We start from the raw sequence: 46,828 nt of genomic DNA, 5'->3' as shown, positions 1-46,828 counted from the left end.
CCCCAGCCCCCGATCTGCCCCCCCAGGAGCTCTTCCGCCGGTACAGCCGGGGGTTGAGCGTGCTGAAGCTGCGCACCGTTCTGGTGTTCCTGCTGGCGGGCCTCATTCTCTACCTCACCCTGGGGCCCTCCTTCGGCGCCCCGCTCCCCGGACTTCTGCAGGAGAGCTATGCCCTGGTCCTCTACTGCCAGGCGGGCCTGCTGGGCCTTGCCCTGGTGCTGAGTCTGGACGCGGCGCTGTGGGGCATCTTCCGCCTCATTACCTTCCGCCTGGGCATGGACAGCCTGGTGGTCCTCTCCTGCGCCGCCACTCTGGCCGACGCCCTCACTCTGATGCGCCTGGCTGAGACGCCGGAGCGGCAGCCCTACTGCGGCGTGGCCGCCCTGGCCCTGGCCTTCACCATGCTGGGCAACTACCTCAAGCGGAAGGGCCAGCGGGTGGCCTGCCGGACCGCGGCCTCGGCCAGTGAGCCGTACCTGGTCACCCTGGATGAGGGTGCCTGGAACGGCCGGGATGCCTACGCCAAGTGGTCGGGGGAGCCCATCGGCTTCGGCCGGCAGATGCAGGCCCCCGACGGGGCCGAGCGCATCTTCCATGTGATGGCCCCCCTGCTGCTGCTGTCCTGCCTGCTCTTCTCCGTCCTTGCCTCGGTGGGCCGGAAGCGGCCGGAGGATCTGCTGTGGTGCCTGTCCGCCATGCTCAGCGCCTCGGCCTCCTTCTCGGCCACGCTGTGCTACGGCCTGCCCTGGAACGCCCTGTCCGCCCGCCTTGCCAAGAGCGGCGCGGCCCTGGCCGGCTGGGACGGCGTCACCGCCACCAGCGGGCGCAGCGGCATCCTGCTCACCGATTACGACCTCTTCCCCCCCGGCACCGTGTCCCTCAACGGCATCAAGATCTTTGGGGACTTCCCGGTGGATAAAGTAGTGGGCATCACCGCCACCCTGATCCGGGACACCGGCAGCGGCCTGGACAAGATCTTCCACGACCTGCTCCGCTCCCAGGGGGCTACCTACCGCCGCGCCAGCGACTTCTGCTGCTACGAGGGCGGCGGCGTGTCCGCCGTGATGCGGGGCGAGACCGTGCTGGTGGGCACCGCCTCCTTCATGCACCTGATGGAGGTCCCCCTCCCCCAGGGCCTCAATGTGAAAAACGCGGTGTTCTGCGCCATCGACGGGGAGCTGGCCGGGCTGTTCGCCCTGAAATACTCCCTCCATGGCACCGTGGAACCCGCCCTCTTCGCACTGATCCAGAACCGCATCGCGCCGGTGCTGGCCACCCGGGATTTCAACATCATCCCCGCCATGCTCCAGCAGCGCTTCAAGCTCCCCGCCGACCGGATGGAGTTCCCGGCGGTGGAGCGCCGGGTGGAGCTCTCCGCCCGGGACCGGAAGCACAGCGACATCCTCACCGCCGTCCTCTGCCGGGAGGGCGTGGGCCCCTTCACCGAGGCCGCCGTGGGCGGCAAGCGCCTGCGCTCGGCGGTGCAGGCCTCCGCCATCCTCACCTGCCTGGGCTCCTGCGCCGGTGTGGTGCTGGGCTTTTACCTCACCTTTATGGCCGCCTACGACTCCCTCACCCCTCTGAATCTGCTGGTCTTTCTGCTGATGTGGATGGTCCCCACCGTCCTCATCTCTCACTGGATCGACCGCTATTAACTGTCTTGGAGGTCGGAATCATGTCAAAAAAGTTTGCGATGATCATTATGGACCCGGAATTTGACCCCCAGCGGCAACAGGCCCGGCTGGACACCCCCCACACCGAGACCCATATCCGCACCGTCCGCTCCCCGGAGGAGGCGGTGGAACTGGCCGTCCAGCTGGCCGACCAGGGCTTCGGTTCCCTTGAGGTGTGCGGCGCCTTCGGTGAGGAGCTGGCCCGCCGGATGTACGAGGCGGCGGGCCGCCGTCTCACGGTGGGCTATGTGGTCTGTCCTCCCGACCAGCTGGAAGCCAATGAACGCTTCTGGAACTCCTGACCCTTCCGATCAAAACCCCCGGGCGCTCCTCTGAGCGCCCGGGGGTTTTTGCCTACACCACCGGCAGCCGTTGGCCCAGCCGGGACAGTAGCTCGTTGGTGATGGTGCCGCACCGCGCCGCCAGCTCCTCCGCCCGGATGCGCTTTCCGCCGTCCGCGCCGATGAGGGTGACCACGTCACCGGGGGCGGCTTCCGGCACCCCGGTCACATCCAGCAACAGCTGATCCATGCACATCCGCCCCACCATGGGGCAGCGCCGCCCCCGGAGGAGAGCCTCCCCGCCCCGGACGGGCAGGTCCCGGGGCAGGCCGTCGGCATAGCCGATGGTCACCGCCGCCAGCCGGACCGGCCCCTCCGCTCGGAAGGCCAGGCCATACCCCGCCCCCTCGCCGGGGACCAGGGTCCGCACCGACGCCACCCGGGCCCGCAGAGCGAGCGCGGGACGCAGGTCCAGCTCCCGGGCGGTGGGGCTGCCGTCGCTGGTGACGCCGTAGAGGGCGATGCCCGCCCGGGCCCAGGTGCAGGGCTGGGGCGGCAGGTTCCAGATGCCGTAGCTGGCCTGGATGTGGGTCTCTCCCGGGTCGTATCCGTGGCCCCGGAGCCACCGGACCGCGCCGTAAAACCGCTCCAGCTGCAAGCGGGTGAAGGCCATGTCCTCCGCCTCCAGGCTGTCCGACACACACAGGTGGGAAAAGACCCCCTCGATGCGTAGCTGGGGCAGCGCATACAGCCGCTCCAGCGCCCCGTGGTCCTTCGCCGGAATTCCCAGCCGGTGCATCCCGGTGTCCAGCGCCAGATGGACGGCGAGGGGGAGCCCCTGGGCCGCCAGGGCCTGTCCGTGGTGTTCGTCCACCACGGTCTGGGTGAGCTGCCACCGGCAGAGCAGCGGGGCCTCCTCCTGGGGCGTATAGCCCAGGATCAGAATTTTTCCCCGGATGCCCATCCGGCGCAGGTCCATCCCCTCCGCCAGACAGGCCACCGCAAAGGCCTGAATACCCTCTGCCTCCAACCGGTGGGCCACAGAAAAGGCCCCGTGTCCGTAGGCGTCGGCCTTCACCACCGCCATCAGGCGGCAGCCGGGGGCCAGGGCCCCCTGGAGCACCTGGGCGTTGTGAGTCAAGGCGTCCAGATCCACTTCCCGCCAGGCCCGGCTCATTTCTTCACACAAGTTCCTCTCCCCCTTTCAAAATGCGGGGCGGCTGGGCCACCACGGTGCAGCCCGCCGGGATGTCCTGAAAGACCACCGCGCCCGCGCCGATCTTCACCCCGTCGCCGATGCGGATGTCCCCCACCAGCACCGCTCCCGCGCCGATGAGGCAGCCCGCACCCACCACCGGGGCGCGTCGGTTCACCTCTCCGATGGTGACGTTCTGGTAGATGCGGCACCCCGCCCCGATCGTGGCATAGCGGGAGATATAGACCCCGTGGAGCCCGTGGGGCAGCACTGGCTCCCCCAAAATCACCGCGCCGGGGCCCACATAGCCCCCGTGCCGCCGGGCGGAGCGGTTGAGGAGGAAGGTCCAGATGTCCCGGGTGAGCTTGCACTTCGCCCGCCCGCGCAGGCGGTAGAGCCACCAGAAGCCCTGTAACCGGTCTCCCTTGGACCAGTCGGTCAAACATGCCCGCAGTCCCATGGCCCTACCTCCAGGCGGTGACCACCAGGCCGCCGCAGTTGTCCTCCGACACCTGCCGGTAGCGCCCCGGCTCCTCCGGCAGAAGCCCCCGGTCCGCCCCGGCGTAGTAGTGGATGCGGAAGTCCCGGCGTCCGGCGCGGAAGGTCAGGTCCCTGCGGACAAAGTCCCGGCGCAGCAGGTCCACATACTCCTCCAGCGTGAGCCCCAGGCGGACCATCAGCCGGGCGTGGGGCACCCCCACATAGCGGAAGTGCCAGGGCTCGTGGGAAATGCCGGTGATATGCTCTTTCCCGGCGGGGTAGCGCAGGATGAATCCGTAATCCGCCGCCTTGGCCCGGAAGGCCCCGCACACGCCGTCGTAGGGGAAGTTGGGGCAGATGAAGTCGATCTCCTCCGCCGCCAGTCCCAGGTCGATGGCAAGGCCGGTCTGGTGCTCGCTGCACCCGGGGAGGGCCACATACTGCCGGGTAAAGGCCTCCCCCTCTTTGGCCAGGGTGTCGTCCCAGATGGCCTGCTGCTCCTCCCGGCTGCGCCAGCCGGAGACGGGGACGATGGCATGTTCTCCCCCCACCGCCCGGATGCAGGCGTTGAGGAGCCCCGCCGCCCGCCGCTCCAGCTGGATTTCCGGCCAGCGTGGGTCCACACAGACCAGATCCGGCGCGGCGGTGTCCGGCATGGGGTGGGCGGCGTTCACCAGCAGCAGAGAACCAGCGGTCCGGCGATCCCCTCTCATGCGCCCACCTCCGTTTCGATGATGCGGGTGATGAGGGTGGTGAAGTCCAGCCCCGCCGCCTTCATCATGTTGGGGTAGCGGCTGTGGGCGGTGAAGCCGGGGATGGTGTTGACCTCGTTAAAGACGATCTCCCCCGCCGGGGTGAGGAACAGGTCCACCCGGGCGAAGTCCTTGCAGTCCAGGGCGCGGTAGACGGCCTTGGCCGCCGCCTGGATCTCCGCCGCCTGTTCCGGCGGGATGCGGGCTGGGCAGTGAATGGCGGAGGTTTTCAGGGTGTATTTTTCCTCAAAGTCAAAGAAACCCTGGGAGAGCTCGATCTCGTCCACCGCGCCCACGGTGAGCTCGTCGGTGCCCAGCACGGCGCAGCCCACCTCGAAGCCGGGAATGGCCTCCTCCAGCAGGATCTCCCGGTCATTGGCGAAGGCGGCAGCCGCCGCCCCGGCCAGCCCCTCGGGGGCGGTGACCCGGGTGATGCCGAAGGAGGACCCCGCCCGGACGGGCTTCACAAAGAGAGGGTAGCCCAGCCCGTCCGCCGCCGCCTGGATCTCCCCGATCCCCGCGCCCCGGCGGAACACCGCACTGCGGGGGACCCGCACACCAGCCAGAGCGGCCAGCTTGTGGGCCCGGTCCTTGTCCATGCACAGGGCGGAGGACAGGGCGCCGCAGCCGATGACCGGGACCCCCGCCAGCTCCAGCAGGCCCTGGAGGGTGCCGTCCTCCCCGTTCTTGCCGTGGAGCACCGGGAAGGCGGCGTCGAAGGGCAGCTGCGTGCCGCTGCCGTCCAGCAGGATCAGCCGGGACACCCCCCGGCTGAGGGCCAGGGTGCAGGGAACGCAGTCGGGCCCCTGCCAGCGGTCGGCGGGGATGGCGCCGGGGGCGCCGGTGTAGTAAAGCCAGCCGCCGCTCTGGGTGATGCCCACCAGCAGGGGCTCAAAGCGGCTCCGGTCCAGGTGGGTCAGCACCGCATGGACCGACTGGAGGGACACGCCGTACTCGGTGGAACAGCCGCCGAAGAAAAGTAAGATCCGTTTCATACACAAAAACCTCCCAACAGAAAACGCCTTGTTTCGGTAACAAAATGGTACCAAAACAAGGCGTTCGATGTGTTTGCTTTCCCTTTCGGAGTTCCTGCGTTTTTCTCGGGAAATTCTTGTGATTTTCTTACCGCGGCAGGGTGACGGTGAACAGGACCTCTTCCCCCTCGCTCCGGGCGGTGATGGTGCCGCCGTGGGCCTCCACGATCTCCTTGGCGATGGCCAGGCCCAGCCCGGCGTTGCCGGTGCGGGTGCCCCGGGAGGCGTCCAAGCGGAAAAACTGCTCGAACATGCGGGAGAGCTTTTCCGGCGGGATGGTGGGCCCGGCGTTGCGGAAGGTGAGCACGATCTGCGTCCCATCCTCCCGGGCCGCCACCCCGAGGACCGAGTTGGGGTAGGCGTAGTGGCAGGCGTTGTTCAGGAGGTTATCAAAGACCCGGGCCATCTTGTCCGGGTCACAGACCATCCGCAGCTCTCCGGGCAGGTCCAGCTGGCAGGTCATCCCCCGCTGGGCCAGGACCGGGCCGAACTCGCTGCACATCTGCTCCAGCATCCGCTTGAGGTCGGTGTCCCCCTTCTCCAGCTCCAGATGGGTGAGGCTGAAGCGGGTGATGTCGAAGAACTCATTGATGAGGTCCTCCAGCCGCTCGGCCTTCTCCAGCGCCACGCCGGTGTAGCGCGCCCGCATGGCCGGGGAGAGCTCCGGCTCGTCCCGCAGGAGGGTGAGGTAGCCGATGACGCTGGTGAGGGGCGTTTTCAGGTCGTGGGCCAGGTAGACCACCAGGTCGTTTTTCCGCTGCTCGGCGTCCCGGGCGGCCTGGGCGGACCGCAGCGCCTGTTCCCGGGCCAGATTCAGCTGATCCTCCGCGTTTTTCAGCTCCTGGGGCAGGCGGATGGGGGCGTCCGTGGGATGGGCCAGCTCCTCCGCCCCGGAGAGCAGCCACTCCAGATCCCGGGCGGAGCGGGCAATGAAATAGTAGCTGATGACCACCCAGCCCAGGAGCACCACCGCCATGCCCACAAAGAAGATGTAGTCCCGCGCCCAGTTCAGAAGCTGATAGAGGGGATTGTTCCACGACCAGGACATCTGGGAACACACCATCATACCCAGCACCGCCAGGGCGATCACCGCCGTCACCCAGGCCGTCAGAGCCAGCAGATAGAACCTCCAGGTCCGCAGACCTGCCTGCCTGCCCCGCTCCTCCCGCTCGGTTCGCATACGCTGCTTATTCAATGGTGTAACCCACCCCCCAGACGGTCTTGATGAATTTGGGCCTGCGGCTGTTCTCGTGCATCTTCTCCCGCAGGCGGGCGATGTGGCTCATGACCGTGTTGTTGTTATCCAGATATTTCTCCCCCCATGCCGCCTCAAAGAGCTCCTCGCTGGACACCACCTGGCCCTGGCGGCTGCACAGGTGCCAGAGGATGGAGAACTCCAGCGGCGTGAGGGAGAGCTCCTCCCCGAAGAGGAAGCACTTGTGGTTGGTTTTGGAGATTTGCAGACCCCGGATGTCGTACTCCTGGGGAACCTCCGCGCCGCTGCCCGGGTTGTAGCGGGTGTAGCGGCGCAGCTGGGTCTTGACCCGGGCCACTAGCTCCAGGGGGTTGAAGGGTTTTGTAATATAGTCATCCGCTCCCAGGGTGAGGCCGGTGATCTTGTCCATGTCCTCCACCTTGGCGGTGAGCATGAGGATGGGAAAGAGATGCTCCTCCCGGATCTTCTGGCAAAGGGTGAATCCGTCCACATCGGGGAGCATCACATCCAAAATGGCCAGATCCAGCCGCTCCCGCTCCACACAGGCCAGGGCCTCCCCGCCGGTGCCGCATTTGTGGACCGTGTAGCCCTCGTTTTTCAGATAAACCTCCACCAGGTCGGCAATGGCCGCCTCGTCGTCCACCACCAGGATCTCCGCGCTCATCCGGGCTTCCCACCTCTCCATTTGGTCTGAGTGTCCGGCCCGCAGGCCGTCCGCCGCACCACTATACCATAAACGGCGCACGGTTTCCACTCGCCGGAATGCAAAAATGTCCCTACAGGTCAAACCTGTAGGGACATGGTACGGGTAGTGGGGGTCGAACCCACACGCCTTGCGGCACAGGAACCTAAAGGTGATGTCACCACAGTGATATGTTTTTGTTTGCAAAAAATAGACGATTACTTAGATCCTAAAATCACTTAGACCATATTTTTCAATTAAAAATTGATTAATAGAGCTCATATTGGGCTCATTTTTAAGGTATGTTAGCTCATCGTCTGTAAATTGGGGAACAGAAAAGCGCTGGATGTATTTTTTTTGATAGCACTTATAGTTGCCCTCGATAGCATAGCTGGTTTTTGAAACATAGTAATCCATGACTACTGAATTTAGAATTTTTTGCAAAATTTCCAAATCAAACTGCGGGGATTCCAAAATTGCATAACCATTGCAAAATAATGTTTGCCTACTCTCTTCAAGCATAAATTTTGGATGTAAACTAAAGGTTGGGAAAAGCAATTTTCTGCTGTTGTTTCCTAATCCCTGACTTCTACCGTATGCATACCAAGCTACTGCATTCCCCTTTCCTTTGTCTCTTGTATCCAAAATGGTGCGGCACCGGCACAGGTATTGGTAACATTGAGGATAACGCTGCGCCATAATATGCTCTGGAATAATTTGATAGTTTTTATTTGGGGTATCGACGAGCGAGTATTGCTCTATTTCGGTATACGGAAAAATAATAGCCTGCTTCGCATCAGCCAAAGAGCTTTCGGCCTTAATATTTGAGACTTTATAAATACTGCGGGTAATTTCCGGTTCAATTAGGTATCTGGTTCCTTCAAAAAGTTTATAGTACATCCCTTTCTCTTGATCAAAACCGTCTACAAGATATACATTATCCCTCAAAGTTGCAATACCAACACGAATATATGGCTTAATGGGGGATCCAGCTTGTTCGATTTTCTTGATGTTTGCCCTTTCATTTTCGTCAAGCAACTTCCAGCCAGAAGAATCCAGATCATCTATCGCCATGCAAAGAAAATTGGCATTGTTCAGCGCGCCCTTTACATCGGAACTTTTTTTAATAGTAGCATACATCAGATTCTCGGAACCACAAGCTTTAAGAAATAGCAATGAGTTGTATGTCCTCACTGGTGCAAAAATCATATTTTCGCCAAAATCAATTATTTTTGAAAGATATTTGTTTTCTACTAAATACTTTCGAAGATCCTCAGCCGCTGTAATGGTTAGGTAGTTATTCGGAATGATGAAGCCTAACATCCCATTTGGGGACAAGAATTTCATGCTTTGTTCAATAAAAGCATAAAATATATTAAATGTACCCTTTTGAGTTGTTCTGTAATTCTTTTTTAAATAGGAGATAGTGTCTTTGCTCATATCATGAGTATTGACATAAGGAGGATTTCCGATGACAAAGTGGAAAGTTTTTTTGCCAAACAACTCAAACCAATTTTCTTTTAAGCTATCAGCCACTTTAATATTAAAGCACAATGAATCAGCGGATTCGCCATAAGAGAGGACAAGAAGAGTTAAGAGTTCTTTCGTGCGTCTTACATTATCTTCGCTAAGATCAATGCCAAAAATATTTTGAGAAACAGTTTCAGCAACAGATTTGTTTAATCTCAGAGTCAATTTTTCCGCGGCAAGTACAAGAAAAGCTCCACTTCCACAAGCAGGATCAATGATAACGCTATCTTCTGCCAATTGCTCATTCAGGGTGTTCTCCAGAATATATTCTACAATATAGCATGGCGTGAAAACGACTCCATTTTCGCGTTTTTCGCAATCATCTACTAAAGCTTCAAATACATTTTCAAGAAGTTTGAGCGAAAGATTACCCGCTGAGACACGAGTGATGATTTCGCAGACTTCAGACTCCGCGTGACACAAAATATCATCCAAAAACTGCGAATGATTTATACAGTCAAGCTGATTTTGGCGAAGAAAAGCCAAAATCAAACTTGCCTCGATTTGTAGATTTGAGTATTTGGAAGGTATATGTTTCAATATAATTTCAGCTGTCATTTGATCACCATAACAAAGTATACCTAATTCTATGAAATTTTGCAAAGGTTGTAGAAACTGCTGCGGTATGCTAAACTATTGGTAATCCGATCGAAAAGAGGGATACTATGGCATACATTGACGAGCAGTTGTTCCGATTCAAAACAGAGCTTGAAGCGGCAATTCTTGCTGGAGGGGTTAAAGGGAAAGAGTCTATTATCAGGTCTTCGGCATTGATCAATCTGATTCACGATGCAGTAAAGTATGAATTGATTCAGAACGGAATTGCCCCTTCTCAGATATATCCTCATTTTGAGGAGACTAAACCGGAGATGAAAATCGCTGGTTTTCTGAAGCAGAAAGATCAGGATGTTTGTGTTGTACCTAAAAATGTAGCCCAAGTCAAGAGACGCATTTCCTGGGGCCCTTTGGCAAATGAAAATGTAATCGATGTTTATGGCGAGGAGTATACAAGAAATACCCTAATTATAAATGTCCGAAGCCAAATGAGTAGCATCGCAAAAAATACGGATACCCTCTTTGAACGAACTTTTGCTGAAGCACTTAATCTCCACATGATGTATCGGGATGCTGTTTTGGGGGAGGTATATTTAATCCCGGTTTACGAGTATGATGAAGCTACAATGAATGAAAGAAGAATTACATTTAAGTCTCATCAAACAAATGTGGCCAAATATATCAGCTTTTTCTCTGCTATCAATGGCCGCACAGACTCAAATGATGAACTCTACAAATATGAGCGTTGTACATTGTTAATTGTGGATTTCAAATATGAACGCCCCGTCCTGTACAGATCAACATCTCAGTTAATTGAAGCGGGGCTGCTGCCAAAAGATTTTTCGTTACCTTTGGAGGCGCTATCATTTGATACCTTTACCAGAGATATTCTATCTTCTTATGCACAGCGCTTTGATTTGAATAATTTGAAGCTCCGATGAAATTGAACCTCTAAATAATTCGGATGTCAAGTTTTTATAGCTATTTTCTTTCTGGTGTGGTATTGTGTGTTGCCACTGGGAGGTGCAACACATGAAAACACTACTCAAGGACCTGTACAACTGCTTCTATACCCCACCCGAGTTTTCGGAGCAGAAGCAGGAAGTGGAAGAATGCCACCAAGCACTGATCAAAGCGTTGGAAAAGCCGGAACGGCGGCTGGTGCTTCGAATCATGGATGCCCAGAGTCTGATGGCAGAGGAACGCTCCATGGACAGCTTTATCTCTGGATTTGAGCCGGCGTGGCAGCTCTCCGCGGAACTGAATCAATATGAAAAAGAGCGCTCAGTCTCTCGCTGTACGACGAAGAGATCGGGCGCTCTTTCCATGTCCGGAAAGGAGGAAGCAACATGAGAAAACGAATCATCACTGCCGCAGTGGTCGCCGCCTGTCTGGCCCTGTGTGCCGCTGTATGGCCACAGAACGAACCAGCCGGGGATACACCCGCGCTGCCCATGCCAGCCGCTGTAATCGCCACACAGCCCGAAATTCCGGAGATAGCAGAGATGGAAGAAGTCATACCGCCAGAGGAAGAAAAGGCGGAAGCAACACTGCAGGAACTGGTCGAGGAAACTGACATTGTCCCGGAGCCATCGCCTGCTCAAGCGCCCCCAGAGAGCGAAGTACAGGCTCCCTCTGAACAGGATGCCACACCACAGTAAGAACCGGAGCCTGCCCCGGCACCTGACAGCAAGCCGGACAACATGGTCTATGTGCCAGGCTTCGGCTGGATAGAAAGCCAAGGACCCAACCATGCGGAATACGCCGAGGACATGTACGAGAACGGTAATAAAATCGGGATCATGGGATAAATGAAAAGCAGTGCGGTATCAGGTCAAAGTCTGGTGCCGCACTGCTTATTCTGTTTCCTGCTTCAATGCGTCGCTGAATATCTCATGGACGTGGATCAGCGAAATAACTTCACAGAGAAACCGCTCCGCCAGTTCTTTTTCGTCCAGCCAGGTGGTCTGCGGCGGTACATAGTAACCGGAATCAGCCTCTGCATCCGCTCTGGCTTTGCGAATGGCTTTCTGGATGGAGAGCCACCGACCGTAAGCGCCGCCGTTCAACTGCTTTCTCAGTTTCCGGATGGCAGCCTTATACGCTTTCTCCGCACCGCTGGGGCCGTTGTAGTTGAGCCGGATAGCCAGTTCCTGAAAGGTCATGCTCTGCTCGTTTGGCTGGCCAATTTCAAGATAACAGTGTACCAAATTCAATTCTCTGGGCGTCAGCACCTCCTCCATGCGCTGGAGGAGCAGCGTTCGGCGCATGAAGCGGTCGTAGGCCCTGGCGGGGTCACCTCCACACCCCAGGTCAAAGACACGCTCGCCCAAAGACTCAATCTGAAACACGGTACGGTATTCTTCCAGCAGACGCTTGGCTACTTTGGCGGAGACTGCCAGTTTCTCTTGAATGGCGGGCAGAAGATCCGTTTCAGTGTCTCGCTCATGTGTGGCATAGAGAAATGCCACCTGGCGCAGCTGGTGGTAACGGTCCAGCGGAAGGGACAGAGAAAAAGAACCTTGGGCAGCGCAGTCCCGCATGGCCGTCTCAATGGCAGGGGTCGCGTAGGTCAGCAGCTTTGTTCCATAGGAGGGATCAAACCGCCGTGCTGCGTCCAGCAGTGCCAGCGCCCCCTCTTGCTTGAGGTCGTCCACCAGAAAGTCCTGAGAAAACTGCTCGCAGTAGCTTGCGGCCAGCATGGTCAGGTATCCCTCATTCTGGGAAAGCAGGAGCGGTGCGGCCTGCGGATCGCCGTCCTGTATCCGCAGGGCAAGCTCCTCGTTGCTCGGGCAGAGATCGTCGCAGCGGTACATACTCATGACCCATCCTCCCGGGCAAGGCGTGCTCTCGCCTGGGCGTAAATCGCTTCCTGCTCCATGTCGTGTGCATAGCCGCTGGCGGCATAGTCGTTGTCCATGAGCGCCTTATCCCGGAGGCTCTCCGCCACATACAGCGCTTCATTGCGCAGCTCGTCGGAGATTTTTCCTCTCTGGTGGTGCTTGCGGATGGTGTTGGTGCGGGTGGTGAACAGGCGGTAGACCGGGTGCTGTTTGTTTTGCTCCTTCTGCCGCATCATGGCGCCGTACTGCCGGCAGGTCATGCGGGGATCCTGGGGCGCAATGCCATCGCAGTATTTTGGCATATGGCCGTTGGTGGTGAGAAAGTATGTTCCACAGCCACAGCACCGGCTGGGCGCATGGCCGTGCTGCAGTCCGTTCATCAGATCAAAGATGTAGAAGCTGATGACATGGTCAAAGAAATACCGGTTCACAAATACGGTTTCCTTTTCCTGTTTCGGATTCCTGTTTCGGATGTCGGGCAAAGACATAGGAGGATCTCAGATCCGGCGTGATGGTAAATGGCTCAATATCCGGTACCGGCAAATCACGCATCATATCCCAGAACCATTCACTGTTGAAGCAGTCGTGGGCGGCCATGGCGAAGAAGGTTTCCGTCCGCTTCTTCAGCCGCCGCAGATAGCCCTCCTCAAAATATCGTGCCGCCACGGCGAAGTGCTGGATGCCCAGGGGGATACTGAAGGCAGCGACCAGATAGCGGAAGAAAAATTCCCGGACGGGCGAAGCCGGCTTCAGCAGGTCGTTGTGGGAGGCCGGGGAAAACAGCACCTCCAGTGTGTGCTGTTCCTGCCTTTTGTCCATCAGGCTGTACGGCGGACAGTGCCACAGGGCGTCCAGCAGCTTCTCCAGAGAGGTGCGGGTCCCGTCCAGCAGGTTGATAAATTCACCTCGCCCGGCCAAAGCCAGGGCCTCCACCTGATGGCTGATGGCACCGCCGTGGGTGACCAGTTCTCGTATGGTTTCCTCGGGAACATTCAACAGTTCGGCGGCAAAGTGGCCGGCCGGGTAGACGGTCTCGTTGAAAAAGATCTGATCCTGCCAGACATCCATTGTCAGATGCAGAAAATTGTTGTTCTGCCTGATTCCCAGTGGCATAGGGCCACCTCCTCTGTCCTATATCTGTTTTCTGCCTGTCTTGCGATATTCTCATTTTATCAAAATTCCCCCAATAATCAAGTGAAAGGACAAGAGCCACGGTGGCCGCGTGGTCTCTGTCCTTATCTTTTTACAAGGGGATGATCCTATGAGTAAAACAAAACGACTGCAAACCATTGACGGCGAGAGCCTGATGAGCCTGCCGCTGACGCCGCTCAACTTCGTGGTAGACACGCTTCTGTCTCAGGGGCTGCACCTCCTGGCCGGCTCTCCCAAGGTGGGCAAGTCCTGGCTGGCCCTGTGGCTGTCCGTCATGGTGGCCAAGGGCGAAACCGTCTGGGGGATGTCCGTGAAGCAAGGTACCACCCTCTATCTCTGCTTGGAGGATTCCGTTCTCCGTATCCAGAACCGGCTCTTTGAGATCACCGAGGACGCACCAAGCAGCGTCCACTTCTGCACGGAGTGCGCCCTCATTGGACAGGGGCTGGAGGAGCAGGTGGAAACATTCCTCACCGCCCACCCGGACACGGTACTGGTCATCATCGACACGCTGCAGATGGTTCGTCCAGCTCGTGACGCAACCTACGCCAACGACTACCGCGACCTCTCTGCGCTGAAACGGATCGCAGATGCCCACGGCATCGCCATCCTGCTGATTCATCATCTGCGCAAGGAAACCGCTGACGATGTGTTCAACCGCATCTCTGGTACGACTGCTATCAGCGGTGCGGTGGATTCCAGCTTCACGCTGGTGGAGGAACGGCGGGGCAGCGGCAGAGCAAAGCTCTCCTGTATTGGCCGTGACATTGAATACCGGGAGCTGACACTGGAGCGCAACGGTGAAAATGTATGGGAACTGGTGTCGGACAGCCGGACACAGCCGGAGCTGCTGGGCGACCGTATCGTTTATCTCCTCTCCGAACTGATGAGTGACCGAACTGAATTTATCGGCACTCCCACAGAGCTGTCTGAACGAATCGACCCTTTGGGTGTGGAGCGTATCTCGCCCAAGAAAGTGTCCAGACAGATTCTGCAAAACCTGGACGCACTAAGGAAAATCGGCATTTCTGCTGTGGTGCGCCGCAGCAACGGAAGGCGGCTCATTGAGCTGCAGCGTGCCGAAAGTGACGATACCCAGGGTGTCCCGGCGGTCGTCCCTGTTGACCCTGCCGGGGCGCTGTGCGGCGATTTGCGGGCAGTTTCCAGGTGCGGCGAGTAAACCCCCGCAAAGCAAGAAAAACGCCGTGTTGGGCCGTTTGTGGCCAAAGAAGGAACGTGGGTGTTCGGCGCGGGAGAATCACCTCCTTGGAGGTGGCCAGCATCGCGTTTGTCTGGTCGTCGGCACAGCCGCCGCCCACCTTCCGCATTATTTCCGGGCAGAAGCCCGGGCCCACTTTATCTGCAATATGGAGGAAACGACATGAAAAAGGATATCAAGTTCAGTACCCGGATGGCATCCGCAGACCGGGAGGCCATCAAGGAATTGGCGAAACGCTCCGGAATGTCCATGAGCGACTATGTGACAGCCTGCTGTCTGGGAAAGCAGGTTGTGGTCGTCGATGGACTGAAAGAAGTGCTCAAGGAGCTGAAGTCCATTGGCAGAAATCTGAATCAACTCGTCACCCTGGCGCACATGGGGCGCGTCACGGTGGTCAATCTGGACAGTGTGCGCCAGGCGTTCTCTGAACTCTGCGCTGCTGTCCGGTTGATTCTGGAACGAAAGCGGTGGTGAAAAATGGCGATCATCAGCTTCACTAACTACAAGCGAGGACAGACCACCGGATGCATGGGAGCCGTGATGCGATACACCATGCAGGACAAGAAAACTGAGTTCGATGGGCAACGGCTGGTCACAGGCATCAACTGCCAGCCGGAATCTGTCTACGCGGACTTCATGACTACCAAGCGCCTGCATCACAAAACCGATGGCGTGCTGTTCTACCACATGGTGCAGAGCTTCCCGAAAGGCGAAGCGGTCGACCCGGTCACCGCTCATGCGGCGGCGCTGAAGCTGGCTGAGTACTATGAGGGCTATGAAGTTCTGGTCTGCACCCACACAGACCGGGAACACATCCATTCCCACTTCCTCATCAACTCCGTCAACTTCGATACCGGAAAGAAACTGCACATCGCAAAGGAGCAGCTCCAGCAACTGAGGCAGCGCAACGATCAGGTCTGCATGGAGTTTTCTCTCCCTGTGTTCCAGCCTAAAGACAGGAAGCAGAAAACCAAGACCATGACAGTCGGTGAGTATCACACCGCGGCCCGTGGCCAGAGCAAGAAGCTGCAGCTCATGAATCTCATCAACGACTGTATGCGCCACGCCTCCACCCGTGAGGAATTCATTGCACTGATGGAGAGCGAGGGCTGCAAGGTCTGCTGGGAAACCTCCCGGCGGAACATCACCTACACCACACCCAGCGGCTGGCAGTGCCGTGACCGCCTGCTGTTCGGGGGCAAATATCTGAAGGAGAAGATGGAATATGAATTCAGGATCAGAGCAGAAATTATCCATGGACGAGCTGTTGGAGAAGAACCGACCTGCGCAGATGGCACAGGCCACACCGCAGCCCCCGGCACAAGAGCTGACACCGCCTCCCGAAGTGCATTCCACGAGAGCGGAGTGGGAGGATTTGCAGAACGACCTCTACACGCTGGGGTACCACACCGAGAGACAGATTGGCTATCTGAAGAGGATCAGCGAACTGCTGGCGCAGCTCCCGACTCGGACGCAGATGGAGGAGCTGCTGAAAACGGTGAAGCATCTGGAGCGGATGAGCGAACAGGCTGGGAAGCGGAACGAGAAGCGTTTTTCTCTGCCCGGCATCAGACTGCCCAGACTGTGGCTGCCGCACCTGGATGGTCCCACATGGACAGTCCTGCTGATGGGGACGGGGGCGTTGCTTCTGCTGTGGTGGGGCTTGGATACCATCTGGAGCAGTCTCAGTCTGCTGAGTCTGTGATGGACAGCACCACCATGCATCCGCACACAGACAGAAAAACTCTCCGCAAGCAGCAGCAAAAGAAAATCGCCCAAGGCCATGCCGAGGACGATCATGAAGAAGAACAGACTTGGCAGCAGACCATGTGACGGTCTGCTGTTTTGTTGCCCGAATTGGTTTCGGGGGAAAGGAATGCTATGGGTAGAAAGAAAAAAGAATGCAACATCAAAAGTGTCATGTATTCCTATGTGGGAACAGATGACCAGTTCGATCACTTCCTGAAAATGATGATCCACGACTATCTATCTGTGGATGATCCGTACACAAATCAGCCTGCTGATTCTGTTGGTAAGGTAGAAAATGAAGTGGCCTGATTTGTTTTGATCGCTATTCAAAAACTTGTGTGCTATGGTGTGTCGTGAATGATCGGCACACCATAGTGGAAAGGAACGATTATGAAAGTCTGGCTCTATTACCGCTTGTCCAGAGATGAGGATGAAGAACTCAATTCACTGAACAACCAGAGAAAAATCATATACAACTTTGCCGTCAGCAACGGACATCAAGTGGTTGGCGAATCCTTCGATGACAATGTCAGCGGTATGCACTTCAACCGTGAGGGCATCGACAAAATCTATGAAGTGGTCGAGGCAGGGAAAATTGAAGCCATCATCGTCAAAGACCTGTCCCGCCTGGGCCGGCACCGGACACAGACCGCACTCTTCATTGATTACCTCCGTGAGCGCAATGTGCGGGTCCTGTCCGCAACAGAAAACATCGATACCTTTAACGAGAACGATGATCTCATCATTGGCTTCAAGGGACTGGTCAACGACTTCTACGCCCGTGATGGCAGCCGCCGTGTGCGGACCGGTTACCGGCAGAAGCAAAAGGAGGGCATCGTGACCATTCCACCCTTCGGATATTTCAAGGACAAGAACACCAAGAAGGTCGTCGTTGTTGAGGAAGCCGCCGAAACTGTCCGCATGATTTTCTCCGCCTATACCGGCGGCAGCGGGATGAAAGCCATTGCCCGTACATTGAACGAGCAGAGAAGAAAAACGCCTGCGCTCATGCAGATGGAGCTGCTAAATAAGCGACTGCCCAATACGCAGGATGGGATACTCAAGAAATATCTGTGGGACGCGACGATGGTTGGCCGTATCCTTAAGGATGAGAGTTATATCGGTACGCTGATCTGCCACAAGAGCGAGCGCAATAAAATCAATAAGACCTTCCGCTTCACCGACCCGGAGGAGCAGTTCCGCCATGAAAACTATCTGCCGATGATCGTGACCCGTGAGACATGGGAGCTGGCGCAGACACTTCTGACAGAACGCAAGGCAAAAAATACCCGGGCCGGTACCAACAAGGGTATCCTTCGGTACGGAGGCTTGCTTCGCTGCCAGGACTGCGGCCGGACTTTCATCGGCAAGCGGATCAAGCTGAAGGACGGTGAACGGGTGGTCTATGTCTGTGATACCTACCATCGGTACGGCAAGGAACATTGCTCCTCTCACATGGTGGATGAGGAAGCGCTGGATCGCCTGATCGGCGCGGAGCTCCTGCGGACAAAGGAACTGTACGAAGAAAACTGGTCAAGACTGGAGTGGTTCATTGAAAAATGGACGCCCAAAGCCTCCGTGGCCAGTGCCAAAATAAGCAAACTGCAAGAACACATTCTCCTGCTGGAGGAGGAAGTGGAGGTGATTTTGATGGAACGCATCCGGGATAAGGCCAACGCGGAACGCTATGAGCGAATGATCGCAAAGCGTGAGGAGCAGATCGCAGAGGCCAAAAAGCAGATCGAGGAACTGCAGAACATCTCAGAAATGCTTCGCAGCCGCCAGGCCAAGTTAAAGCGAGACATCAGCCTGATCGACGATATTCTTCAAGACGGCAAAATGTCGGAGGCACATCTGAAAATGCTGGTTGAAAAAATCCTTGTTCATGAGGAGGATGGTAAGCTGGATTTAGAGATCCGGCTGAAAGCGCCCTTCCGGGATCATCTGGACATCTTCGAAAATGGGGAGCAAACGGACTCCATCCTCTCCGCAGATTTCGATTATGACCGGCTGGGCGCAATCATTTATGGTGACTACTATGCGGGATAGGTGATAACAGATGCGGGTATGGATCTATGCGCGACTGTCAAACGATGATGACCAGGAAATGAACTCTCTCCTGAACCAGCAGGAGATCAGCCATGGCTTTGCCGAGCAGCATGGGTACACCATTGTGGGACAGTCTTTCGATGACAATGTAAGCGGCATGAAGTTCAACCGCCGTGGGCTGGACGAGCTCACGGCGGCTGTGGACGCTGATAAAATCGATGCTGTCATCGTAAAGGACTTGTCACGACTTGGCCGCCACAGGACCCAGACCGCACTGTTTATTGATTATCTGCGGGAACATCAGGTGCGGGTGATTTCCGCGACAGAAGGGATCGATACCTTCCGCGACGAGGATGATTTGATCATCGGCATCCGTGGCCTGATGAACGATTACTACGCCAGGGACATCAGTAAAAAGATTCGGGCCGGGTATCGTCAGAAACAGCGGGAAGGTATTGTGATCACACCGCCTTTTGGCTATCGGAAAGATCGCAACACCAATACGATTGAACTCCACCCGGAGGCGTCGGAAACTGTGCGGATGGTCTATTCTCTCTACTTACAGGGGCTTGGTCAAAAAGAAATTGCCCGCAGGCTCAATGCGCTGGGACGAAAGACGCCGGCACAACTCCGGGCGGAGCAATGCGGCAAAGAAGTCTGTGCGGCAAGCAAAACCAGTGATGGGCGCTATGTGTGGACGTATGCCAGCGTAAAAAACATCCTGGTGGAGGAGGCCTATACCGGGGTGCTGATCAATCACCGGTCTGAAACCAACGGCGGCAAGGCAAAGCGATTGGAGCAGGCGGAGTGGTACCGGCACGAAAACTTCTTTCCTGTCATAATTGAGCGTGACATTTGGGAGAAGGTTCAGCAAAAACTGAAAGCGCAGGCCCGTCCGGCCAATGGAAACAAGGCGAAACATCGCTACGCTGGACTGATTCTCTGCAAAGAGTGCGGCAGCCCCTTTGTGCCGATGATCCGGTACTGGAACGGCAAGCGGCGTGTGGAGTATGTCTGTAAGGGATACCATCGGAACGGGAAAAGCTACTGTAGTTCTCACCGAATCCATGAGGAGGTACTGGATGCAGCGGTGCAAGAGTTTGCCCAGACCATGCGGGTCAAGATGGCCGAGAAACAGAAGGAACTGAAGCAGAAGCAAAAAATGTGGGCGTTGAGGAAACCGGTCCTTGACGCCCACATTTTGTTATTACAGGAAAAGGTACTGAAATTTGAACAGGAAATAGATGAGATTGTGATGGAGAAGTTAAGGATATAGAGTCAATAGACTTGCGGATAAACCGCCTTTTTGCTACAATTAATAACAGTGAATCACTATTTTGAGACAGATATGCTTCTGGGGGTGAATGCTTTCTTCTACTTCTATTTTTTTGATGATTTGTATTATATCGAGGATATACAGCAAGCATTTAGAAATGTATGTCTGGACAAAATGCTTTCCGATGGCTATTTCGATATGAGTGCATACATATTTGGACGACTAAAGAAAGAAGATATATATGCACGCCTTGTAGCAAGCAAATCGAGATATGCAGTTTTGTACCAAGGAAGATTTCCCAACAAAAATACGGCTTCTTCTGTTTGGCGTCAAAAAATGGGAGAAGAATCATATAATGACGATACCAATAGCTCCCAGTGCGAGCTTACATATTTAGAATCCAGTGCTATTGTTAACTGGGTCTACAAGACACTGAAAAATTCTGAAGAAAGAAATACTTTCACTAAAGATTTGCTCGGACAGATAAAGGAATTACATGGCATACAAAATGATATCCGTTTTTCAAAAGGTGTAGTATATAATGCAGAAAAAGTTGAGATACATTTTCTCTCTTCTGTTTCAAGTGTAAACAGTTATGTTTCTTCACTAAAGAAAGAGGCAGGAACGCTATTTTTCCGAGGACATGCAGATCCAAACTATATTTTACGTCCGTCAATTATGCGAACCCCGCGCTTATTGCAGAACGAAAGCAAAATATACCACGAACTGATAATTAATTGCCCTGATGACTTTGAAAAATGTCACACTCATCTTGAGAAACTGGTAAAGATGCAGCACTACGGTTTGCCTACTCGCTTGCTGGATATTACAAGGAACCCTCTTGTTGCGTTGTATTTTGCATGTGAGAGTAATCCCGAGAGCTATGGGGAACTGGTTTTAATTTCACCCGAGAACCATGAAATCAAATACCCACAAAGTGATACAGTATCCATATTGGCAAGTCTACCTGTTTTTTCATACGAGAAACAGCAAGAATTTGGACGATTGGCATCAGATCCAACGGTATCACAACATGATTTCAACAAAAAGGTGGCTCGCTTACTTCATGAAGTAAGACTTGAAAAACCTGCTTTTCTGTCTGAAATCAAAAAGGACGATCTGGTGAGTAGCTTCATTGTCTATGCGCTAAAAAATAACGATCGAATTATTAAGCAAGATGGTGCGTTTATCCTATGTGGTTTATCTGATGGCAATAGATCACTGGAAGAATTTCGCTATAGGGAAAATGGGAAAAAGGTAGTTATACTGATTGATGGGAAAAAGAAGTTACTTGAACAATTGGAGACATTTTCAATCAATCGCGCAGCTCTTTTCCCTGAAATCGAATGTGTTGCTGAGTATCTCAAAAACAAGTACACAAGTTGAACGCAAAATGCGGGCGTTGAGGAAACCGGTCCTCGACGCCCGCATTTTTGCGTTGCAGAAGGAAACTCAAAAGTTAGAGCTGAAAATCGATAGATTTTTGATAGAAAAATTATATGTCAAATCTAATTTGATTTATCTTGCAACTCGTAACTTTTCGTTCAGTTATTTTATCATCAGGGCCGACTTCGCCAAAAAGCAAGGGAGAGTCTGGAATGTGCTTGGCAAAATTTGAACACACTGTTTTTTCACTATAATTTGCGTAACAATACTTACAGCCATTACGGCATGTATTATATGCTCCGATATCAATGCTCTCAATGCAGCCGCACTCAAGACGTTGACCTTTATCTTTCCCTATGTCGAGAGGACAATCTAACAGTTTGCTTAGTAAGCGATCATCTATGCATCTTGCATGTTCAATATCGTATTCCTGTAATTCAATACCTTCTGCACAAGTATCAATTAGTAGACCATAGCTATGGGCAATGGCAGCTAACTCTTTCGCAAGACTCTTTTGAGTTTCTTCTGGAAAATCACGTAGAGATAAGCCAGAAACATTTTTTGAGGTATTCCGGTAGAAATCGATAAAGCTGATGGTGCATTTTTTCGTATATGGGCTTAATTCTTTTGCGATTCTTTCGAAATATCGAATATGGTATTCTGGAGTATATGTGTCGTTTAGAAAAATAGGGTCATATCTCCAGATAATACGATCAGGACCAATCATATCCGATAGTTTTTTAAATGCTGGGATAATATGTTTCTGCTTATTAGGAACATGCGTCTCAACGTCCTGTGCATACGAATTAAGTGTAAACTGAAAATAATACATATAATCGCGTAAAACATTCAATTGATTGAGCATTGGAATTGGGTTTTTTGTCCAAAAAACAATCCCATCCACAACATCAGGGTTCAGAGCTATCTTGCTTATCTGGTGCGCATTCATGGGATTTCGAACCAGTACATAGCCATCCATAATTCGATTAAAAAACCAATTTGAATAGTATGTTGGAATATCTGTTCTTCGACTGGCACTTATAATCACGAATCACGCCTCTTTTCTAAACTCAAATATTTGCCAATGAGCTTGCTTGCAAGTAAGTATTGGCCACCAACTGAGCCTTCGCTTACAATCGTCCTCACAGTGTTCTCCGGTATGACTATATCCAATGCAAGACGAATGCAGTTCCTCTTTTAAGAAATCAACAACTCTCCAAGGGTGGTGAAAATCCTCGTCAACGTCTTTGATTTTCTTTTCACGCCAATCTTCAGAAAAATGACAATACATGTTAGGATCATCACTTGAGCGGAATCCATTTTCAAGCATAGCTCCAAAAAGGGCTTTTGTCCGACACACATCTCGTTCCATGCTGCCTCTGTCTGTGCGTAAGGAAAACATGAAGAAAACTGTCTTGCCCATCGGAGTCTTTTCGCCGAAGAGCTTTCCGATTTTCGACATTGCAATGACAGGAAATTCGCTTATAGATTTCGGGAAAATATACACATCAGAAGAAAGTGTATGTGCCCGAAACAGGCAGTCAATGGCATCATTACGTATGAAACGCACATCGTCTTGAACCCGCGCTTCTATTTGATATGCCCAGTCTATCGTATCTATCCCTCTATAGCGAATCTCACATGACCGAGGGACGACATTCGCGAGTGCCCAATAGTCCAGCATACTTCCGCATCCAATGGAAGTAACAGCTATGTTTTTTCTGAAATTCGTTCTATCGAGCAGAGTTCTATACATGCTTTTGTATTCGAAAGAGTATGCATATGCATAACGAAGCAGATACAGTTGCTGAACATGAATATTTGAATAATCAGGGATTTTTCCTGCATCAAAATGAACACTCTTTAAATCGCAGAGTCTTACGCCGGAATATACATAGTCTTCAAATTCTTCCAAAATATTATCCAAATAGTCGTTGATTGTGAGCATTTAGACACCACCATTCAACATGTTTATTAAATATCTAACGGAAACTGGCTGCTAAAAGCAAAAAGCTACATTTCGTCTTTAAATGGAGAAATGCAGCTTGCTATTTGGTACGGGTAGTGGGGGTCGAACCCACACGGATCACTCCACTGGAACCTAAATCCAGCGCGTCTGCCAATTCCGCCATACCCGCATATTCAGTTTCCCTCTATTTTTACTCGGGGAGGGGATGCCCGAGGCGGAGCGTTGCGCTTGAGCCGCGTCTATAAAAACAGGCCAGGCCCGCTTTTATCTGGTTGATGGGAAATTCTTCACTAAGGTGACAGCACCTAAATCCTGCACGTCTGCCAATTCCGTCATACCCGCATATTCAGTTTCCCTCTATTTTTACTCGGCGATGGGATACCCGAGGCGGAGCGTTACACTTGACCCGCGTCTATAAAAACAGGTCAGTCCTGCCTTTACCTGATTGACGAAAAATCCTTCACTATGGTGACACCACCTAAATCCTGCACGTCTGCCAATTCCGTCATACCCGCTTATACAATTTCCCCTCTACTTTTACTCGGGGAGGGGATGCCCGAGGCAGAGCATAAATTCCGTATTCAATCTACCTATGCCCATTAGCATTACCTAAAAAGGCATATTTGTCAGATTCTCCACGATAGTTACACACTCCCATCCGTGGAGAATTAACTACCGGAAGAATACAATCATGTTCATGCTTTTCTATACACTTTGAGCAGAAAAAAGGAGGTTGTTCCATAGCATTGCATTCACAGCAAATGTATTTCGCTTCTTCCCCACATGTTCCACAAATAAAGTTTAATGGAACATTGCGTCCTAGCACACGAACTGCTACATTTTGCCTACGGCGAAAGCTTGTGCTAAGTACCGTAATTTGTAAGTCTGTTGTACATCCGGAATCATACTCATATGCCAATGTCACACCTATCGGTAGCACTCCCAACTCGGTGCTTTTCTCCACTTCATGGCCTTCACTTAAAAAGAAAGTGCTTTCATGGCCACAACACTCCAACCATATTTCACGCAGAAAATTGTCTAACGTTTTCAACCTAGAAGTAAGAGGCATATCAAGATACAGCCAATAAGCCTTCGTATCGGTATCCTCAACTCTAAGTAGTACACATTCCTGAGCGTTTTTTCCCACGAAGGAATGTTTAGAAGACAAATGTTTTCGAAATCCTGATTTAGCTATGATAGAGCCGCAAAGATAGCAATGTCCTTTTGTTACCTGTTTTGCCATAGCCCATCACATTCTCTTTCTGTAAGGTGACAGAACCTAAATCCTGCACGTCTGCCAATTCCGTCATACCCGCATGGGGGAACTTTTTTCAGTTTAGCATTGAATTGGGAAAAAGTCAATTGAAGTAGCGGGGAAAAAGGGCTATAATGGGCCGTAACTGATGTGATTCCAAAGGAGTGACCCCCATGAAACAGGCGCCCCAGGTGGCGGCCATCCATGACCTGTCCGGCTTCGGCCGCTGCTCCATGGGCATTGTGCTGCCGGTGCTCTCCGCCATGGGCAACCGGTGCAGCACCCTGCTCACCGCCTATCTCTCGGCCCACACCGCCTATCCCCCCTCCGAGCGCTCGGTCTTTCTGGACCTCACCGACCGGATGAAGCCGGTGTGGAACCACTGGGCGGAGCTGGGCGCCCGCTTCGACGCCATTTACAGCGGTTTCCTGGGCTCGGCGGAGCAGATCGATTTGCTGCGCACCTTTCTGGAGCGCTTCCGGGGCCGGAACACGCTGGTGCTGGTGGACCCGGTGATGGGGGACCACGGCAAGCCCTACGCCACCTACACCCCCGAGATGTGCGCCCGCATGGGCTCCCTGGCCGCCCAGGCCGACCTCATCACTCCCAACCTCACCGAGGCCGCCATTCTGCTGGGTGAGCCCTACGAGGCCGCCCCCACCGGCGAGGGGGAGACCGAAACCTGGCTTCGGCGGCTCTCTATGGACGGGCGGCGCTCGGTGGTCATCACCGGCGTGTGCCTCTCCCCCGGACAGGTGGGCGCGGGCTGTCTGGACCGGACCACCGGGCGCATCTCCTTCGCCCAGGCCCCCGAGATCCCCGGCCACTTCCCCGGCACCGGCGACCTCTTCTCCAGCGTGCTGCTGGGGGAGCTGCTGCGGGGCCGCTCCCTGGAGACCGCCAGCGCCCGGGCGGTGTCCTTCGTGCAGAGCTGCGCCGCCTACACCCTCCAGCTGGGCACCCCCCTGCTGGACGGCGTGGAGTTTGAGCCTCTTCTCCGCCAGCTCATGGAGTGAGCTCCCTTTTTTCCACAAACTGTGCTATAATAGTGGAAAACCGATAGGAGGGATGTTCCATGCAGGAAGTCTATGAGTTCTTGAAGAAGTGCGGGACCTACTACCTGGCCACCGACGAGGGCGGTCAGCCCCGGGTGCGCCCCTTTGGTACCATCGACCTGTTTGACGGCCGTTTGACCATCCAGACCGGCAAGGTCAAGGACGTCTCCAAGCAGATGCTGGCCAACCCCAAGGTGGAGCTCTGCGCCTTTGACGGGGAGCGCTGGCTGCGCGTGGCCGCCACCGCCGTGGAGGACCCCCGGGTGGAGGCCCAGGAGCACATGCTGGAGGCCTATCCCTCTCTGAAGGCCATGTACCAGCCCGGCGACGGCAACACCCAGATCTTCGCCCTGGAGCAGGTCACCGCCACCTTCTCCTCCTTCACCGAGGCCCCCCGCACCGTGCAGTTCTGATTCCAAAAATACCAGGCCCCCGGCTGTGCTTTTGCACCGCCGGGGGCCTTTTTGTGGAGATTTGTTACTTCATCAACTCATAGAGCCGCAGCATGGTGGAAATGCTCTGCTCCCGGGTATAGCTGTCCTGGGGGGCGAAGTTGTTGCCCCCCACGCCGCTCATCACGCCGCTCCCCTGCACCTGGCCCACCGCGCCGGAGGCCCAGGCGGAGATGGAGGCGCTGTCCGCAAAGGTGGGAGCCTGGGCGGTCAGGGGCTTGCCCACTGCCTCGGCCAGCCGGGCCAGCATGGCGGCGGCCTGCTCCCGGGTGAGGGTGCCGTTGGGGTCGAATTTGCCGTTGCCCACGCCGGACACCACGCCCAGGGCGGCCATTTTCTGCACGTTCACGTCGTCGGTGTCGGAGAAGGTGGCCCGCTCGGTGATCTCGCTCCCCTTCACCGTCTCATAGAGCCCCACCGCAAGGGCACAGAACTCGGCGCGGGTGGTGGCCTGGGTATACTGGCTCCGGAGGCTTTCCGGCACGATGCCCGCCGCAATGGCCGCGTTCACCTGCTCCGCCGCCCAGGACGAGGGCTGCTCCACCGGCTCGGCGGGTTCCTCCGGCTGCTGAGGAGCGGCCACGCCGCTGTCCACCTTGATATAGGTGTCAAAGCCCTGCATGGTATCGCTCACCACCAGGTGAAAGACCTTGTCCGGCTCGGGGGAATACCGCTCTGTCGCGGAGTAAAAGACATAGTTGGAGCCAAAGGTAATGTCCCCCACCACGCTGGGGTCGTAGGCAGTGAGGGACGTCCAGTCGGCCATGGTGAAGCCGCTCACATAGAACTCCGTCCCGGCGGGGAAGATGTACAACGGCTCCTCCCAGCCGTATTCGGTGGTGTGGGTGGAGACCTCCACCGGGGCATTGGAATAGCCCAGCCAGGGATTGTCCTCCACCTCCAGCGCGGCGGCGGAGACCGTCAGCATGCCCAGGGACAGCGCCAGGGCCAGCAGCAGAGAACCGATGCGTTTCATAAGGGATGCTCCTTTTCTTCAGACTGGGGTGGACGGCGTCCACCCCCTTTTCTGAAATCCTACCTCAGAACGTCCTCAAAAACAATATACTGGCTGCATAGTGTGGCATATTTTTCGCTCAAATATGCCAAAACCCGGACCACCCAACAGGGCGGTCCGGGTCCGTTCTCAGGTGTGGGACAGAGTGGGGAAGCGCATCTGATAGCGGTGGAAGAGGTCCCCGGTGCTCCCCAGGGTGAAGAGGGTCTCTCCGCCCAGCAGGGGCCGCACGGAGCAGCGGGACCCGGCCCGGGGGGTGAAACCCAGCACCGCCTTCTCGGTCTCCGGACGGGCCAGGGCGGACAGCACCTCCTCCAGCTCGGGGCCACGGGGGCCCAGCAGCTCATGGCAGTAGAGGGTGCTCCCGTCGTACTCGGCCACCGCCACCAGGTCATACTGAGGCAGGTAGTACACGTGCTCCCGCAGCGCGCCGCCGCAGTGGAAGAAGAGGAGTCCCGGGTTGTGCTCCCACTGGAGCAGGCCGTAGGGGTTGCCCTTCTGGTAGCTCTTGAGGAGGAGGGCCTTGTCCTGGCTCAGCTCCGGGATGAGCCGCCGCACGGTGGCACTCTTCCCCTCGCTGGGCTGCACCGGCAGGGTGTGGCGGAACTCCCGGGCCTTGGTAAAGCCGAAGCGGGGGTAAAATTCCAGCGTCTCGCGGTTGGCGAAGAGGTAAATCCCGTCGCACTTGCCCTTCCAGTCGGTGAGGACACGGGCCATCAGGAAGTGGATGAGCCCTCTCCCCCGCTCGGCCGGGTCGGACATCACGGTGCCGATCTGGAGGTAGTGCAGCTCCTTCCCCATGCAGCGCAGGTCCATGGGGCTCACCGACACATTGGCCACCACCTTCCCCTCCCGCACCAGGGAGTAGGGGCGGTAGCGGTCGGTCCAGTACCCCGCCCGGTGCCAGGCCTCAAAGTCCAGGCCGAACACCGTCTTTGCCAGGTCGTTGAAGCTCCCCCGCAGTCCGCTCTCCTCCTGATAGCAGGTGCGGTACTCAAAGCGGCTCCCATCCAGCGTGATCTCCATTCCACTCTCTCCTTCTACAACTTACAAATCTTTCCACACAAACACACAAAGAAAGAAGCAGGGAGGGCGGCGGACCGCTCTCCCCACTTCGTGGTGACATACTATTATAACACCATTTTGCCGATTTGGAAATGGTTTTTTACAGGCGGACCACCCAATCGTGGGGATCCTCGGCGGTGCCCCACTGGATGCCGGTGAGGGTGTCGTAGAGCTTCTGGGTGATGGGGCCGATCTGGTTGTTGTTGACCACCACGTGCTGGTCGTTCCAGCCCATCTCGCCCACGGGGGACACCACGGCGGCGGTGCCGGTGCCCCAGGCCTCCTCCAGCTTGCCCTCCTTGGCGGCGTCGAAGAGCTCCTGGGCGGTGATGAGGCGCTCCTCCACCTCCACGCCCCAGTCCTTCAGCAACTGGATGCAGGAGCGGCGGGTGATGCCGGGCAGTACGGAGCCGGTGAGCTTGGGGGTGATGACCTTGCCGTCCACCTTGAACATGACGTTCATGGAGCCCACTTCCTCGATGTACTTGCGCTCCACGCCGTCCAGCCACAGGACCTGGGCGTAGCCCTGCTCCTCGGCCCGCTCGCCGGCGCGGATGGAGGCGGCGTAGTTGCCGCCGCACTTGGTGTAGCCAGTGCCGCCGCGGACGGCGCGGACGTCCTCATTCTCCACATAGATGCGCACCGGGTTGATGCCCTCGGCGTAGTAGGCGCCCACGGGGCAGCAGATGACGCAGAACAGGTAGCTGTGGGAGGCGTGCACGCCCAGGCTGGCGTCGGTGGCAATGATGAAGGGACGGATATACAGGGAGGTGCCGGGCTCGCTGGGGACCCAGTCGGCCTCCACCTTCACCAGAGCCTCAATGGCGGCCAGGGCCTCGTCCTCGGGGAGCTTGGGGATGCACAGACGCTCGCAGGAGTCGTTGAGGCGGCGGACGTTGTCCATGGGCCGGAAGAGCTGTACCCCGCCATCGGGCCGGCGGTAGGCCTTCATGCCCTCAAAGACCTCCTGGGCGTAGTGGAACACCATGGCCGAGGGGGCCAGCTCCAGGGGACCGTAGGGGACGATGCGCCCGTCGTGCCAGCCCTGGCCGGCGTCGTAGTTCATGACGAACATGTGGTCGGTAAAGACCTTGCCGAACACCAGGGTCTTGGGGTCGGGCTTCTCTTTGAGCTGCGCGGCGCGCTGAACGGGGAATGTATACATGATTAGGGCCTCCTAAATGAAAATCAAATTCGGGCGGAAGGGCCCGTTTTGTTCTAGTATGACAGCCCGCGCTCCAAAAGACTGTAAAGCACGCTACAATGTCTCCCGGGCGGGCGTGCAATAAACGCTCTGTATTCCTGCATTATAGCAGTCCACCCTCCCCGCCGCAAGAGTTCGGACACAGAAAATACTACCGCGACCCTATAAAATGTGATATAATATAGTTGATACCGTTTTTCGTCCCCTCAGCGGCCGGTCCGGCCGCTTTCACTCCACCCTGGCCGCGACCGCGGCGGAAGGAGCCATGCCCATGCGAAAGAAAAAACTCTCCCGCCTGCTGGAACCCGGTTTTCAGCTGTATTTTGTCTGTCTGGCCCTGTTCGCCCTGGCCAGCGCCGCCACCGACCCTGTGCTGGCCATTGTGGAAGGGGTGGTGATCCTCGTTCTGTATATTTACTTCCGCCGCACCAACGCCCAGCGGCAGAAGGAGATCCTGAAATACATTGACAACATCACCTGCAACGTGGACGTGGCCACCAAAGACACGATGATCAACGCCCCGCTGCCCATGGTGATTTTCCGCCCGGAGAACGACGAGGTCATCTGGTCCAACGACCGCTTTCTCCAGCTCACCGGCGAGCGGGAGCACCTCTTTGACACCAAGCTCTCCGCGGCGGTGCCCGGGTTCTCCTCCCGCTGGCTCATGGAGGGCAAGACTGAGTGTCCCACCGAGGTGGAGGTGTCCGGCCGGCGCTTCCTGGTGTTCGGCCATCTGGTCCGCACCGATGAGAAGGGGGCCCACAGCTTCCTGGCCACCACCTACTGGGTGGACGTGACCGATTACTCCGCCGTGCGGGAGGAGTTCTACGACTCCCGGCCGGTGTGCGCCATCCTGGTGCTGGACAACTACGAGGAGCTGATGAAGGGCATCCCCGACAACAGCAAATCGGCCATCCTCAGCAGCATCGACGAAAAAATCACCGAGTGGACCTCCCCCACCGGCGGCCTGTGCTGCAAATACGACCGGGACCGCTATCTCTTCTTCTTCGAAGAGCGGTATTTAAAGGAATTGCAGGAGGGCAAGTACGCCGTGCTGGACGCGGTGCGCTCGGTCCTCAACCCCCGGGATATGCCCGCCACCCTGTCCATCGGTATGGGCCGGGACGCCGACACCCTCCAGGAGCTGTTCCAGTACGCCGCGCTGTCGGTGGAAATGGCCCTTTCCCGGGGCGGCGACCAGGTGGTCATCAAGAACAAATTCAACTTTGAGTTCTACGGTGGCCGCTCCAAGGAGCTGGAGAAGCGCACCAAGGTGAAGAGCCGCGTCATGGCCAACGCCCTGGGCGAGCTCATCGCCGACGCCTCCCACGTCTTTGTCATGGGCCATAAGTTCCCCGATCTGGACTGCATCGGCGCCGCCAGCGGCGTGTGCGCCATGGCCCGGAAAAAGGGCACCCCCGTCTTTGTCATCAAGGACCCCAGCCCCAACCCCGCCAGCGACATGGTGGCCCACCTGGGTGAGCTGCCCGAGTACCGGGACGTGTTCATCTCCCCCCAGGACGCCATGATCCGGGCGGACACCCAGTCTCTGCTGGTGGTGGTGGACACCAACCGGCCGGAGCAGACCCTCTCCGAGGACCTGCTCCTCTCCTGCAACAAGGTGGCGGTCATCGACCACCACCGCCGGGCGGCCACCTACATCGCCGACGCCGCCCTCAATTTCCACGAGCCCTACGCCTCCTCGGCCAGCGAGCTGGTCACGGAGCTCTTGCAGTACCTGCTGGAACCGGCCGACCTCCTGCGCACCGAGGCGGAGGCCCTGCTGGCCGGCATGGTGCTGGACACCAAGCAATTCACCATGCGCACCGGCAGCCGCACCTTTGAGGCGGCGGCCTTCCTCCGCCGGGCGGGGGCCGACACCGCCGACGTGCGCAAGCTCTTCCAGAACGACCTGGAGGGCACCATCGCCAAGTACGACATCATCCAGAACGCCCGGATGTACCGGGAGGGTGTGGCCGTGGCGGTGGTGGACCACCTGGTGGGCCGCGTCACCGCCGCCCAGGCCGCGGATGAGCTTCTGAACATCTCCGGCATCGACGCCTCGTTTGTCCTCTTCCCCGACGCGGAGCGGGTCATCATTTCCGCCCGGTCCATGGGCGATACCAACGTACAGGTCATTCTGGAAAAGCTGGGGGGCGGAGGCAACGCCGCCGCCGCCGGCGGGCAGATCCCCGGCTCCATCGACCAGGTGGCCCGGGACCTGCTGTCCGCCATTGACCAATACTTTGAAGAGGACGACTGACCGGCCGCGCCCCGCGGCGACATAGAAAGGATGAAACAACCATGAAAGTGATTTTACAGCAGGACGTGAAGGGCCAGGGCAAGAAGGGCCAGATGATCGAGGCCAGCGACGGCTACGCCCGCAACTTCCTCCTTCCCAAGAAGCTGGCCGTTCTGGCCACCGCCGAGAACATCAACACCATGAAGCAGCAGGAGAAGGCCAAGAAGGCTCAGGAGGCCGCCGAGAAGGCCGAGGCCGAGGCCACTGCCGCCAAGCTGAAGGACATCACCGTGCGCATCACCGCCAAGGCCGGCAACGGCGGGCGGCTGTTCGGCTCCGTGACCTCCAAGGAGATCGCCGACGCCCTGAAGGAGCAGCACGGCATCAACATCCCCAAGACCAAGATCGTCCAGGATGAGCCCATCAAGGCCTTCGGCGGCTACGATCTGAAGTGCAAGCTGGGCTACGAGGTCACCGGCACCCTGAAGGTCATGGTGGTGGAGGCCTAACAGGCCCCCGGAATCTGATCCCCCGTGAGGTGAAACAAGACATGGCAATGGAAGAAGAGCTGCTGGGCCGGCAGATGCCCCACAGTGTGGAGGCCGAACAGGCCGTGCTGGGCTCCATGCTCATCGACGCCCGGTGCGTGCCCGAGGTCATCGAGCTTTTAAAACCCGAGGACTTCTACCTCCGGCAGAACCGGGAGATCTACGAGACCATCTACTCCATGTTCAACTTCTCCATGACCATCGACCCGGTGACGGTGCTGGACCACATGAAGCAGAACGGGGTGTACAACGACAACACCTCCCGCAACTATGTGCTCCAGCTCATGGAGATCACCCCCACCGCCGCCAACGTGAAGGAGTACGCCGGCATCGTCCGGGACAAGTCCCTCCTCCGCCGCATCGCCGAGACGGCCGGCGCCCTCACTGCCATGGTGCAGGAGGGCACCGGCACCGCCCAGGAGGTGCTGGAGGCCGCCGAGCAGCGCATCTATGCCATCCGGCAGGGCCGCAACGTCCAGGGCCTGGAGCACATCTCCAGCGTGATCCTGAGCGTGTACGAGCGCCTGGCCGAGCTGGCCGCCAGCGACCAGGCGGTCCCGGGCCTGAGTACCGGTCTTCCCGACGTGGACATGGCCATCTCGGGCCTCAACAAGTCCGACCTCATCCTCCTGGCCGCCCGCCCCGGCATGGGCAAGACCTCCTTCGCCCTGAACCTGCTGCTCCACGCGGGCAAGTTTTCGGGCAAGACGGTGGTCTTTTTCTCCCTGGAGATGAGCCGGGAACAGCTCTGTATGCGCCTCATCTCCGGCGAGTCCTTCGTGGACAACAAAAAGCTGGTCACCGGGCGGCTCAATGAAGAGGACTGGGGGCGCATCGCCGCCGCCTCCGCCGCCCTCAACAAGACCCAGATCCTCATTGACGACAACCCCTCCCTCTCCGTGGCCGACATGAACGCCAAGTGCCGCCGGGTGGATAATCTGGGACTGGTGGTCATAGACTACCTGCAACTGATGACCTCCGCCGGTGGTACCACCCGGCAGGGCGACAACCGCCAGCAGGTGGTGTCCGACATCTCCCGGGCCCTCAAAATTATGGCCAAGGAGCTGAACGTCCCGGTGCTCTGTCTGTCCCAGCTCTCCCGTGGCCCCGAGAGCCGCTCTGACAAGCGGCCCATGCTCTCGGACCTGCGTGAGTCGGGCGCCATCGAGCAGGACGCCGACATCGTCATGTTCCTCTACCGGGACGACTACTACAACGAGGACAGCGAAAACCACAACCTGGCCGAGTGTATCATCGCCAAGAACCGCCACGGCGAGACCCGGACGGTGGAGCTGCAGTGGCTGCCCGAGTACACCACCTTCTCCTCCATCGACCGGCGGCACAGCGAATAAGGAGACCCTATGCTGGACAACGCCCTTGCCCTCATCGACGAATACGCCATGCTCCCCGCCGGGGGAACGGTGCTCTGCGCCGTGTCCGGCGGGGCCGACTCCCTGTGTCTGCTCCACTTCCTCCGCGCTCTGGCGGAGGAGCGGGGCTTCACCCTCCACGCCGCCCACTTCGACCACCGCCTGCGGGGGGAGGAATCCACCGCCGACGCCGCTTTTGTGGAAAACCGGTGCGAAATGTGGAAGATCCCCTTCCACCTGGGCTCCGGCGATGTGGCGGAGGCCGCCCGGCGGGAGGGGACCGGCATCGAGGAGACCGCCCGCGCCCTCCGGTACGCCTTTCTGGAGGAAATCGCGGAAACCATCGGCGCCGACGTCATCGCCACCGCCCACAACGCCTCCGACAATGTGGAGACCGTACTGCTCCACCTCATCCGGGGCGCGGGGCTCCAGGGCCTCACCGGCATCCCGCCCCGGCGGGGCCATCTGGTGCGGCCCCTCCTCACCACTACCCGGGAGGAGATCGAAAGCTATCTGAAGGAGCGGGACCTGGACTGGCGGGAGGACTCCTCCAACGCCGACGACGCCCACGCCCGCAACTACCTGCGCCTCCAGCTCCTCCCCCGCATGGAGGAGCTCAACCCCCGCTTTCTGAGCGGGATGGAGCGCACCATCCGCCTGCTGCGGCAGGACAACGACTTTTTGAACGCCCAGGCCGCCCAGGTGGCCGCGCTGGGCCGCTGGGCCGAGGACGACCTGGTCATCGAGGCCCGGCACATCGCCTCCGCCCCCGCCGCCATCGCCCCCCGGGCGGTGCGGACCCTCCTGTCCATGCTGGGCAACGGCAGCACCGACTACGCCTCCACCCATCTGGAGGCGGTGGTGGACCTGGCCCGGGGGGACGACCCCTCGGCGATGGTGTTCCTCCCCGGTGGGCTCATGGCCCAGCGGGTCTATGGGGAGCTCCTCCTCACCACCCGGCGGGACCCCCAGGTGCTTCTCCCCTGTCCCCTGGAGCTGGATGGAGAGACCTGGCCGGAGGGCAGCTTGTATGGCTGCTCCTGCCGCCGCTGCGTGTGCCCCGAGGAGCCCGAACCCGGCGTGATGTATTTTTCGGAATTCACCGGCACGCCGGTGCTCCGGCCCCGGCAGACCGGGGACGCTCTGAAACTCCCCGGACGGGACACCAAGACGCTGAAAAAGCGCTTTATTGACCAAAAGATCCACCGCCGGGACCGGGAACGCTGCCCGGTGCTGGCGGATGAGGCGGGCATCCTGGCCGCCGCCCCCTTCGGACCGGAGGAGAGCCGTCTGGCCCGCCCCGGCCAGGATGCCTGGGCAGTGACCTTCCGGTCCCGCAGCACATCCACCACCACAGAGAGAAAGGAACATGATTATGCTGGAACATGACATTGACCACGTCCTCTTTAGCGAGGAACAGCTGAAAACCCGGGTCGCGGAGATCGCCGCCCAGATCGACAAGGACTATGAGGGGAAAGAGCCCCTCCTCATCAGCATCCTGCGGGGCTCCTTCGTGTTCATGGCCGACCTGGTGCGCCAGATCCACGTGCCCTGCACCGTGGACTTCATGGCGGTGTCCTCCTATGGCTCCGGCACCGTCAGCTCCGGCCAGGTGAAGATCGTCAAGGACCTGTCCGAGCCCATCGAGGGGAAGGACATCCTGGTGGTGGAGGACATCCTGGACAGCGGCAACACCCTGTCCTACCTCCTCAAGCTCCTGGAGGCCCGCCATCCCGCCTCCATCCGGCTGTGTACCCTGCTGGATAAGCCCGAGCGCCGCACCAAGCCCGTGGCCGTGCAGTACTCCGGCTTCTCCATCCCTGACGAGTTCGTGGTGGGCTACGGCCTGGACTATGACGAGAAGTACCGCAATCTGCCTTACATCGGTGTGTTGAAGCCCTCGGTCTACGGGGGCAAGTGATCGCCGCCCCCCGTCCCCGGGGCGCGGCAGACTGACAGGCGTGCCGTTCACTGCGGCGCGCCGGGGGGAGTGTCCGCTTTTTGAACAGAAAAGGAAGTATGCGCGACATCGGCTTTTCCCTGCTGGTGATCGCCATTCTGCTGCTCACCGTGTTCGCCATGCGGGACACCGGGAACCAGCCCACGCTGACCTACGGCGACGTGCGGCAGCTCCTGGAGCAGCAGAAGGTTTCGGAGGTGGTGGTGAACGACACCACCCTCATCCTCACCCTGCGGGAGGATGTGGGCTACGGCACCACCCGCCTGACCTATGAGCTGCCCAATTTCTGGGTGTTTTACAACGATTTCAACGACCTGCTGGCCAGCCAGAAGGACGCCGGTCTCCTGACCTACGACTACAAGCCCGGCTTCCAGCCGCCCTTCTGGATGAGCTTCCTGCCGTGGATCGCCGTGCCGGTGATCTTTGGCGCGCTGTGGTACTTCATGCTCCTGCGGCAGAACGGCGGAGCCGGCGGAGGCGGCGGCGTGGAGCGGACTTCCCGCTTCGGCCGGGCCCGCACCCGCACCGGCGACGACCAGACCAAGAAGGTCACCTTTGCCGACGTGGCCGGCGCCAAGGAGGAGAAGGCCGAGCTCCAGGAGATCGTGGAGTTCCTGCGGGACCCCAAGCGCTTCCTGGATCTGGGCGCCCGCATCCCCAAGGGTGTGCTGCTGGTGGGCCCTCCGGGCACCGGCAAGACCCTGCTGGCCAAGGCCGTGGCCGGTGAGGCCGGGGTCCACTTCCTGTCCATCTCGGGCTCCGACTTCGTGGAGCTCTATGTGGGCGTGGGCGCCAGCCGCGTCCGCGACCTCTTCGACCAGGCCAAGAAGGACGCCCCCGCCATCGTCTTTATCGACGAGATCGACGCCGTGGGCCGTCAGCGCGGCGCCGGCCTGGGCGGCGGCCACGACGAGCGGGAGCAGACCCTCAACCAGCTGCTGGTGGAGATGGACGGCTTCGGCTCCAACGAGGGCGTGGTGGTGCTGGCCGCCACCAACCGCCAGGACATCCTGGACCCCGCCCTGCTGCGCCCCGGCCGCTTCGACCGGCAGATCTACGTGGGTCCCCCCGACAGCAAGGGCCGGGAGGAGATCCTCCGGGTCCACGCCCGGAACAAGCCTCTGGCCGAGGATGTGGACCTGAAGGAGCTGGCCAAGGGCACCGGCGGCTTCACCGGCGCCGACCTGGAGAACCTGATGAACGAGGCGGCCCTCCTGGCCGCCCGGCGGCATGAGCGCTTCATCGGCATGACCGAGCTGCGGGAGGCCGTCATCAAGGTGGTGGCCGGCCCCGAGAAGAAGAGCCGGGTGGTCATCCAGCGGGAGCGGGAGCTCACCGCCTACCACGAGGCGGGCCACGCCATCGTCATCCACGAGCTGGAGACCCAGGACCCGGTCCACCAGATCACCATCATCCCCCGCGGCATGGCGGGCGGCATGACCATCTCCCTGCCCAAGGAGGACGTGTCCTTCCAGTCCCGGCGGTACCTCACCGAGCGTATCGCCGTGTGCCTGGGCGGCCGCTGCGCCGAGCAGCTGGCCCTGGGCGACATCTCCACCGGCGCGGGCAACGACCTGCAGAAGGCCACCGCCATCGCCCGGAACATGGTCACCCGCTTCGGCATGAGCGAAAAGGTGGGCAACGTGGTCTTTGACTCCGGCCACGACGAGGTGTTCATCGGCCGCTCCATGGCCCAGACCAAGAACTACTCCGAGGAAGTGGCCGCCCTCATCGACGAGGAAGTGAAGGCCCTCATCGACGGGGCCTACGCCCGCTGCGTGGAGATCCTCACCGCCAAGCGGAAGGAGCTGGAGCGCACCGCGGCCTACCTGCTGGAGTACGAGAACATGGACGCCGAGACCTTCGAGCTGGTGTTCACCAGCGACGAGCCGCTGCCTCCCCCCGACGGGGAGACCCTGGCCCGCCGGGCCCGGACCGACGCCGGTCCCGACCTGCTGCCCCAGGTGGAGGCCGAGAAGAAGCCCAGCAAGACCGATCTCCCCTCCGGGGAGCTGCCCCACTAAATCAAGAACGCCCGGACGGGCCGCGCTGCGGCCCATCCGGGCGTTTTGTTAACCTTGGAATCTGGTGATGGGGATGAGCACCCGGCCGGTGCGGGGCGGGAGCTGGGCGGTGAGGGCGCGGGTCCCCGGCGCGGGGAGCACCTCGCCGCTGAGCACGTCCCGGGCGGGCCAGGGCAGGTCCAGCGTGACCGCCTGGTCGCCGGTGTTCACCGCCACCAGCACGGTCTCCTTCTCCCACGTCCGCCGGTAGGCCAGCACATGGCCGTCGGCCTTTTCGTAGGTGATGGCGCCCTTGCGCAGCGCCGCATAGCGGTGGCGCAGCTGTCCCATGCGGGTGAACCACCGGATGAGGTCCCCGTTCTCCCGGCCCCAGGGATAGGGGCGGCGGTTGAAGGGGTCCTCGAAGCCCTCCATCCCGGCCTCGTCGCCGTAGTAAACGGTGGGGGAGCCGGGGAAGGTATACAGCACCAGGGCCCCCAGGCGGAGGAGCTCCATGCCCCGGGCCAGCTGCTCCGGCGTCATGCGGTAGTCGGCCCGCCAGCTCTTGGTGTACTCCAGGCAGGGGGATCCCACCCCCAGGAGGGTGAGGATGCGGGCGGTGTCGTGGGTGCCCAGGGCGTTCATGGCCGAGTAGTAGGCAAAGGGCGGGTAATTGGCCCTCAACCCCTCCATGGCCTCCTGGAAGAAGCGGGCGTCCTTGCCCAGCAGGAACTCAATGAGGGAGTTGCGGAAGGGGTAATTCATCAGGCCGTCGCAGTGGCCGCCCAGGATGTGCTTGCGGCGCACGCCGTAGGCGATCTTGTTGGAGCCGTCCTCCCACACCTCGCCGATGACCACGCCGTCGGGCTTGGTCTCCCGCACGGCCTCGTGGAGGGCGTGGACAAAGGTATCGGGCAGCTCGTCGGCCACATCCAGCCGCCAGCCATCCGCCCCCGCCTTGAGCCAGCGGCGGACGATGCTGTTTTCATCCCGGATCATGTAGTCCACATAGGCCGGCTCGCTCTCGTTGACGGCGGGGAGGGAGTAGATGCCCCACCAGGAGTCGTACTGGTCCGGCCAGTGGATGAAGTTGTACCACTTGCGATAGGGGCTGTCGGGGGACTGGGCCGCGCCGGGCACGCCGGTGTCGTAGGAGCCGTCGCCGTTGAAGTAGCGACTGACAAAGCCGGTGTGGTTAAAGACGCCGTCCAGCATGATGTGCATGCCCAGGGCGTGGGCCTCGTCGCAGAGCTGGCGGAAATCCTCGTTGGTGCCCAGCATGGGATCGATCTTCTCGTAGTCGCCGGTGCCGTAGCGGTGGTTCTCCGGGGCCTCGAAGATGGGACAGAAGTAGATGGTGTCCACCCCCAGCCCCTTCAGGTAGCCCAGCTTATCCCGCACGCCGTTGAGGCTGCCGCCGAAGAAGTCCCGGTTGCGCACCTCGCCGTGCTCGTCGGGCAGGTAGACCGGCTCCTCGTACCAGCCGGTGTGGACCGTCCGGCCGCCGATCATCCCCTTGGGATCGGGGATGCGCAGGCGGCGGAAGCGGTCGGGGAAGATCTGATAGGTGACCCCCTCGCCGAACCAGGTGGGCACCTGCTCGCGGTCGTCGTACACGGTGAGCTGATATTCCCCCAGCTCGGCCCAGCGGCCGTCCAGCCCCTCCATATGGAAGGTGTACCAGATAAGGCCCACATAATCCCCCACGTCCAGGGTGCCGGAATAGCAGTCCCGTTCCAGGTCCAGGCCGCTCCATGCCAGCTCCAAGCGGACGGTGCGGTTGTCCTGGCCCTCGAAGCGGGCGGACAGGGTCACATGGGAAAAGCCCCACGCCCGCAGAGGGCGGACGGTGAGGTGGACCGCAGTCCCCGACGGGACCGCGCCGTAGGGAGACTTGCAGGCGGGGTCTCTCGGGTCGAAAGTGCGGGGGTCAGTCATAATACGATCAGTCCAATCCTTGCAGAGTTTCGGAAATGGTCAGCGCAGGAGGGTGCCCTCGGACACCACGGTCTCGGCGCTGGTATCGGCGCTGAAATAGGCGGCCAGCACGTCGGCGGCGATGGCGGCCACAGAGGTACCGGAGCCGCCGTGCTCCACCGCCAGGGCGATGGCGATCTCGGGGTCCTCATAGGGGGCAAAGCACACCAGGATGGCGTCGGACTCGGCGGTGGCGGAGCCCACCTGGGCGGTACCGGTCTTTGCGCCCACGGTGACGGGCAGGTCTTTGAAGTAGGAGGAGACGCTGCCCTCGGTACCCAGGAGGTACATGCCGTACTTCACCGCGTCCAGGTTTTCCTGGTCGATGTCGATGTCGTCCAGCGCCTTGGGCTCCTTCTCCAGGATCACCTGAGAGTAGTCGCTGCTCTTGACGGTTTTCAGCAGATGGGCCTCATAGCGGGTGCCGCCGTTGACCAGCGTGGCGATGTAGTTCGCCAGCTGGAGGGGGGTACACAGGGTGTCGCCCTGGCCGATGGCGGCGGGGAGCAGCAGACCGCCGTACCACTCCTGGCCCAGGAGTTTGCTGGTCTCGGGGCTGGCCACATAGCCGGTCTTTTCGGGTAGCTCGATGCCGGTGGGCTGGCCCAGGCCGAACATGGCGGCGTACTCGTTGATGATTTCAATGCCCATGCGGTCGGCCATGGTGAAGAAGAAGATGTTGCAGGAGTCCCGCAGGGCCTCGCTGATGTTCTCCCAGCCGTGCTTTCCGCCGTACTCAAGATAATACCAGCAGGCGGGGTGGTAGTCGCCGTAGGGGTACTTCTGGCCCTCCGGGTACTGGAAGCGGCCGGTGTCATAGATCTCCTCGGTGGTGGTGGTATACCCCTCCTGGAGGGCGGCCACGCCGGTGATCATCTTGAAGGTGGAGCCGGGGGAGTAAGTGCCCCGGGTAGCCCGGTTCACAAAGGGGGTCAGGGGGTCCTGGCTCGCCTCAGCGAACTCGGTGGAATTTTTGTAGATATTGGGGTCGTAGGTGGGATAGGACGCCATGGCCAGCACCTCGCCGCTCATGTTCATCACCACGCCGGCGGCGCCCTCAGTCTGGTCGGTGAGGGTGGGGACCCACTTGGCCAGGGACTCCTCCAGGGCCTCCTGGAGGCGCAGGTCCAGGGTAAGGACCACGTTGTCGCCCGGCTTTGGCTCCAGAGTCTCGCCGGTCTCGCTGTCTACCAGCCAGCTCTCGCCCACCACCTTGCCCTCGGAGTTGGTCTCCACGGCCTGGGTGCCGGCCTCGCCCCGGAGGTACTCCTCAAAGGCGTTCTCTACGCCGTCGATGCCCACCAGGTCGTTCATATTATAGCCGTTCTTCTTGTAGTAGGAGTCCTCCGCATTCCACATATCCCCGGTGATGGCGCCCACCCGGCCCAGCAGATGGGAGGCATAGGAGGTCTTGTACTCCCGGGTGGTGGTGGCGTCGATGGTGACACCCTTCAGTTTATGCTCCTTCACCACACTGATGAACTGCACGTCCACGTCGGTGGCAAAGATGTATTCGGTGGTGGTGGCGTTCTTCTTGCGCAGGCTCAGCTCGTAGAGCACCCCCAGCAGGGCCCGGGCGTCCTCGTCGGAGACGCTGGGGTCCACCTCATAGTACTCCCGCATGGTCTGGAGGAGGGCGTCGGCGGAGATGGCTCCGTCGACGGTAGCGGAGGTCCCGTAGGTCCCGTCCTGAACGGCCTGGGCGGTGTTGCCGATCTCCTCCACGAAGCCGGAGAGGGTCTGCTCCTCCTCCTCGGGGGCCATGCCGATCTGTTCCAGGGCCTCCCGGGCCGGATCGGTCCACTTCATGGTCTCCATAAGGGAGGCAAAGGCCTTTTTCTGGGTATTGGTGGCCTGATCCAGGGTAAAGACGTAGGGCGCGGTCTGGGACACCGGGAAGGTGTCGGTCCAGGTGACCCCCTCGCTGTGGCAGATCTCCAGCAGCTTGAGGAGGTTGGCGTTGCGCTCGGCCTCCTCGCCCATGGCGCTCTCCTTGAGGGTCACCTGATAGGTGGAGCGGTTGGTCACCAGCACCCGGCCATTGCGGTCTACGATTTCGCCCCGGACGGCGTCCACCGTCTCGATCTGGGCGATACGCTTGGTGGAATTCTGGCGGTACTCCGCGCCGTGGATGATCTGGAGATCCCACAACACGGCAATGAAGAGGAGAAACAGCAGGGCCATGACGGCCACCACGGTATATAGTCTGAATTGGAAGTTTTTTCTATCCATGGATGTGCCCTTTCCTTGGCGGTGCGGTCCGGCCGGGCCGGATCAGAAGTGGGTGCGCTTGGGGACCCGCCGGAATACCCACAGGAAGATGGCATAGACCAGCGGCGTAAAGACCAGGGACCAGAGGATCTCCCCACCGGCCACGCGGAGCATGGCCTCCAGGGACTCCCGCTGATAGAGCAGACGCGGGAGGATGCGGGTCACGTCCAGGATCCCCAAAGAGAGCGCGGAGCAGAGCAGACACCCCAAAAAATCCTGCCGCAGGACGTACTGGGTCAAAAGGCCGGTGCCCAGCCCCAGCAGGGTCATGAGCACCACGAAGCCGCCGCCGGTGTGGTAGTACACCGCGGTGCCCAGCAGCCCCACCCCCAGGCCGAAGCCGGCGCCGCCGGAGGCTCCCTCCAGCACCGCCACCGCCACCACCGCCAGGGGCAGCAGCATGGGCTTGATGCCGTAGAAGGGATAGCGGGCTAGAATGTAGCACTCCAGAAACCAAACCGGCAGCAGTGCCAGGGCGTACACGCCCCACTTGACCAGAAAATCGTGTCGGGTCATCGGTACGCCCCCTTATTCCACGATGTCGAAGTTGGTGATGACGAACACCTGCTGCAAGTCGCTCAGGTCCGCCTCGGGCACCACCACGGCGTAGCGGGTCATGCCGGAGGGGTCGGTGCGCACCTCTTCGATGTAGCCCACCACCAGATCGGAGGGGTACAGGCCGCTCAGGCCGGAGGTGAGCACCTGGTCACCCGCCATGAACTCGCTGTTCTCGGGGAGGTAGGAGAGGCGGAGCTTCCCCTGCCCCATCAGCTCAAAGCTGCCCTCCAGGATGCCGGCGGTGTCGGTGCGGGCGATGAGGCCGCCCATCTCCAGGTCGGAGTCCACGATGGTCATGACGGTGGACCAGTTGGTCCCCACCTGATCGATGAGGCCCACCAGATTGCCGTACTCGTCCACCACGCAGTCCCCCTGCTCCAGGCCGAAGTCGCTGCCCTTGCTGATGGTCAGGGCGGAGTCCCAGTTGTCGGCGACCACGGCGGTGACGGTGGCGGCCTCGAACTGGAGCTCCCGCCGCTTCTCCTTCAGGCCCAGCAGATTGCGCAGGCGCTCATTCTCCTCGGCGTCGCTCTGGGCCTCCCGGAGCTCTTTCTCCAGCTCGGCGTAGTCCTTCTTGAGCTGCTCGTAGTCGGCCTCCAGCTCGCTCTGGCGGAAGGCGGCCTCATACCGGGCCTCGGTCCACTCCACCACGGCGTTGATGCCGTTGCGCACCGGGGTGGTGATGATCCCCACCAGATTGGACAGGGGGTGGGCAAAGCCCCCCATCAGCGCCGAGGTCAGGGCGATGATACACCCCAGCAGCACGGCAATGATGAGGATGAGTCCCCCGTTGTTGCGGAAAAAATCTTTCAAAAGGCGCGCCTCCGTTCTCCTCAGCGCCGCCGGGCGGCCAGCGCCAGACAGTGGACGCCCAGCCGGTCCAGGAGCCGGCCCAGCCGGCACACCGGCAGGCCCATCACATTATAGTAATCCCCCTGGATGCCCTCGATAAACAGGGCGCCGTAGCCCTGGATGCCGTAGGCCCCGGCCTTGTCCATGGGCTCGCCGGTGCGGATATAGTCCTCGATCTCCCCCTCCGAGAGCTCCCGGAAGGTGACGTCGGTGACCTCGTACTCGGTATACGCCTCTTCGCCCCGCAGGACGGTGACGCCGGTATACACCTGATGCCGGGCCCCCGAGAGGGCGGAGAGCATGCGGAAAGCGGCCAGCTCATCGGCGGGCTTGCCCAGAATGGTGCCCTCCAGGGCCACCACCGTGTCGGCGGCGATGACCAGGGCGTCCTGCCCGGCCTTGGCCGCCACCGCCTGGGCCTTCCGCCGGGAGAGGCGGCTGACCAGCTCGGCGGGGGGCAGCTCCTCCCCCAGGTTTTCGTCCACATCGGGGGAGATGACCTGGAAGCCGGTCAGCCCCATGCGCTCCAAAAGCTCCCGCCGCCGGGGCGACTGGGAGGCCAGAATGATGTCCATCGTTTTCTTCTCCTTATTTTCCCGTGGAGCCGAAGCCGCCCGCGCCCCGCTCCGTCTCGTCCAGGGTGTCCACCGGCACGAGGGTGGGCTGCACCACCGGCATCACCGCCAGCTGGGCCACCCGCTCGCCGGGCTCGATGGTGTAGGGGGTGTCGGACTGGTTGATGAGCCCAACCTGGATCTCCCCCCGGTAGTCGCTGTCGATGACCCCCACGCCGTTGGCGAGGGCCACCCCGTGCTTGATGCCCAGGCCCGAACGGGCAAACACCAGGGCCACATACTCCGCCGACGGCAGCGCGATGGCCACCCCGGTGGGGATGCGGACGATCTGGTGGGGCTCCAGCGTCACCGGCGCGTCGATGCAGGCGCTCAGGTCCATGCCCGCCGCTCCGGCGCTGGCGTAAAACGGAAAGGGAATGCTGTCCCCGATGTGGGGGGACACCGCTTTGATCTTCAGTTCCATGGGTCGTTCTCCTATTATTCCACGTCCCGGTAGTAAAGCCCCCGGGTATAGGCGCTGGGGGTCCAGTCCCCCGAACCGGCATACCGCCGGGCGATGGCGGCGCACTCCTTGGGGGACTCCAGGGTAAACATGAGCCGCTGGGCCCAGAGCCCCAGGCGGCGGTAGTCCCCGGCCTTGTCGGCCAGATACACCGGCTTGCCGTTCAAAATCTCGTTGCGGCAGCCCCAGGCCCGCACCACCGGGAACTTCTCCCCCTTGCGGTCGGTGAGGGTATTTTCCCCCTCCCGCTCGCAGGCATGGCGGCACACACCGCCGGTGCGGTTGCGGATGATGCAGTTTTCCATGATCATCAGGGGCAGGCGGCCGTAGGTGATGAGCTCGGTGTCCAGGGCCTTGGAGAGGTCCCGGATCTGGGCCAGCTTCAGCTCAAAGGACACGGTGGCCGAGGCGAGGCCCATCCGTTTGACCTCCTTGAGGGCCTGGGAGTTGTAGAGCTCCAGGCCGAAATCGCCCCGCAGGGTGAAGCCCAGCTCCTCCGGCAGGTCCAGAAGACCCAGATTGCCCACCAGGGCATCCTTCACGCCCATGTCCCGGGCGGCCTTGAGCTGATCCTTGAGGGTATCCCGCTCCTTGTCCCAGGCGATGCGGGGGAGGATCACGCCGAATTTCCCCTTCCCGGCCAGATCCGGGTGGGCGGCCAGCTCCTCCACCGGGACGTAGATGAGGGCCGGGTTCAGGGCCAGGAGCTCGTCGGTGATCTGCTCGGCGTGGCGTACCGACACGGTGAGCACCGGGGCCTCCCGGCGGTTCTCATAGCGCACGCCGGGCTGGAAGTCGCCGGTGCGGCGCTCCCTGGGCTTCACGCGCTGGGCGGAGAGCTCCTCCAGCGCCTGGCGGCGCAGGGCGTTCAGGCTGGCCGCCGAGAGGGCCAGGCCGCTGTCCAGCTTGGTGTGGACGGCGGCACAGCGGTAGGGGGTGCCGCCGGTGCGGGCGAGCTGCTTCTCCACGCCCTCGGCGGTGAGGGGCTTGGTCCGCGCCTCCTGGGGGGCCTCCCCCTCCACGGCGGCGGTGTGGCCGTCCTCGTCCCGGGCGGCCACCTTCACGGTCTCACCCCGGCGGACCACGGCGTAGAACTCCACCGGGACCCGCTGGGCCTCCCCGTCCTCATAGGTCTGCCGGGCCTGGGCGAAGAGCTCCTTGGGCTCCTTCTCCTCCTCCCGGACGCCGAACATGGCCGGACCGGTCTGGCCCTGGTAGAACCCGTCGGTGAAGCCCTGGCGGGAGAAGGCTTTCGTCAGCGCCTGCACCTCCTCGGGCGTGGGCTCCCGCCCCTCCCGGATGGCAGCGGCGTACACCCGGGTGACCACGGCCACGTACTCCGGGCGCTTCATCCGTCCCTCCAGCTTCAGGCAGGATACACCCATTTTCCGCAGCTCCCGCAGGTGCCCGGCCAGGGACATGTCCTTCAGGGACAGGGGGTTGCCGTCGGCCTTGCCGTTCCAGCCGTAGCGCAGGCGGCAGGGCTGAGCACACAGGCCGCGGTTGCCGCTGCGCCCGCCGATGACGGAGGACATGAAGCACTGGCCCGAGTAGCACATGCACAGCGCTCCGTGTCCAAAGACCTCGATCTCGATGGGGGAGCGCTCGCAGATATAGGCGATGGCCTTCCGGTCCAGCTCCCGGGACAGCACCGCCCGGGTCATGCCGAAGTCGGCCATGCGCTTGACGCCGTCCAGGTTGTGAACGGTCATCTGGGTGGAGGCGTGGACCGGCAGGTCCGGGGCGGCCTGCCGCAGCAGGCGCAGGATGCCCAGGTCCTGGACCAGCACCGCGTCCACCCCCAGGGCGCTGGCCCGGACGGCGCAGTCGATGGCGCCGGGCAGCTCCCGGTCGGTGACCAGAGTGTTGAGGGTGAGGTAGAGCTTACACCCCCGGAGATGACAATAAGAAACCGCCGCCGCAAACTCCTCTTCCGTGAAGTTCTTCGCGTTGCGGCGGGCATTGAAGTCGCCGTATCCCATATAGACGGCGTCCGCGCCGTTTTGTACCGCGGCGCGCAGCGCCTCCATGGAGCCGGCGGGCGAGAGCAGTTCCAGCATAGGGCCTCCTTTGTCCGCTTACTTCTTGCTGTTCTGGAGCTTGAAGATCTCCCGCTTGGCCTCGGAGAGCTCCATTTTCAGCTTGGTGCCCTCCTCCAGGTACTCCTTGAGCTGGCGGCGCAGATTCTCCGAGGTCTCCTGTTCCTTGTAGTACTCGTCGGCGATGTTCAGCGCGGCCAGGATGGCGGCGTTGGCCGCCGAAATGCGGCCGTTCTCCAGGACCTCCCGGACCTTGCTGTCCACATGGGCGGCCACCTTGCGGACGTAGCTCTCGTCCTCAGCGGCTACCACGTTATATTCCTGATCGGCGATGGTGACGGTGATGTGATTTCTCATGGTACGCCCTCCCGCGTATATTCGATCGGCCCCGCCGGACGGGCGGGCCGGATGTGTTCAGACTTGTCAATAGTATATCATAAATCCGGTGGAGAAAAAATAGGCACAATGTGAATTTTCCGCCTTTCTTCGCCCCAAATGCGAGCGCACTTTACCCCGCCGCCCCGTTGTGGTATGATGAAAAGACCGACCGCCCATCCCACTCGGAAAGGAGGACCTCCCATGGCGGACCAATTACTCTACCCCGGCAGCGTCCTGGCCCTGCGCGCCGACGCCGCCGACCGTCTGATGGCCTCCGGCAACGGGGACGCCGCCCTTCTGTACCTCCATCTGCTCCGGGCAGGCGGGCCCTTCCGCCCCCAGGGGGCCGTCCACGCCCTCAAATGGGACCCCGGCCGGGCGGAGGAGGCCTTTCAGGCCCTGGTGAAGCTGGGCCTGGCCGACGCCGCCCAGCGGGAGACCACGCCCCCCGCCCCCGCCGCTGAGG

At 59.5% G+C, this 46,828-nt stretch carries 44 protein-coding genes, 1 tRNA gene and 2 pseudogenes; 22 read left to right on the top strand and 25 right to left on the bottom strand.

What is annotated here, in order from left to right:
• Together B5G43_RS17400 and B5G43_RS12990 are read left to right on the top strand one after the other, a co-directional pair.
• Positions 1–1,655: hypothetical protein (locus B5G43_RS17400; RefSeq protein WP_158097433.1), on the top strand; the 1,655-nt coding region annotated here is incomplete at its 5' end.
• Between the two features lie 20 nt (positions 1,656–1,675).
• Positions 1,676–1,975, top strand: a complete 300-nt coding sequence (locus tag B5G43_RS12990; RefSeq protein WP_242960579.1) for a DUF6506 family protein — start codon at positions 1,676–1,678, stop codon at positions 1,973–1,975.
• 52 nt (positions 1,976–2,027) lie between these two features.
• Here the strand turns inward: B5G43_RS12990 and vanT are convergent, their stop codons facing one another.
• The 7 genes from vanT to B5G43_RS12955 all read right to left on the bottom strand — a co-directional run bounded on the left by vanT (position 2,028) and on the right by B5G43_RS12955 (position 9,446).
• Positions 2,028–3,143, bottom strand: a complete 1,116-nt coding sequence (vanT, locus tag B5G43_RS12985) for a serine racemase VanT catalytic subunit (protein ID WP_206405029.1) — start codon at positions 3,141–3,143, stop codon at positions 2,028–2,030.
• Entirely contained in the window at positions 3,136–3,609 is a 474-nt protein-coding gene (locus B5G43_RS12980) for a serine acetyltransferase (protein WP_087262078.1), read from the bottom strand. Before B5G43_RS12980 ends, vanT begins: the two co-directional genes overlap by 8 nt.
• A 4-nt stretch (positions 3,610–3,613) precedes the next feature.
• Positions 3,614–4,342, bottom strand: coding sequence for a M15 family metallopeptidase (locus B5G43_RS18045; protein ID WP_087262076.1), 729 nt, complete (start codon positions 4,340–4,342; stop codon positions 3,614–3,616).
• Positions 4,339–5,382 (bottom strand): D-alanine--D-serine ligase VanG, encoded by a 1,044-nt coding sequence (gene vanG / locus B5G43_RS12970; protein ID WP_087262074.1) that lies wholly within the window; start codon positions 5,380–5,382, stop codon positions 4,339–4,341. Before vanG ends, B5G43_RS18045 begins: the two co-directional genes overlap by 4 nt.
• Positions 5,383–5,503: 121 nt before the next feature.
• The gene (locus B5G43_RS12965) at positions 5,504–6,610 is read right to left on the bottom strand and encodes a HAMP domain-containing sensor histidine kinase (RefSeq protein ID WP_087262072.1); all 1,107 of its coding nucleotides are present in this window, start codon (positions 6,608–6,610) and stop codon (positions 5,504–5,506) included.
• Entirely contained in the window at positions 6,603–7,295 is a 693-nt protein-coding gene (vanR, locus tag B5G43_RS12960) for a VanR-ABDEGLN family response regulator transcription factor (RefSeq protein WP_087262070.1), read from the bottom strand. Before vanR ends, B5G43_RS12965 begins: the two co-directional genes overlap by 8 nt.
• A 240-nt stretch (positions 7,296–7,535) precedes the next feature.
• The gene (locus tag B5G43_RS12955) at positions 7,536–9,446 is read right to left on the bottom strand and encodes an N-6 DNA methylase (RefSeq protein WP_143382875.1); all 1,911 of its coding nucleotides are present in this window, start codon (positions 9,444–9,446) and stop codon (positions 7,536–7,538) included.
• 62 nt (positions 9,447–9,508) lie between these two features.
• Here B5G43_RS12955 and B5G43_RS12950 point away from each other — a divergent pair, with 62 nt between their 5' ends.
• The 4 genes and pseudogenes from B5G43_RS12950 to B5G43_RS18145 form a co-directional block, all read left to right on the top strand.
• Positions 9,509–10,339, top strand: a complete 831-nt coding sequence (locus B5G43_RS12950) for a hypothetical protein (protein WP_087262065.1) — start codon at positions 9,509–9,511, stop codon at positions 10,337–10,339.
• Between the two features lie 91 nt (positions 10,340–10,430).
• Complete coding sequence (locus B5G43_RS12945) at positions 10,431–10,751, top strand: DUF6809 family protein (RefSeq protein ID WP_087262063.1); 321 nt, start codon at positions 10,431–10,433, stop codon at positions 10,749–10,751.
• Positions 10,748–11,059, top strand: coding sequence for a hypothetical protein (locus B5G43_RS12940; RefSeq protein WP_087262061.1), 312 nt, complete (start codon positions 10,748–10,750; stop codon positions 11,057–11,059). Before B5G43_RS12945 ends, B5G43_RS12940 begins: the two co-directional genes overlap by 4 nt.
• 27 nt (positions 11,060–11,086) lie before the next feature.
• Positions 11,087–11,209 (top strand): annotated as a pseudogene (locus tag B5G43_RS18145) (DUF6550 family protein); the annotation flags it as partial.
• A gap of 45 nt (positions 11,210–11,254) precedes the next feature.
• Here B5G43_RS18145 and B5G43_RS12935 read toward each other — a convergent pair.
• Genes B5G43_RS12935 through B5G43_RS12925 form a run of 3 tightly spaced genes read right to left on the bottom strand, consistent with a single transcriptional unit; the run spans position 11,255 to position 13,354 of the window.
• Complete coding sequence (locus tag B5G43_RS12935; protein ID WP_087262059.1) at positions 11,255–12,220, bottom strand: sigma factor; 966 nt, start codon at positions 12,218–12,220, stop codon at positions 11,255–11,257.
• A complete protein-coding gene (locus B5G43_RS12930; RefSeq protein ID WP_087262057.1) occupies positions 12,217–12,672 on the bottom strand; it encodes a DUF6076 domain-containing protein in 456 nt (151 codons plus the stop codon). The genes B5G43_RS12935 and B5G43_RS12930 overlap by 4 nt, the downstream gene beginning before the upstream one ends.
• Complete coding sequence (locus B5G43_RS12925; protein WP_087262055.1) at positions 12,653–13,354, bottom strand: hypothetical protein; 702 nt, start codon at positions 13,352–13,354, stop codon at positions 12,653–12,655. Before B5G43_RS12925 ends, B5G43_RS12930 begins: the two co-directional genes overlap by 20 nt.
• Positions 13,355–13,502: 148 nt before the next feature.
• Between B5G43_RS12925 and B5G43_RS12920 the strand changes: the two genes are divergently transcribed.
• The 7 genes from B5G43_RS12920 to B5G43_RS12895 all read left to right on the top strand — a co-directional run bounded on the left by B5G43_RS12920 (position 13,503) and on the right by B5G43_RS12895 (position 21,072).
• Positions 13,503–14,573, top strand: a complete 1,071-nt coding sequence (locus tag B5G43_RS12920) for an AAA family ATPase (protein WP_087262053.1) — start codon at positions 13,503–13,505, stop codon at positions 14,571–14,573.
• A 201-nt stretch (positions 14,574–14,774) separates the two neighbouring features.
• On the top strand, positions 14,775–15,086 hold the full coding sequence (gene mobC / locus B5G43_RS12915) for a plasmid mobilization relaxosome protein MobC (RefSeq protein ID WP_087262051.1): 312 nt from the start codon (positions 14,775–14,777) through the stop codon (positions 15,084–15,086).
• Between the two features lie 3 nt (positions 15,087–15,089).
• On the top strand, positions 15,090–16,445 hold the full coding sequence (locus B5G43_RS12910) for a relaxase/mobilization nuclease domain-containing protein (protein WP_087262049.1): 1,356 nt from the start codon (positions 15,090–15,092) through the stop codon (positions 16,443–16,445).
• Positions 16,446–16,493: 48 nt separating this feature from the next.
• A complete protein-coding gene (locus tag B5G43_RS17395; protein ID WP_158097432.1) occupies positions 16,494–16,670 on the top strand; it encodes a hypothetical protein in 177 nt (58 codons plus the stop codon).
• Positions 16,671–16,751: 81 nt separating this feature from the next.
• Positions 16,752–18,410, top strand: a complete 1,659-nt coding sequence (locus B5G43_RS12905; RefSeq protein ID WP_087262048.1) for a recombinase family protein — start codon at positions 16,752–16,754, stop codon at positions 18,408–18,410.
• 10 nt (positions 18,411–18,420) lie between these two features.
• Positions 18,421–19,686 (top strand): recombinase family protein, encoded by a 1,266-nt coding sequence (locus B5G43_RS12900; protein WP_087262046.1) that lies wholly within the window; start codon positions 18,421–18,423, stop codon positions 19,684–19,686.
• Positions 19,687–19,734: 48 nt separating this feature from the next.
• On the top strand, positions 19,735–21,072 hold the full coding sequence (locus B5G43_RS12895; protein ID WP_140397538.1) for an FRG domain-containing protein: 1,338 nt from the start codon (positions 19,735–19,737) through the stop codon (positions 21,070–21,072).
• 109 nt (positions 21,073–21,181) lie between these two features.
• On the opposite strand, the gene B5G43_RS12890 is transcribed toward B5G43_RS12895, so the two are convergent.
• The 4 genes from B5G43_RS12890 to B5G43_RS17145 form a co-directional block, all read right to left on the bottom strand.
• A complete protein-coding gene (locus tag B5G43_RS12890; RefSeq protein ID WP_087262042.1) occupies positions 21,182–22,120 on the bottom strand; it encodes a DUF1848 domain-containing protein in 939 nt (312 codons plus the stop codon).
• A 3-nt stretch (positions 22,121–22,123) separates the two neighbouring features.
• On the bottom strand, positions 22,124–23,020 hold the full coding sequence (locus B5G43_RS17150; RefSeq protein WP_140397537.1) for a hypothetical protein: 897 nt from the start codon (positions 23,018–23,020) through the stop codon (positions 22,124–22,126).
• A gap of 105 nt (positions 23,021–23,125) precedes the next feature.
• Positions 23,126–23,210: transfer RNA gene (locus B5G43_RS12885), tRNA-Leu, on the bottom strand.
• A gap of 417 nt (positions 23,211–23,627) precedes the next feature.
• Positions 23,628–24,284: a hypothetical protein gene (locus B5G43_RS17145; RefSeq protein ID WP_140397536.1), complete on the bottom strand. Its 657-nt coding sequence runs from the start codon at positions 24,282–24,284 to the stop codon at positions 23,628–23,630.
• Positions 24,285–24,469: 185 nt separating this feature from the next.
• On the opposite strand from B5G43_RS17145, the gene B5G43_RS12880 reads away from it, so the two are divergent.
• Entirely contained in the window at positions 24,470–25,312 is an 843-nt protein-coding gene (locus B5G43_RS12880) for a pyridoxamine kinase (protein WP_087262040.1), read from the top strand.
• Positions 25,313–25,371: 59 nt separating this feature from the next.
• Positions 25,372–25,764 carry a pyridoxamine 5'-phosphate oxidase family protein gene (locus B5G43_RS12875; RefSeq protein WP_087262039.1) on the top strand — a complete coding sequence of 131 codons (393 nt, stop codon included), beginning with the start codon at positions 25,372–25,374 and terminating at the stop codon, positions 25,762–25,764.
• A gap of 64 nt (positions 25,765–25,828) precedes the next feature.
• On the opposite strand, the gene B5G43_RS12870 is transcribed toward B5G43_RS12875, so the two are convergent.
• The 3 genes from B5G43_RS12870 to B5G43_RS12860 form a co-directional block, all read right to left on the bottom strand.
• A complete protein-coding gene (locus tag B5G43_RS12870; protein WP_087262037.1) occupies positions 25,829–26,779 on the bottom strand; it encodes an S-layer homology domain-containing protein in 951 nt (316 codons plus the stop codon).
• A gap of 168 nt (positions 26,780–26,947) precedes the next feature.
• Positions 26,948–27,844, bottom strand: a complete 897-nt coding sequence (locus tag B5G43_RS12865) for a GNAT family N-acetyltransferase (RefSeq protein ID WP_087262035.1) — start codon at positions 27,842–27,844, stop codon at positions 26,948–26,950.
• A gap of 139 nt (positions 27,845–27,983) precedes the next feature.
• The gene (locus B5G43_RS12860) at positions 27,984–29,048 is read right to left on the bottom strand and encodes a branched-chain amino acid aminotransferase (protein WP_087262033.1); all 1,065 of its coding nucleotides are present in this window, start codon (positions 29,046–29,048) and stop codon (positions 27,984–27,986) included.
• 310 nt (positions 29,049–29,358) lie between these two features.
• Between B5G43_RS12860 and B5G43_RS12855 the strand changes: the two genes are divergently transcribed.
• The 6 genes from B5G43_RS12855 (at position 29,359) to ftsH (ending at position 37,231) form a co-directional block, all read left to right on the top strand.
• On the top strand, positions 29,359–31,350 hold the full coding sequence (locus B5G43_RS12855) for a DHH family phosphoesterase (RefSeq protein ID WP_087262031.1): 1,992 nt from the start codon (positions 29,359–29,361) through the stop codon (positions 31,348–31,350).
• 41 nt (positions 31,351–31,391) lie between these two features.
• A complete protein-coding gene (gene rplI / locus B5G43_RS12850; protein WP_087262029.1) occupies positions 31,392–31,838 on the top strand; it encodes a 50S ribosomal protein L9 in 447 nt (148 codons plus the stop codon).
• Positions 31,839–31,879: 41 nt separating this feature from the next.
• The gene (dnaB, locus tag B5G43_RS12845; RefSeq protein ID WP_087262027.1) at positions 31,880–33,229 is read left to right on the top strand and encodes a replicative DNA helicase; all 1,350 of its coding nucleotides are present in this window, start codon (positions 31,880–31,882) and stop codon (positions 33,227–33,229) included.
• A 9-nt stretch (positions 33,230–33,238) separates the two neighbouring features.
• Complete coding sequence (tilS, locus tag B5G43_RS12840; protein WP_087262025.1) at positions 33,239–34,636, top strand: tRNA lysidine(34) synthetase TilS; 1,398 nt, start codon at positions 33,239–33,241, stop codon at positions 34,634–34,636.
• Entirely contained in the window at positions 34,623–35,168 is a 546-nt protein-coding gene (hpt, locus tag B5G43_RS12835) for a hypoxanthine phosphoribosyltransferase (RefSeq protein ID WP_204244516.1), read from the top strand. Before tilS ends, hpt begins: the two co-directional genes overlap by 14 nt.
• Positions 35,169–35,266: 98 nt before the next feature.
• Complete coding sequence (gene ftsH / locus B5G43_RS12830) at positions 35,267–37,231, top strand: ATP-dependent zinc metalloprotease FtsH (RefSeq protein ID WP_087262022.1); 1,965 nt, start codon at positions 35,267–35,269, stop codon at positions 37,229–37,231.
• A 48-nt stretch (positions 37,232–37,279) separates the two neighbouring features.
• On the opposite strand, the gene B5G43_RS12825 is transcribed toward ftsH, so the two are convergent.
• From B5G43_RS12825 to B5G43_RS12790, 8 genes are read right to left on the bottom strand one after another with little or no spacing between them, the layout of a single operon-like run.
• Positions 37,280–39,148 carry a glycoside hydrolase family 13 protein gene (locus tag B5G43_RS12825; RefSeq protein WP_087262020.1) on the bottom strand — a complete coding sequence of 623 codons (1,869 nt, stop codon included), beginning with the start codon at positions 39,146–39,148 and terminating at the stop codon, positions 37,280–37,282.
• A gap of 39 nt (positions 39,149–39,187) precedes the next feature.
• Positions 39,188–41,419, bottom strand: a complete 2,232-nt coding sequence (locus B5G43_RS12820) for a penicillin-binding transpeptidase domain-containing protein (RefSeq protein WP_087262018.1) — start codon at positions 41,417–41,419, stop codon at positions 39,188–39,190.
• A 42-nt stretch (positions 41,420–41,461) separates the two neighbouring features.
• Entirely contained in the window at positions 41,462–41,974 is a 513-nt protein-coding gene (locus B5G43_RS12815; RefSeq protein ID WP_087262016.1) for a rod shape-determining protein MreD, read from the bottom strand.
• Between the two features lie 12 nt (positions 41,975–41,986).
• Entirely contained in the window at positions 41,987–42,829 is an 843-nt protein-coding gene (gene mreC / locus B5G43_RS12810; protein ID WP_087262014.1) for a rod shape-determining protein MreC, read from the bottom strand.
• Positions 42,830–42,849: 20 nt separating this feature from the next.
• Positions 42,850–43,443 (bottom strand): Maf family protein, encoded by a 594-nt coding sequence (locus B5G43_RS12805; RefSeq protein ID WP_087262012.1) that lies wholly within the window; start codon positions 43,441–43,443, stop codon positions 42,850–42,852.
• Between the two features lie 13 nt (positions 43,444–43,456).
• Complete coding sequence (dut, locus tag B5G43_RS12800; RefSeq protein ID WP_087262010.1) at positions 43,457–43,906, bottom strand: dUTP diphosphatase; 450 nt, start codon at positions 43,904–43,906, stop codon at positions 43,457–43,459.
• Positions 43,907–43,920: 14 nt separating this feature from the next.
• Positions 43,921–46,005: a U32 family peptidase gene (locus B5G43_RS12795; protein ID WP_087262008.1), complete on the bottom strand. Its 2,085-nt coding sequence runs from the start codon at positions 46,003–46,005 to the stop codon at positions 43,921–43,923.
• Between the two features lie 18 nt (positions 46,006–46,023).
• A complete protein-coding gene (locus B5G43_RS12790; protein ID WP_087262006.1) occupies positions 46,024–46,341 on the bottom strand; it encodes a cell division protein ZapA in 318 nt (105 codons plus the stop codon).
• 222 nt (positions 46,342–46,563) lie between these two features.
• Here B5G43_RS12790 and B5G43_RS12785 point away from each other — a divergent pair.
• Positions 46,564–46,828, top strand: a pseudogene (locus tag B5G43_RS12785) (DNA replication protein DnaD); the annotation flags it as partial.

The organism is Flavonifractor sp. An92 (genome assembly GCF_002159175.1).
In the GTDB taxonomy this organism is placed as follows: Bacteria; Bacillota; Clostridia; order Oscillospirales; family Oscillospiraceae; genus Pseudoflavonifractor_A.
Note: the sequence above shows the minus strand (reverse complement) of the source record. Positions and strands in the feature narration are given on the sequence as shown.

Bases quoted from the DNA above. Each gene is read 5' to 3' on its own strand.
- B5G43_RS18045 (WP_087262076.1), bottom strand. From the start codon at position 4,342: ATGAGAGGGGATCGCCGGACCGCTGGTTCTCTGCTGCTGGTGAACGCC.
- ftsH (WP_087262022.1), top strand. From the start codon at position 35,267: ATGCGCGACATCGGCTTTTCCCTGCTGGTGATCGCCATTCTGCTGCTC.
- B5G43_RS12905 (WP_087262048.1), top strand. From the start codon at position 16,752: ATGAAAGTCTGGCTCTATTACCGCTTGTCCAGAGATGAGGATGAAGAA.
- B5G43_RS12805 (WP_087262012.1), bottom strand. From the start codon at position 43,443: ATGGACATCATTCTGGCCTCCCAGTCGCCCCGGCGGCGGGAGCTTTTG.
- B5G43_RS12825 (WP_087262020.1), bottom strand. From the start codon at position 39,148: ATGACTGACCCCCGCACTTTCGACCCGAGAGACCCCGCCTGCAAGTCT.
- B5G43_RS12990 (WP_242960579.1), top strand. From the start codon at position 1,676: ATGTCAAAAAAGTTTGCGATGATCATTATGGACCCGGAATTTGACCCC.
- mobC (WP_087262051.1), top strand. From the start codon at position 14,775: ATGAAAAAGGATATCAAGTTCAGTACCCGGATGGCATCCGCAGACCGG.
- rplI (WP_087262029.1), top strand. From the start codon at position 31,392: ATGAAAGTGATTTTACAGCAGGACGTGAAGGGCCAGGGCAAGAAGGGC.
- B5G43_RS12870 (WP_087262037.1), bottom strand. From the start codon at position 26,779: ATGAAACGCATCGGTTCTCTGCTGCTGGCCCTGGCGCTGTCCCTGGGC.
- B5G43_RS12920 (WP_087262053.1), top strand. From the start codon at position 13,503: ATGAGTAAAACAAAACGACTGCAAACCATTGACGGCGAGAGCCTGATG.
- B5G43_RS12950 (WP_087262065.1), top strand. From the start codon at position 9,509: ATGGCATACATTGACGAGCAGTTGTTCCGATTCAAAACAGAGCTTGAA.
- B5G43_RS12910 (WP_087262049.1), top strand. From the start codon at position 15,090: ATGGCGATCATCAGCTTCACTAACTACAAGCGAGGACAGACCACCGGA.
- tilS (WP_087262025.1), top strand. From the start codon at position 33,239: ATGCTGGACAACGCCCTTGCCCTCATCGACGAATACGCCATGCTCCCC.
- dut (WP_087262010.1), bottom strand. From the start codon at position 43,906: ATGGAACTGAAGATCAAAGCGGTGTCCCCCCACATCGGGGACAGCATT.
- B5G43_RS12980 (WP_087262078.1), bottom strand. From the start codon at position 3,609: ATGGGACTGCGGGCATGTTTGACCGACTGGTCCAAGGGAGACCGGTTA.
- B5G43_RS17150 (WP_140397537.1), bottom strand. From the start codon at position 23,020: ATGCTCACAATCAACGACTATTTGGATAATATTTTGGAAGAATTTGAA.
- B5G43_RS17145 (WP_140397536.1), bottom strand. From the start codon at position 24,284: ATGGCAAAACAGGTAACAAAAGGACATTGCTATCTTTGCGGCTCTATC.
- dnaB (WP_087262027.1), top strand. From the start codon at position 31,880: ATGGCAATGGAAGAAGAGCTGCTGGGCCGGCAGATGCCCCACAGTGTG.
- B5G43_RS12790 (WP_087262006.1), bottom strand. From the start codon at position 46,341: ATGAGAAATCACATCACCGTCACCATCGCCGATCAGGAATATAACGTG.
- hpt (WP_204244516.1), top strand. From the start codon at position 34,623: ATGCTGGAACATGACATTGACCACGTCCTCTTTAGCGAGGAACAGCTG.
- B5G43_RS12865 (WP_087262035.1), bottom strand. From the start codon at position 27,844: ATGGAGATCACGCTGGATGGGAGCCGCTTTGAGTACCGCACCTGCTAT.
- B5G43_RS12925 (WP_087262055.1), bottom strand. From the start codon at position 13,354: ATGCCACTGGGAATCAGGCAGAACAACAATTTTCTGCATCTGACAATG.
- B5G43_RS17395 (WP_158097432.1), top strand. From the start codon at position 16,494: ATGGGTAGAAAGAAAAAAGAATGCAACATCAAAAGTGTCATGTATTCC.
- B5G43_RS12880 (WP_087262040.1), top strand. From the start codon at position 24,470: ATGAAACAGGCGCCCCAGGTGGCGGCCATCCATGACCTGTCCGGCTTC.
- B5G43_RS12820 (WP_087262018.1), bottom strand. From the start codon at position 41,419: ATGGATAGAAAAAACTTCCAATTCAGACTATATACCGTGGTGGCCGTC.
- vanR (WP_087262070.1), bottom strand. From the start codon at position 7,295: ATGAGCGCGGAGATCCTGGTGGTGGACGACGAGGCGGCCATTGCCGAC.
- B5G43_RS12795 (WP_087262008.1), bottom strand. From the start codon at position 46,005: ATGCTGGAACTGCTCTCGCCCGCCGGCTCCATGGAGGCGCTGCGCGCC.
- B5G43_RS12900 (WP_087262046.1), top strand. From the start codon at position 18,421: ATGCGGGTATGGATCTATGCGCGACTGTCAAACGATGATGACCAGGAA.
- B5G43_RS12945 (WP_087262063.1), top strand. From the start codon at position 10,431: ATGAAAACACTACTCAAGGACCTGTACAACTGCTTCTATACCCCACCC.
- B5G43_RS12940 (WP_087262061.1), top strand. From the start codon at position 10,748: ATGAGAAAACGAATCATCACTGCCGCAGTGGTCGCCGCCTGTCTGGCC.
- B5G43_RS12815 (WP_087262016.1), bottom strand. From the start codon at position 41,974: ATGACCCGACACGATTTTCTGGTCAAGTGGGGCGTGTACGCCCTGGCA.
- B5G43_RS12935 (WP_087262059.1), bottom strand. From the start codon at position 12,220: ATGAGTATGTACCGCTGCGACGATCTCTGCCCGAGCAACGAGGAGCTT.
- B5G43_RS12855 (WP_087262031.1), top strand. From the start codon at position 29,359: ATGCGAAAGAAAAAACTCTCCCGCCTGCTGGAACCCGGTTTTCAGCTG.
- B5G43_RS12875 (WP_087262039.1), top strand. From the start codon at position 25,372: ATGCAGGAAGTCTATGAGTTCTTGAAGAAGTGCGGGACCTACTACCTG.
- B5G43_RS12860 (WP_087262033.1), bottom strand. From the start codon at position 29,048: ATGTATACATTCCCCGTTCAGCGCGCCGCGCAGCTCAAAGAGAAGCCC.